This is a genomic window from Micromonospora sp. NPDC048907 (genome assembly GCF_055586885.1).
Genome location: NZ_JBVJHI010000003.1, coordinates 1 through 57671 on the forward strand (window position 1 = coordinate 1; position 57671 = coordinate 57671).

Genomic DNA, 57671 nt, shown 5'->3' on the forward strand with positions numbered 1-57671 from the left:
TGGAGGTATCCGGACCCCGGAGACAGCCATAGCGCTCCACTCACCGCCGCAAGCCAGGCATGAACCGGACATTCGTCCCAGGCTCACCGCCCGTGCCGGCGCAACGTGACGACCTGGCTGGATCGGCGCGGCAGCCCCACCCCACCCACAGGCCACGCAGCCACCCGCCCACCCAGCCCGACCCGCTTTGCTCTGCAGCCATCCACGCACCACCTACGCTCCGTGCCCGCTGCAGGGATGGCTGCAGAGCAAAGGCGGCGCAGGAGCGGTCCCGGCCGGGAGACGGCGGTGGGTGCAAGGGCACGTCACCGCGCCGCCTGCAACAGGGCGGGCGCGGCGGTGACGATCAGGCGGCGGGCCAGTCCTGGGAGGCCAGACGCGGCGAGGCCGCCCCCGGTGGGGCGGCCTCGAGCCAGGAGAGGAACCCGGTGACCGTGGACCGTGCCATGGCGATCTCGACCGGGGCGTGGTTGCTGGTACAGCGCACGATCACCCAGTCGGCCGGCATGGAGAGCCGCTCCTGGCCCTCGGGCAGCCGGCGCCGCTCCACCGCGAGGGTCTTACGGGAAAGCACCCGCTTGGGGCGCAGGGCGAAGCTGAACATGCGGTACCAGCGGAGCTCGTCGCCGACGAAACGGCCGAAGCCGGGTGACCAGCCCCGGCCGTCGAGCATCGTGGACACCCGGACGCTGAGCCGGATGATGCCTCCGCTGCGGGTGAACAGGGCCCGCCGGATGAAGAGGATCAGAAGCGCCGCGAAGATGATCGCGATACCGATTCCGATCCCTTCCACGATCTCCATCGGCGGGTCGGCTCAGCGGGCCGGAGTAGCCGGGGTGGCGCTCTCGGCGAGGACGGTCACGCCCTCACCGGACACCGACAGGAACCCGCCCGCCACGTCGTACGCGAGCTGCTCGCCGCCGGCCTGCTTGATGCGTACCTGGCTGGGCTCCGCGAGCTGGCCGAGCAGGGGCGCGTGCCCCGGCAGCACACCCAGCTCACCCTCGGTCGTGCGGGCGACGACCATTTCGGCCTCGCCGGACCAGACCTTCTCCTCGACGGCTACGAGCTCGACGTGAAGCTGCTGTGCCACGCTGTCTCCTTGCTGCGGCGGCGGATTGCCGAAAGTCTAGTCGCGCCCCCGGAGCCCACCCAACGCGGGTGGCGAGAGCTGCGCCACGGTCACGCCAACCGGCCCCGGCACCCGCCGGAGCCCGTTGGCGCTCACGCTACTTGCTCTTCTGCACGAAGTCCGGGTGCTCCAGCAGGAACGCGTCGACCTGCTCGTTGCGCAGGGCCGCGAAGAAGTCCTCGGCGGGCGGCAGCAGGCGCTCACCCTGGTAGCCCCGGCTCGTCTCGACCGGGCCGCCGGGCAGCTTGATCGTCTCGATCGAGTCGGCCCGGATGCCCTTGAGGGCGAGGGCGAAGTCGACCACGCTGTTGCCCCGGCCGTTGAAGACCAGCGACTGGCCGGCCGCGCGGAGCACCCGGTCCAGCTTCACCGGCTTGGTCACCACGTCGGCACTGAACGCCTGGCTCACCATCGCCTTGACGAACTGCTGCTGGTGCCGCTGCCGGCCGTAGTCGGCGTCCGGCACACCGTTCTTCGGGTAGCGCTGCCGGACGTAGTCCAGCGCCTGCCAGCCCTTGAGGTGGGCGTTGCCCTTCTTGTACTCGGCCTGCGGGCCGAGGTAGCCGCCACCGCCCGCCTTGAGCTGGCGCGGCGTGCCGTCCGGCCGGAGGTGCTCGGACCTGACGTCGCGCTCGATGTACATGTCGACGCCACCCATGGCGTCGACGATCTTCTTGAAGCCGCTGAAGTTGATGATCGCCCCGGCGTCGAAGCGCTCGATCCCGGTGACCTGCTGCACCGTCCTGGCGAGCAGCTCGAAGCCCTGGGCGGCGCTCGGGTTCCGGCCGGGCACCGCGCTGCCGTGGGACATGGCGGCGTTGATCCGGTCGGTGCCGCCGGAGTAGTCGGCCTTGCTGAATTCGGGGATCTCCACCCGCAGGTCGCGCGGGAGTGAGAAGAGGTAACCCCGGTCCATGCCGGCGGGCACGTGCAGGATCATGATCGAGTCGGCGAGCGGACGGGCCTTCGCGCTGCGGGGGTCGATGCCCACCAGCAGGATGTTCAGCGGGCCCTTGATGTCGCTCTTCTTCTCCTCGGCCCCGGCCGCCTGGTCACCGAAGAGGTCGCCCTTGCCGACCGCGCCCTCGTAGCGGGCGACAAGCGCGTGGTAGCCCACCAGCACGGAGCCGCTGAGCACCATCATGACGACGCCGAGGATGGTGCAGACCCGGGCCCACCGCGGCACGCCACGCCACCGGGACCGCTTGCCGCGGTCCGTGCCGGCCTTGTCCACGACCATCTCCCATCGTCACGCCCACGACTGGTAGACGGGCGCGCGGATCCGTTTCGTTGCAGAGATCAACGCTCGTGATGTGAACGTCGTGTCACGAACGGTACCGCGCGGTATGGCGAACCGCCTGTCCGCGAACCGGGCAGCTGGTGACGAGGGGCCCGCAACAGGCGGAGGCCGCCCCGACACGAGTCGGGGCGGCCTCCGTGGAGTGTGAGCGGGCTCTCAGCCCTCCATCAGCTCCTTGGCCTTCTTCTCCAGGTCCTCAAGGCCGCCGCACATGAAAAACGCCTGCTCGGGGAAGTGGTCGTACTCGCCCTCGCTGATCTTCTTGAACGCCTCGATGGTCTCCTTGATCGGAACCGTCGAGCCCGGCACGCCGGTGAACTGCTCCGCGGCGTAGGTGTTCTGCGACAGGAAGCGCTCGATCCGGCGGGCCCGGCCCACCGTGACCTTGTCCTCCTCCGAGAGCTCCTCGATGCCGAGGATGGCGATGATGTCCTGCAGGTCCTTGTAGCGCTGCAGGATCCGCTTCACCTCGGTGGCGACCTGGAAGTGCTCCTGGCCGACGAACTCCGGGGCGAGGATCCGGGACGAGGACGCCAGCGGGTCCACGGCCGGGTAGATGCCCTTGTCGGAGATCGACCGCTCCAGGTTGGTGGTCGCGTCCAGGTGGGCGAACGTGGTGGCCGGCGCCGGGTCGGTGTAGTCGTCGGCGGGCACGTAGATCGCCTGCATCGAGGTGATGGCCTGGCCCCGGACGGAGGTGATCCGCTCCTGGAGCTCGCCCATCTCGTCGGCCAGGGTCGGCTGGTAACCCACGGCGCTCGGCATGCGGCCGAGCAGCGTGGAGACCTCGGAACCGGCCTGGGTGAAGCGGAAGATGTTGTCGATGAAGAGCAGCACCTCCTGCTTCTTCACGTCGCGGAAGTACTCCGCCATGGTCAGCGCGGAGAGGGCGACCCGCAGCCGGGTGCCCGGCGGCTCGTCCATCTGGCCGTAGACCAGCGCGGTCTTGTCGATGACGCCGGACTCGGTCATCTCGGCGATGAGGTCGTTGCCCTCACGGGTGCGCTCACCCACGCCGGCGAAGACCGACGTACCACCGAAGTTCCGGGCGACACGGGTGATCATCTCCTGGATGAGCACCGTCTTGCCCACGCCCGCACCGCCGAACAGACCGATCTTGCCGCCCTTGACGTACGGGGCGAGCAGGTCGATCACCTTGATGCCGGTCTCCAGCATCTCGGTCTTCGGCTCCAGGTCCGCGAAGGCCGGGGCCTTGCGGTGGATGCCCCAGTGGTCGTCCGGCGTGAGCGTCTCACCCTCGGTGAGGTTGAGGACCTCGCCGATCGCGTTGAACACGTGGCCCTTGACCGCGTCGCCCACCGGCACGGTGATCGGCGAGCCGGTGTCCCGGACCTCGGAGCCGCGGACCAGGCCGTCGGTCGGCTGCATCGAGATGGCGCGGACCATGTTGTCACCCAGGTGCTGGGCGACCTCGAGGGTCAGCGTCTTCTGGCCGCCGGAGAGCGTCACGTCCACGTGCAGGGCGTTGAACAGGGCCGGCATGGCGTCGCGCGGGAACTCGGCGTCGACGACCGGGCCGATGACCCGGACCACGCGACCCGTGGCCGTCTTGGTCTCTACTGGGGCAGTCATCACACTTCACTTCCCGACGCGGCCAGCGCGTTCGCGCCGCCGACGATCTCGCTGATCTCCTGGGTGATCCCGGCCTGGCGGGCCGTGTTCATCTCACGCGTGTACTTCTCGATCATCTCTTCGGCGTTGTCGGTGGCGCTCTTCATCGCACGCCGCCGGGCCGCCGACTCGCTGGCCGCCGACTCGATCAACGCCGCGTAGATCCGCGTGTTGATGTACTTCGGCAGCAGCGCGTCGAGCAGCGCCTCGGCCTCCGGCTCGAACTCGTACGCCGGCAGCAGGCCCTCGGACCGCGGACGGTCCTCGACCTGCATGGGGCCGATGATCTTCGCGACCGGCGTCTGGGTCATCAGGGACTTGAACTCGGTGTAGACGATGTGCAGCTCGTCGATCCCGAGCACCCCGTCCGCCCCGGCGGTGCCCTCCGCGTCGTCCGCGCCGGCCGTGAACGCCTTGATCAGCGTCTCGCCCACCTCGCGGGCGTCGGAGAAGCCCGGCTGCTCGGAGAAGCCCGTCCAGCTCGCCGCGATGTCCCGGTTGCGGAACCGGTAGTACGTCACGCCCTTGCGGCCGATGACGTAGAGCACCGGCTCCTTGCCGTCGGCCTGCAGCCGGGCGATCAGCGACTCCGCGGTCCGGATCGCGTTGGTGCTGTAACCGCCGGCCAGGCCACGGTCGGCCGTGACGAGCAGGACGCCGGCCCGCCGCACCCGCTCGCGCGGGGTGAGCAGCGGGTGGTCGATCCGCGCGTTCGAGGCCAGCGCCGTGAGCACGCCGGTGATGGCCCTGGCGTACGGAAGCGAAGCCTCCACCCGGGCCTGGGCCTTGGCGATGCGGCTCGTCGCGACGAGCTCCATCGCCTTGGTGATCTTCTTCATCGACTTCGCCGAGCGGATCCGTTGACGAAGAACGCGAACCTGCGCGGCCATCGTCAGCTCTCAGCCGGGCGGTCGGTCGAGCCGTCGCGGAAGCGGGTCACCGTCTCGCGGTTCTCCTCGCCCTCGAGCGGCGCGGCCGGGGCCTCGTTGAGCCGGGCCTCGTCCTCCTTGCCCAGGAAGACCTTCTTGAACTCGGTGATGGCCGAGTCGAGCGAGCCGATGATGTCGTCGTCCCACTTGTTGTCGGCGATCCCGGCCAGGACACCCTCGTGCTTGTGCCGGAGGTACTGGAGGAACTCCGACTCGAAGCGCCGGACCTCGCCCACCGGGATGTCGTCCAGCTTGCCCTCGACGCCGGCCCAGACCGAGACGACCTCCTCCTGCACCGGGTACGGCGAGTAGTTCGGCTGCTTGAGCAGCTCGACCAGGCGGGACCCGCGCTCCAGCTGGGCCCGGGAGGCCCGGTCCAGGTCGGAGGCGAAGGCGGCGAACGCCTCCAGCTCGCGGTACTGGGCCAGGTTGAGGCGCAGCGAGCCGGCGACCTTCCGCATCGGCTTCACCTGCGCGGCGCCACCGACCCGGGAGACCGAGGTGCCGACGTTGATGGCCGGCCGGACGCCCTGGTTGAACAGGTCGGTCTCCAGGAAGATCTGGCCGTCGGTGATGGAGATGACGTTGGTCGGGATGAAGGCCGAGATGTCGTTCGCCTTCGTCTCGATGATCGGCAGACCGGTCATCGAGCCGCCGCCCAGCTCGTCAGAGAGCTTGGCGCAGCGCTCCAGCAGCCGGGAGTGCAGGTAGAAGACGTCACCCGGGTAGGCCTCGCGGCCCGGCGGGCGGCGCAGCAGCAGCGACACGGCCCGGTACGCCTCGGCCTGCTTGCTCAGGTCGTCGAAGACGATCAGGACGTGCTTGCCGCCGTACATCCAGTGCTGCCCGATGGACGAGCCGGTGTACGGGGCGATGTACTTGAAGCCGGCCGGGTCGGACGCCGGCGAGGCCACGATGGTGGTGTACTCCATCGCGCCCGCCTCTTCCAGCTGGCCCTTGATCGAGGCGATCGTGGAGGCCTTCTGGCCGATGGCGACGTAGATGCAGCGGACCTGCTTCTTCGGGTCGCCGGAGCGCCAGTTCTCCCGCTGGTTGAGGATGGCGTCCAGGGCGACCGTGGTCTTGCCGGTCTTCCGGTCACCGATGATCAGCTGCCGCTGGCCCCGGCCGATCGGCGTCATGGCGTCGATCGCCTTGATGCCGGTCTGCAGCGGCTCGAAGACCGACTGCCGCGACATCACGTTCGGAGCCTGGAGCTCCAGCTCGCGGTAGCCCTCGTCGGCGATGTCGCCGAGGCCGTCGATCGGCTGGCCGAGCGCGTTGACCACGCGGCCGAGGAACGCGTCGCCGACCGGCACGGAGAGCACCCGGTCGGTGCGCTTGACCCGCTGCCCCTCCTCCAGCTTGGCGGAGTCACCGAGAACGACGACACCGATCTCCCGGACGTCGAGGTTCAGCGCCACGCCGAGCGTGCCGTCCTCGAACTCCAGGAGCTCGTTGGTCTTGGTCGAGGGCAGCCCCTCGACGTGGGCGATGCCGTCACCGGTGTCGGCGACGGTGCCGACCTCCTCGCGGGAGACGTCGGCCGTGTAGGAGGAGACGTAGCGCTCCAGGGCGCCGCGGATCTCCTCCGTCGAGATGGTCAGCTCGGCCATCCTCTGCTTCCTTAAGTATCAGGGGCCCGGGATACCTAGTACCGACCGGTCCGATGGCATCGAATCAGGGCTGCTCAGTCGCTGATCAGCGCTTCGCGAGCGCGTTGCGGGTCTCGTTCAGGCGGCGCAGGACGGTGCCGTCGTACAGGTCGGAACCGACCCGGACACTCACCCCGCCGAGCACGTCGGGGTTCACCGTCTGCTTGACGGACACCTCCCGACCGTACATCTCCGAGAGGCGGGCACCCAGGCGTCGCTCCTCCTCGTCATCCAGCGGAGCCGCCACGGTCACGTACGCGACCTGGCGGTCCCGCCGGTCGGCGGCCAGCTCCACCAGCCGGGTGAGCGCTCCGGTGAAGGAGCGTCCCCCGAAGCCGGCGAGCGCGGCACCGACGAGGTAACCGGTGATCGGCCGGGCCTTGTCGGCGAGCAGCTGGTCGGCCAGGGTGGCCCGCTGCGCGGCCGGGGCCATCTGGTCGGAGAGCACGTTGGACAGGTCCGGGGAGCCGGAGACGACCTGCCCGAAACGGAACAGCTCGTCCTCGACCTCGCCCAGCTCGCCGGCCTTGTCGGCGCTCGCCAGGAGCGCCTCGACGCCCAGCCGCTCGGTGCCGTCGAGCAGTTCCGACGGAGCCGACCAGCGGCCGGAGACCAGCGAGGCGAGCAGGTCGAGCGCGTCGGCGCCGATCTTGCCGCGCAGCATCTCGCCGAGCAGGCCGGCCCGATCCGACCCGGACCGGGCCGGGTCGGAGAGCGCCCGGCGCAGCCGCGGCTCGCGCCGCAGCAGGGCGGCGACGGAGAGGATGTCGTCGGCGGTGGTGGACACCGCCGACGGCTCCGCGCCGCGGGCGTACTCGTCGAGGCGGTCCGCCGCGACCTTGTACGACTCCCGGCTGGCGGCCTGCATCAGCGGGCCCCCGTGCTCTCGAGACCGCTCAGGAACCGGTCCACGGTGCCCTTGCGACGTGCCTCGTCGGCGAGCGACTCACCGACGATGCGGCTGGCCAGGTCCACCGCGATGGTGCCCATCTCGGTGCGCAGCTCGCGCACGATGGTGGCCCGCTCCGCGGCGAGCTGCTCCTTGCCGGCCGCGATGATCCGGTCGGACTCCTCGCGCGCCTTGGCGAGGATGTCCTGGCGGATGCCCTCGGCGTCGGCCCGGGCGTCGTCGCGGATCTTGGCGGCGTCGGTACGCGCCTCCGCGAGCTGGGCCCGGTACTGCTCGAGCAGCTGGTTCGCCTCGGCCTGGGCGGCCTCGGCGCGCTTGATGCCGCCCTCGATCGCGTCGACCCGGGCCTGGAACGTCTGCTCCATGCGCGGGAAGACGAACTTCATCAGCACGAAGCAGAGCACGATGAAGGCGATGCCACCGACCACGATCTCCTCCCAGGCGGGAATGATCGGGTTGTGGGCCGCTTCACCACCCTCAGCGGCGAGGAAGTACATGGGAAACCTCCCGGTCAGAGGGGGTGGATCAGGCGGCGGTGCCGGCCCAGATGAAGCCGAAGGCGATGCCCAGCAGCGCGAGCGCCTCGATCACGGCGAAGCCGATCCAGACGTACGGCAGGGTCATCCGCGACGACTCCGGCTGGCGGGCGGTCGACTGGATGTAGGCCGAGAAGACCAGGCCCACGCCGATGCCGGGGCCGATGGCGGCCAGGCCGTAACCGATAGCAGCGGTGCTGCCCGTTACCTCGGCAAGGATGCTCATTGGTGTTCCTCCTGGTTATCACGCGTGACGGTCACGCGGGACGACAACGGTTGGTACTGAAGTGGATCAGTGCTCTTCGGCGAGCGCACCCTGCACGTAGCTGGCGGTCAGCACCGTGAAGACGTACGCCTGCAGACAGATCACCAGGAACTCGAGGAAGGTCAGCGCGATGGTCATCGCCCAGGACAGCACCGAGACCGGCGCGAGCCAGGCGTTGGCGCTGAGCATCGCGAAACCGCCGAGCGTGAAGACCAGCAGGAGCATGTGGCCGGCGAACATGTTCGCGAAAAGACGGACGGCCAGCGAGAACGGCCGGACCAGGAACGTCGAGAAGAACTCGATCGGGATCAGCAGCGGCAGGATGTACCAGGGCGCCGGCGGGACCAGAGAGTTCTTGAAGTACTTGACGAAGCCGTGGTGCCGGATGCCGATCCAGTTGAACAGCACGTAGCTGATCACGGCGAGGAACGCCGGGAAGGCGATGTGCGAGTTCGGCGAGATCTGGAAGAACGGGATGATCGCGAACGCGTTCGTCAGCAGGACGAAGCAGAACAGCGTCGTGAAGTAGGGCGCGAAGCGCACACCCTGGTGCCCGATCATGTCGACCGCGATGTTGTTGCGGACGAAGCCGTAGATGGACTCGGCGAACCACTGCTTCTTGGTCGGCACCAGCTGCGGGTTCCGGTAGCTGGCCAGGAAGAAGATGATCAGGACGCCGACGGCGATCCACACCATCGCAGTGATCTTCGTGAACCAGAACGAGTCGTGCGCACCCCAGGGCAGGATGCTGGGCAGGTAGAAGTCCTCCACGCTGGGTGGGAATTCCGCCTGACCCTGAGCCAGGACGTTCGCCTGTCCGAACACCGCGTCCCTTCCTATTGAGGCGTGCCGAGCTTGCGCACGACCAGGATGATTCCCCCGGCCATGCCGAGCACGATCCCGATCCCGGTGGCGATGCCGCCGGTGTCGAGCCAACGGTCGACCAGCCAGCCGATGAAGCCCCAGACGAGCATGCCCCCGATGAGGTACGAGAGCGCGGTCCAACCCTGGCCGGCACCGGACGGAACGTCGCCCGGGCCGCCAGTGCTGGGGGGTTTCTGGTCACCGGCCATGACGGGGCGAACGATATCAGTCGAGCCGAAGAGGCTGTGCCTCACCCCCCGCACAACCTTGTTGTGTGGGACACGGGCGGGCGAAGTCGTCTGGAGGCACGCTACTCCCCTCCCGCCACTGAGAGAATGACCGATCGCGGACAGCACGGCGTGCCGTCCGGAGAATGGGACGGATCAGCGTGGCGACCGGCGCGAGTGCACGGTGGCCAGCCACCAGATGTGCACTCCGGTCCAGACCACGACGCCCGCGGCGATGCCCAGGGCGAACGGGACCAGCCCCGGCCAGCCGGTCGACGCGACCAGCACCATCACGCCGCCGAGCAGCGTCATCTTGGCGACGTAGACGCCCAGCCCGAACGGCAGCACGAGCTGCGGATCCCGGGCGTCGGCCCAGGCCAGCACCACCGTGGTGAGCGTGTAGCTGACCGCCGTGACGGCCACCCCGGCCGCCGCCCCGAGCGCGCCGTCCGCGCCACGGGCCAGCCCGCCGGCCACCGCCGCCACGGCGGCCATCAGCACCGAGGCGACCACCAGCACCGGAAGGTGACGCAGCCGCCAGCCCCGGTCCGCCACCGCCTCCGCCGCGCGCGTCCCCGGCTCAGCCACGGGGGTACGCCGGGAAGGCCCCGACCAGCTCGGTCACGTCGCCGGCGATCCGGCCCAGCTCGTCGGCACCCCCGGGCGCCTCCGGGTCGGTGCGCACCGCCCGCGCGATCAGGGTGGCGATCCGGCGCATCTCCCCCTCACGCATGCCCTGGGTGGTGACGCTCGGCGTGCCGACCCGGATGCCGGAGGCGACCATCGGCTTCTGCGGGTCGTACGGGATCGCGTTCTTGTTCAGGGTGATGCCGGCGGCGTCGCAGCGCGCCTCGGCCGCCGCCCCGGTCACCCCGGCGTCCCGCAGGTCGATCAGGGCCAGGTGGGTGTCGGTGCCGCCGGAGACCGGCCGCATGCCCTCGGCGGCCAGCCCGTCGGCGAGCGCCTGGGCGTTGCTGGCCACCTGGGAGGCGTACGCCCGGAACTCCGGCTGGGCGGCCTCGCGCAGGGCGACCGCCTTGGCGGCGACCGCGTGCATCAGCGGGCCGCCCTGGGTGAACGGGAAGACGGCCTTGTCGATCCGGGCGGCCAGCGACTCCCGGCAGAGGATCATGCCGCCGCGCGGGCCGCGCAGGACCTTGTGGGTGGTGCAGGTGACCACGTCGGCGTGCGGGACCGGGGACGGGATCGCCCGGCCGGCGACCAGCCCGACGAAGTGCGCCGCGTCCACCATCAGGTAGGCCTCGACCTCGTCGGCGATCTCCCGGAACCGGGCGAAGTCGATGAGCCGCGGGTACGCCGTCGCGCCGCAGATGATCAGCTTCGGCCGGTGTGCCAGGGCCAGGTCGCGGACCTCGTCGTAGTCGATCAGCTCGGTGTCGCGCCGGACGGTGTAGCCGACCGGGTGGAACCACTTCCCGGAGAAGTTCACCCGGCTGCCGTGGGTGAGGTGCCCGCCGTGCGGCAGGTCCATGGCCAGCACGGTGTCGCCCGGCTGCACCAGGGCCGCGTACGCGGCCAGGTTGGCGCTCGCGCCGGAGTGCGGCTGGAGGTTGGCGTGCTCGGCGCCGAACAGCTCCTTCGCCCGGGCGATGCCGAGCTCCTCGGCGCGGTCCACCTCGGCGCAGCCGCCGTAGTAGCGCCGGCCCGGGTAGCCCTCGGCGTACTTGTTGGTCAGCGTGGAGCCCAGGGCGGCCAGCACGGCCGGCGAGGTGAGGTTCTCGCTGGCGATCAGTTGCAGGCCACCGCGCAGCCGTGCCAGCTCCCCCAGCACCACCTCGGCGATCTCCGGATCTACGGCGCTGAGCTGCTGGAAGTCCGGCCCCCAGAAGGTGTCCCTCGCGTTCTCCACAGCGAAGGAGTCTACGGAGCCGCAGACTGGGAGCTGTGAGATGCCTCGTCACCGGCGCCACCGGTTACATCGGTGGTCGCCTCGCACCCCGGTTGCTGGCCGACGGGCACACCGTGCGCTGCCTGGCCCGCAAGGCCGGGCGGCTGCGCGACGTGCCGTGGGCGTCCCGGGCGGAGATCGCCGAGGGGGACCTGCGCCGGCCGGAGACGCTGCCGGCCGCGTTCGAGGGTGTGGACGTCGCGTACTACCTGGTCCACTCGCTCGGCCAGCGGGGCTTCGAGGCGGCCGACCGGGAGGCCGCGGTCAACTTCGCCGCCGCGGCCCGCGCCGCGGGCGTACGCCGGATCGTCTACCTGGGTGGGCCGGAGCCGGCGCCGGACCAGGAGGTCCCGTCGCCGCACCTGCGGTCCCGGGCGGAGGTCGGCCGGATCCTCCTGGACAGTGGGGTGCCGACGGCCGTGCTGCGGGCCGCGGTGATCATCGGCTCGGGCTCGGCCTCGTTCGAGATGCTGCGCTACCTGACCGAGCGGCTGCCGGGCATGGTCACCCCCCGTTGGGTGCGCAACCGGATCCAGCCGATCGCCGTCCGCGACGTGCTGCGCTACCTGGCCGGCTGCGCGGACCTGCCGCCCGACGTGAACCGGGGGTTCGACATCGGCGGCCCGGAGGTGCTCACCTTTCAGGACATGATGCAGCGGTACGCCCGGGTGGCCGGCCTGCGCCGGCGGGTCATCCTGCCGGTGCGGCCGCTGACCCCGTCGCTCTCCTCGCACTGGGTCGGCTGGGTGACCCCGGTGCCGAACTCGATCGCCCGGCCGCTGGTGGAGAGCCTGGTCCACGAGGCCGTCGCCCACGAGCACGACATCGCCCGGTACGTGCCCGACCCGCCCGGCGGCCTGACCGGCTTCGACCAGTCGGTCGCCCTGGCGCTGGCGAAGGTCCGCGACGGCCAGGTGGAGACCCGGTGGTCGACCGCGAGCGGGCCGGACGCCCCGGCCGAGCCGCTGCCGAGCGATCCGCAGTGGTCCGGTGGCACGTCGTACACCGATGTGCGGGAACGGGCGGTGGGCGCCCCGGCGGCGGCCCTGTGGCGGGTCGTCGAGGGCGTCGGCGGCGAGCACGGCTGGTACTCGTTCCCGCTGGCCTGGTCGGTGCGGGGGTGGCTGGACCGGCTCGTCGGCGGGGTGGGGCTGCGCCGGGGCCGGCGCGACCCGCACCGCCTCCAGGTCGGCGAGGCGCTGGACTTCTGGCGGGTTGAGGAGATCGTGCCCGGTGAGCTGCTGCGGCTGCGCGCGGAGATGCGGCTGCCCGGCCGCGCCTGGCTGGAGATGCGCGTCGAGCCGGCCGGCGACGGCCGCAGCCGCTACGTCCAGCGCGCCGTCTTCCTCCCGCACGGCCTCCCCGGCCACCTCTACTGGGCCTCGGTCGCCCCGTTCCACGCCGTCGTCTTCGGTGGCATGGCCCGCAACATCGCCCGCGGCGCCGAGCGGGCCGGCTCGCGCTGACCGTCAGTCGCCGGTGCGTGGGCTGGTGCGCTCGAAGGCCACCGTCTGGCTCGGCGGGACGAAGTCCAGGACGGGCTGGTCGCGCAACGCCCACGCGAGGAGGCGGCCCACGGCCTCGATCTGGCGGACCTGGACCCCGCCGCCCACGGCGTCCTGGGGGTTGTCCGGGTTCGCGGCGATCGTGGCCACGGAGAGCTGCGGCGTGAACGCGACCACGGTCTCCGTGGCGTTCCGCTCGGAGCTGCCGGTCTTGCCGGCCAGCGGCCGGCGCAGCCCGGGCTGGAGCTCCTCGGCGGTGCCGCCGTCGCAGCGGCGGTACATCGACTGGTCACCGACCGGGCAGCGGGCCGCGTCCGCCGCGGCCCGCGCCACCTCGGTGTCGAGCACCTGCCGGCAGTCCGGCTCACCGGCGGCCACCTTCCGGCCGGTCGGGTCGCTGATCGAGGTGATCGGGGTGGGCCGGCACCAGGTTCCCTCGGCGGCCACCGTGGCGTAGGCGTTGGCCAGGTCGAGGGGCGTGGTGGAGGAGACCCCGAGGGTGAACGGCCCCCAGTTCTTCGCGCCGTCCCGGGCCAGCTTCGCGTCCTCCGGCGAGCGGAAGACGATGCCCAGCCGCTCGGCCATCTCCACCACCCGGTCCGCGCCGACCTGCTCGGTCAGCCAGGCGAAGTAGGTGTTCACCGAACGGCCGAACGCGTCCCACATGGTGCGGTCGCCGTCCATCCACGCCGGGTTGGCGTTCTCCGGGCACCAGTGGCCCGCGCAGCTCGCCGGGCCGCCGTCGATCGGGTACCTGGTGACGAAGACGCCGGGAGCGTCGAACTCGGTGTTCAGCGGCAGACCGGACTCCAGCGCGGCCAGGAGGGCGAAGAGCTTGAAGGTCGAGCCGGCCTGGTAGCCCTCGATGCCCGCGCCGCCGGCGACCAGCTGGTTGACCGTGTTCGGGTAGTTCTGCCCGGCGGTCGGGTTCGGGGCCACGCTGTAGGCGCGGTTCACCGCCATGGCCAGCACCCGGCCGGTGCCCGGCTGCACCACTGCGGTCGGCGCCGCCCGCTGGTTGGTGTTCGGATAGATCCGCTGCACCTGCTCGGTGGCCTTGGCCTGCACGTCGGCGTCGAGCGAGGTGACGATCGACCAGCCGCCCCGGCGCAGCGTGCGCTGCCGCTCGTCGGCCGTCTTGCCGAAGGCGGGCTGGGCGTTCCACCACTGGGTGAACCAGTCGCAGAAGAAGCCCCAGTCGTTGTGCGCGGCGGGCACCGCGGTGCAGTCGTTGGGGGTGGCGCTGGGTTTGAGGTTGAGCTGCTCGGCCCGGGCCCGGGCGGCGTCCGCCTCGGCCACCTGGCCGGTCTCGACCATGCGGTCCAGCACGTACGCCCGGCGGCCCAGCGCCGAGTCGGCGTCACCGTTGATCGGGTCGTCGGTGTCGGGTGACCGGACCAGCCCGGCGAGCAGCGCCGACTGGGCCAGGGTGAGCTTGTCGGGCGTGGTGGAGAAGTAGCGCTTGCTGGCCGCCGCGATGCCGTACGCGCCGGCGCCGAAGTAGGCGATGTTCAGGTAGCGCCCGAGGATCTCGTCCTTGCTGATCCGGCGCTCCAGGGCCAGCGCGTACCGCATCTCGCGGATCTTGCGGCCGACGGTGATCTCGGTGGCTCTGGCCCGCTGCTCCTCGGTGAGCCGGGGGTCGCCGGCCAGCGCGTTGCGCACGTACTGCATGGTCAGCGTGGACGCGCCCTGCCGGGTGCCCTCCCGCCGGTTGGCCGTGAAGGCCCGCGCCACGCCGCGCACGTCGACGCCGTGGTGCTGGTAGAACCGGACGTCCTCGGCGGCCACGATGGCCTGCCGCATCACCGGCGCCACCTCCCCGATCGGCACGTCCACCCGGTCCTCGGTGTAGAACGAGGTGATCAGCGTGCGCCCGTCGCTGGCGTAGAGGTTGGAACGCTGGGCCGGCTGCGGCGACTTCAGCGACTCCGGCAGCGCGGCGTAGGGCATCAGGTTCTTGAAGCCGAGCCCGAAGACCAGCGCGGCCGGCAGCGCGGCAGCGGCCAGGGCCAGCCCGGCGAGTACGCCGGCGAGCATGACGGTGAACAGCTTGTCGAGATGGGCCCGGTTCATCAGCTCTCCCCGCAGGAGCCGGCCGTACGGACCCGTTCAGAATGACCGGAATCGGCAGTTTCGCCGCCATCTTCGGCGAAATGCGCAGGAAGTTCGCGAGGAAGGATGAACCTCAGGGCAGCAGCGCGGCGGCCAGCGGCTGGACGGTCTCCTCGATCTCGTCGGCCACCCGGCTGAAGCACTGGTCGCCGCGACCCCACGGGTCGTCGAGGTCGTCGGTGGGCAGCGCCGTGCTGCCCTGGCGGGCCGCGTCCGCCGCCGCCACCACCGCCACGCCCCGGGCGTACACCGCGTCGGGGGTGGCCTCCACCGGGGGCAGCCCGGCCCGGTCCAGCGCGCCGAGCAGCCGGCCGAACTCGCCGAGCACGAAGGTCCGCCCGGCGGCGTCCGGGCGCAGCGCCACCACGTACTCCTGCTGGTCGGCGGTGGCGGTGAGGACCAGGTCGGCGGCGTCGATCAGGTCGGAGCGGAGCCGGCGGGCGGCGAACCCGTCGACCCCACCGCCGCGCGAGATCACCTGCCGGGCGGCGGGCGGGTTCATCTCCTCGCCGGCGTGCCAGCCGCCGGTGCCGGCGCTGTGGCTGTGCACCAGCTCGTCGGAGCGAGCCGGGTCGACGCCCAGCCGGCCCAACCGCTCCCGCACGGCCACCACCAGCAGGCGCTCGGCCATCGGGGACCGGCAGATGTTGCCCATGCAGACGTGCAGCACGGTGAACGGCGGCACTCAGACCCCCCGCTCGTCGAGGATGTCCGGCACCACGTCGCGCAGCTTCTCCAGCGTCACCGCGCCCTGGCGCAGCACCCGGGGCACCTCGCCGGTCAGGTCGACGATCGTGCTCGGCACCGGGTCGAGCGCCGGGCCGGCCTCCAGGTAGGCGCGGACGCCGTAGCCGAGCTGGTCGCGGGCCTCCTCGGCGGTGAGCGCCGCGGGCTGGCCGACCTTGTTGGCCGAGGCCACCGCCATGGGGCCGGTCTCCCGCAGCACCTCCAGCGCCACCGGGTGCAGCGGCATCCGCACCGCCACCGTGCCGCTGGAGTCGCCCAGGTCCCAGGCCAGGCTCGGCGAGTGCTCCACCACGATGGTCAGCGCGCCCGGCCAGAACGCCTCGACCAGCTCGCGGGCCGAGCGGGGCAGCGAGAAGACCAGGCCGTCGAGGGTGTGCCGGGAACCGATCAACACCGGCGGCGCCTGCCGCGCGCCACCCTTGGCGTCCGCGAGGGCCTTCACGGCGTACGGGGTGAAGGCGTCGGCCCCGACGCCGTAGACCGTGTCGGTCGGCAGGACGACGAGTTCACCGTTCTTGACCGCCTCGATGGCCGCCTCGACGCCGCGGTCCCGGTCTGCCGGCGACCGACAGTCGTAGAGCATCACGAGGAGCCAGTCTGCCACGCCGGGGCGGCGTCGGCGTGCTGGCCGTCCGCCCGGCGGGACGCGGTCGCCCAGCGGGGCCGGCCGACCAGGTCACGGTGCTCCTCGACCCGCTCGTACCGGCCGTCGGCGGCGAGCAGCGCGGGCACCGCCGTGGCGTGGGTGTCGTCGTGCTCGACGCCGATCACGCCGCCGGGGCGCAGCAGCGCGGCGGCACGGACCACCACCGGGCGGATCACGTCCAGCCCGTCCGCGCCGCCGAACACCGCCTCGTCCGGGTCGTGGCGGGCCACCTCGGGCGGCACCACCACCGACCGGGGCACGTACGGCGGGTTGCACAGCAGCACGTCGACCCGGCCCACCAGGTCGGCGAGCAGCGCCGGGTCGGTGACGTCGGCGGCGACCACCTCGATCGGCCGGTCCCCCGCCGCGGCCCGCTCCGCGGCGTTGCGGCGCAGCCAGTCCAGCGCCGCCGGGGACCGCTCCACGGCCACCACCCGGGCCGACGGCAGCTCCTGGGCGACCGCCAGGGCGATCGCCCCGGACCCGCTGCACAGGTCGACGACCACCGGCGCGGCCCACCGGCGCGCCTGCTCGATCCCCCAGCCGGCGAGCAGTTCGGTCTCCGGGCGGGGCACGAAGACGCCCGGGCCTACCGCCAGCTCCAGATGACGGAAGCCGGCGACGCCGGTGAGGTGCTGCAGGGGTTCCCGGGCCACCCGCCTGTCGACCAGCGTGTCGAGGCGGTCGCGCTGCTCCGGGGTGAAGCCGTCGGCCAGCGCCAGCCGGCCGCGCGGCACGTCCAGCACGTACGCGGCCAGCTGCTCGGCCTCGGCGCGGGCCGCCTCCACCCCGGCCGCGGCCAGGGCCCGGGCCGCCCGGGCGACCACCAGTGAGGGGCGCTCGCGTTCTGACCCTTTGGACGGGTGTTGCGGGAGGGAGGTCACGACATAATCATGAAGCGTCGCGGGTCACCTCACGAGCGGGTGCGTCCGGGAGCACACCGACAGGAGGTCGCGAGTGGGCTGGCTCGACCGGGTCGAGGACCAGGTTGACGCCCTCCGGCGCGCCCGGGCGTTGCAGGAGGTCAGCCGCTCGGCGGAGGCGTGCGCGCTGCTGGACCGGGTCATCCGCACCACCGACGACCCGTGCGCGCGGGCGGACGCTCTCGTGCAGCGCCTCTCCGCACTGATCAATCTCGGTCGGACGGCGGAGTTCACCCGGGCCATCGAGGACGCCTCCGCCGCCGTCCGGGACCTGGCCGAGCCCTACCTGCACGGGCATCTCCACGCCCTCGCCGCGCTCGCAGCGCACCACCAGGGCGCGCTGGACCGGTGCGTCAGCCACCTGGTCCGCGCCGCCCGGGCACTGGGCGCCGACGACGACCCGGACCGGGACACCGCCTGGGGCTGGCACGACCTGGCGATGGCCTACTCCTACCTGAGTTTCCACGGCCACGCGCTCGGCGCGATCGAACGCGCCCGGCAGGTGGGGCTGACCGCCGGCATCCCGGAGGAGACCTTCGCGGCGCCCGGCATCCGGTTGCGCAACGCGGTGGCGCTGGACCACAACGGCGACAGCGACGGCTGCCTGCGGGTGCTCCGGGACGTGGCCGGCGACCTGGCCCGGTTCCTGCGCCGGGGGCGCGCCGGCAACCTCCGGCCGAGCAGCCTGGCCGCCTACGGCTACGCCGCGGCCCGCCGGGCCGCGCTCGGCGACCGGGTGGACTCCGGCGGGGACGCCGACCCGGCCCGCCTGCTCGCGCACGGCGGGGACAGCGCCCGCGCCCGCGACCTGCGCCAGCTCGGCCAGGTCTGCCTGGCCGTCGGCGAGGGCCGGCCGATCGAGGCGGTCACCCGGCTGGACACCATCCGGGTCTCCGACGAGACGCTGGGCGCCGCCGAGGCGCCCCGGCTGCGCAGCGTCGCGCTCGCCCGGGCCGGTGACCACGCCGCGGCGCACCGGGCCGACCGGCACGCCTTCCGGCTGGCCGCGCAGCGCAGCGACCGGCTGCGGGACGTCTACATCGACGGCATCGCCGCCCGGATCGACCACGAGGAGATGCGCCGCGAGGCCGCGCGCTACGAGGGCGAGGCCCTCACCGACCCGCTCACCGGGCTGCCCAACCGGCGCCGGCTGGAACGCTACATCGGCGCGGTGGTGGCCCGGGGCGAGCGGGTGGTTATCGGCGTCTGCGACCTCGACGGGTTCAAGGCGGTCAACACCCGGCACGGGCACCACTCCGGCGACCTGGTGCTGCAACGGATCGCCGGGGTGATCAACCGGGTGATGCGGCGGGGCGACTTCGTGTCCCGCTACGGCGGGGACGAGTTCGTCGTGGTGCTGCCGGAGACCGGCATGGCGGAGGCGGCCGAGGTGGCCCGCCGGATCCAGGCCGCCGTGCACACCGAGGACTGGGAGTCGCTCGTCCCCGGCACCCCGGTCGGCGTGAGCATCGGCTTCGCCGAGGTCGACGGGGGCACCGGCGTGAGCGTCCGGGAGGCGCTGGGCGCCGCGTTCGAGCTGGCCGACCGGGAGATGCTGCGCGCCAAGGACCGCCTCCGCGCCTCCTGAGCGCGGGCGCCCGGCCGGAGGTCAGCGCCGGGTCAGCTCCGTCTCGCCGGCCAGCCGGGCGGCGCGGTCGGCCTCGCCCAGGGCGTCGAGCACCCCGTCCAGTTCGCCGGCCAGCGCCAGGTCGAGGTTGTAGGCCGTGTAGCCGATCCGGTGGTCGGTGATCCGGTTCTGCGGGAAGTTGTAGGTGCGGATCCGCTCCGACCGGTCCACGGTGCGCACCTGCGCCTTGCGGGCGTCCGAGGCGGCCGCGTCGGCCTGCTCCTGTGCCGCAGCGAGCAGCCGGGCCCGCAGGATCCGCATGGCCTGCTCGCGGTTCTGCAGCTGCGACTTCTCGTTCTGGCAGGACACCACGATGCCCGTGGGCACGTGGGTGATCCGCACCGCGGAGTCGGTCGTGTTGACCGACTGGCCGCCCGGCCCGGACGAGCGGAACACGTCGATCCGCAGGTCGTTCGGGTCGATGGTCACGTCCACGTCCTCGGCCTCGGGCAGCACCAGGACACCGGCCGCGCTGGTGTGGATCCGGCCCTGCGACTCGGTGACCGGGACGCGCTGCACCCGGTGCACGCCGCCCTCCCACTTGAGCCGGGACCAGACGCCGTTGCCGCCCTCGGGCACGCCCTTGGTCTTGATCGCCAGGGAGACGTCCTTGACCCCGCCGAGGTCGGAGTCCTGCGCGTCGATCACCTCGGTGACCCATCCGCGCCGCTCGGCGTAACGGGTGTACATCCGCAGCAGGTCGCCAGCGAACAGCGCCGACTCCTCGCCGCCCTCACCGGCCTTGATCTCGACGATGACGTCCTTGGCGTCGTGCGGGTCGCGCGGGATGAGCAGCTCGGCCAGCCGCTCCTCCAGCGCCGGCAGGGACGACGCGATCGCCTCGGCCTCGGTGGCGAAGGCCGGGTCCTCGGCGGCCAGCTCGCGGGCGGCGGCCAGGTCGGCCCGCGCCTGCTCCAGCTCACCGGCCGCCTTGTGCAGCGGGACCAGCTCCGCGTAGCGCCGGCCGACCCGGCGGGCGGTGCCCTGGTCGGCGTGGATCGCGGGGTCGGCCAGCCGCCGCTCCAGCTCGGCGTACTCGTCGAGGAGGGCGGCCAGGCGCTCACTGCTCATGCTGCGGGTGCTCCTTCGACGACGACGACCGGGCGGGGGCGGGCGGAAACGGGCACAAACGGACGAACGCCCGTGCCCGGCACGGAGCCGGACACGGGCGTCGTCGACGGAGCTACTTGGCCTTCTTGGCCTGAACCTTGGCGTACTTCTGCTGGAACTTCGCGACCCGACCGGCGGTGTCCAGCACGCGCTGCTTGCCCGTGTAGAACGGGTGGCAGGCGCTGCAGGTCTCGACGCTGATCGAACCGCCCTTGGCGGTGCTGCGGGTCGTGAACGTGTTGCCGCAGGAGCAGCGGACCTCGGTGGTCACGTACTCCGGGTGGATGTTGGGCTTCATGTCGCCTCGGTCCTTTCGTCGGTGGTCGCCGGGTCGCCGTCGTGCTCCCCGTCGTCACGACGGGCTCGGGCGTGAACCGGAACCGGTGGCCGATTGACCAGTGTGCCATGGGCTTCCGCCGACCCGTCGAGCGGGCCGCACACCAGGTCCGGCAGACGCAACGCTCACCTCCCGGTACGCATTCCCGCCCGCCTCGCGGGCATTCGTGGAGACTGCAGAGGCACGAACGGGAGGTACGGGATGTTCCGCCTGATCGCCACCCGCGGGTTGCCCGCCTCCGGCAAGAGCACCTTCGCCCGCCGGCTCCAGCCGGGGGTGGTCCGGATCAACCGGGACGACCTGCGCCGGATGATGCACGGCGAGCGGCTCTTCACCCAGTGGGCCGAGGGGCAGGTCACCCGCGTGCAGCGGGCCCAGGTGGAGGCGCTGCTGGCGGCCCGGGTGAGCGTCTGCGTCGACGACACCAACCTGCGCTCACGCACCCTGCGGGACTGGGCCGAGCTGGCCGCCCGGTACGGCGCGGCGTTCGAGGTGCACGACTTCACCGACGTGCCGCTGGAGGAGTGCCTGCGCCGGGACGCCGCGCGCCCCGAGGTGGACCGGGTCGGCGAGGCCGCGATCCGCCGGCTGCACGAGCGCTACCTGGCGAACCGCCCGTTACCGCTGCCGGTGCCGACCGCCCGGACCGGCGGCCCGGCCCGGGTCGAGCGGGAGGCCGCCGAGCGCCCCGACATCGTGCTGGTCGACATCGACGGCACGGTGGCGTTGAACGTGTCGCGCAGCCCGTACGACATGACCCGGGTCGGCGAGGACGCACCGAACGAGGCGGTGATCGCGGCGGTCCGGGCCATGCACGCGGCCGGGCACGCGGTGGTCTTCTGCTCGGGCCGGGACGCCACGGCCCGGGCGGACACCGAGGCGTGGCTGGACCGCCACGTCCGGGTCCCCTACCTGGCGCTGCACCTGCGGGCGGTCGGCGACCAGCGCAAGGACGCCGTCGTCAAACGGGAGATCTACGAGCGGGAGATCCGGGACCGCTACCGGGTGGTCGGCGTCTTCGACGACCGCCAGCAGGTGGTCCGGATGTGGCGCTCGCTCGGCCTGACCGTCTTCCAGGTCGCCGAGGGTGACTTCTGAGGTGCGAGGAGGGGCCCCGGGTCGACGCCCGGGGCCCCTCCCGACCGCCGCGCCCGCCGGCGGGCTCCTCCCCCAGGTCGAGGAGCCCGCCGGCGGGGCGGTCAGGCGGCGGGCGCCTCCGCCGCCGTGAGGGTCACCGCCGCCTCGGCGCGGACGCCGTTGACGGTGACCACGAGAAGCACCCGCCCGCCGGGACGCAGCGCGGTCAGCCGGCCGGTCTCCGGGTCGAACCGGGCCACGTGCCAGGGCTTCACCGCGCCGTCCCCGATGAGCAGGTTGGGCGAGCCGGACCAGTCGGCGCTGACCGGGGCGGCCACCGGGACGGTACGGCCGCCCGGCTGGGTGAGCGTGGCCGTGACGGTGGCCGGGGCGCCGACCGCGACCTCGGCCGGGGCGGCCAGGGCGAGGCGGTCGACGTGGGCGTGGAACTCCGCCGCGATCCAGCGCGGCCCCTCGACGAGCGGGTCCCGGCGGGCCTGCTCCGCCTCCTGGCGGGTCACCGGGTCGACGCCGAACTCGGTCCAGCCGGTGAAGCCGCCGAGCTGGGGCGGGGTGGACGGGTCCTTGCCCGAGTTGCCGTTGATCACGTACGGCACGCCGTCCACCCGGTCGGCGTGGAAGGTGCCGACGTGCCCGTTGACGAGGAGCGCGCCCTTGCCGGTGCGGTGCTGGAAGTCGGCCAGCCACTGCTCCACCAGGGCGGCTTCCTTCCGGTCGCCGAGCTGGCTGGCCTTGGCCGGGCTGGGATCGCGGGGCGGGTGGTGGAAGAGCACGGTGACCGAGCCGACCGCCGGGTCGGCGGCCGCCTCGTCTAGCGTCCTCCGCAGCAGTTCCACCTGGTCGAACCCGCCGCCGCGCAGCGAGCCGGTGGCCGTGCTCAGGGTGACGAAGCGGGTGCCCCGGTGGTCGAAGACCCGCGAGGTGTCCCCGAACACGCTCCGGAAGTTGTCGATCGGCGCGCCCATCATCTCGTGGTTGCCGGGGACGTAGTAGTACGGCAGCTCGCCGCCCAGCTCCTCGTCCAGGATCCGCTTGGCCAGCGCGAAGTCCGCCGGATAGGCGGTGTCCACGAAGTCCCCGTCGATGACCAGGAAGTCGGGCTTCGCCGCGCGGATCTCGCGGAGCGTACGGCGGGCCTGGGCGACCAGGTCGCTGTCCGGGTTCGCGGCCACGAACTGGGCGTCGGACATGACGGCGAAGCGCCAGGGCGCCCCGTCGACCGTGCCGTCGCGCAGCACCACCCGGTCGGTGAGGTTCGGCTCCTCCGGCGCCTGCACCGTCGGGGGCACCCGGGCCACCAGGTCGTCGATGACGACCTCGCTCGTGTACTGCTTGGCCGGGTCGGTCTCGGCCACGTAGAACCGGCGCACCCTCACCGGGTACTGCACGCCCGGCGGCACGGTGAACTCGACGTACCGCCAGCCGGTCCAGGTCAGGTAGGGGCCGCGCAGCACGAACTGGGTGTCCTGCGCGTCGTGCAGGTGCAGGCTGGGCCACTCGCCGGTGCCGTTGGCCTTGATCCACATGCCGAACGCCTGCGGCTGGCCGGGCACGTCGATCCAGGCCGGCGGGTCCGCGTACGCGGCCCGGGTGCCGGTGGACTGGCTGAAGTCGTACGACATCTTCAGGCCGGTGCCGGTGTGCCCCTCGGCCGGGGCGACCGCCCCGCTGGCCCGCGCCTGGCTGAACTTCCAGGAGGCGGCGTCGTCGAAACCGGCCACCGGCACGTCGGTGAGCCCGACGGTGACCGGGAGCACGGTGGTCCTCGCGCCGACCCGGACGGTGACCAGCGCCGAGCCGGTGCCGCCGAGCGCGGTGACCGCCAGGTTGCCGTCGGCCGTGGGGGTGACGCTGAGCAGGTCGTGGTCGTACTCGAGCTTCAGGTCGGCCGGCTCGATCGGCGCGGTGTTGCCCTCCGCGTCGTAGCCGACCACGCCGAACAGGCCGCTGTCGCCCTGCTGGTTGAGGCCGAGCCGGTCCACCGTGGAGTCGACGCGCCGCAGCGGGCCGAGGACGGTCAGGTCGAGGGTGCCGCGCGCCGATCCGCGCCAGGCCGTGACGGTGCTGCGCCCGGCCTTGCCGGCCCGGAACACGCCGTCGTCGACGGCGCCCTGGGCGGCCGGGTCGGCCCGCCAGTGCGGCGCGCCGGCGGCCGGCCCGTACGTCTCGTCGTAGCCCGCCGCGGTGAGCCGGCGGGTCAGGCCGGGGAAGACCCGGTCGGGGCGGCCGCCGCGGATCGGCGCGACGCCCGGCGCGGCGGTCGGGTCGCTCGCGGTCTCCAGCCAGTAGCCGGTGAGCCGGCCGCTGCCCTGCGGGGCGTAGATGGCCAGGCCGTTCGGCACCGGCCGCTCGCTGCCGTCGGAGGGGCTGTTCTCCACCTGGACCGCCGCCGCGCCCGGCTCCCGGGCCAGCAGCGTGGAGGAGCCGCCACCGTCGAGGTTGAGCGCGCTCCACGCGCCCAGCTCGACCATCATCCGGCCCATCTCGGTCTGGGTGACGCCCCGGCTGTCCACCTGCCGGCCGTCCACCGTCAGCATGATCATCCGGCGGCCGTCGGCGGAGAAGCCGACCGAGGTGCGCGGGGCCAGGCTGTCGTCGGCGATGGTCTGCACCACGCCGTCGCGGACCAGCACGCTGCCGCCGCCGACCGCGGCGCGCGGGCTGCTCCCGTCGGACGCCTTCGGCCGCCAGGTCAGGTCGACCGGGTCGCCGGGGCGCAGCGCGGCAAGCGCGTCGGCGCCGGCCTCGCGGCCGAGGACCACGGTGGTCCCGGCCGGGATCGGGCCCTCCCCCGCCGTGGTGGCCACGGTGGCGACCCGGCCGCCGGTCACCGTCACCTCGACCACCCGCGCGGCGCCCTCGACGGCCCGCTTGCGGGTGTACGACCCCCAGAGCGGGGTGAAGACGCCCAGGCCGTCGCGCTGCACCATGTTGTTGAACTGGGTGAGCGGCACCGGCCCGGCGGGCAGGGTGGCGGTGCCCTCGAAGCCGACCTGGATGACCCGGCCGATCCCCTCCGCGCTGACCGCGGCGGCGTTGGTGTGGCCGGCCACCGGCGACTGGACCAGCTCGCCGGAGCGGATGCCGATGCCCTGGGCGGCGCCGGAGGCGTTGATGTCGAAGAAGTCGCCGTTGACCGCGGCCACCGCCCGGGAGCGGTCCACCGCCGCGCGCAGCGGCTCGTCCCGGGTGACGGCGCCGGAGTTCACGTAGTCGACGGCCAGGCCGCCGGAGAGGTCGGCGGTGAGGGCGTCGGCCCGCAGCCAGCCGTCGGCGTCGTAGCGGTCGAAGGAGGTCAGGTCGAGTCCGGGGGCGACCGGACGGGTGGTCTTCGCGGTCTCCAGGCCGTCGGCCGGCTCCACACCGGCCTGACCGGCGAGGGCGACCGCGGAGTCGGGACGGGAGGAGGCGGCCGGCGCGTCCTCGGCCGGGGTACGCGGCGGGGCCGCGGCCGCCACACCGGGCGGGACCGGAGCGGTGAGGGTGAGCAGCGGCGTCAGCAGCAGGACGCCGGCGAGACGGGCGGATCGACTGCGGATTCGCATGGACCACAGTCAACCCGAGACTGAACAGAAGTTTCAATACCCTCCGGCTTAACCGAAGAAAAACTTCAGCGCTCCCCGACCCTGGACGCCAAGAGGGGCACGGCCCGCAGGCCGTGCCCCTCTCCGGAGTCCCGTCAGGTCACTCGCCCGGGGTGGACTTCGCGATCTGCATCAGGAACTCGATGTTCGTGCGGGACTGCTTGAGCCGATCCAGCAGGAGGTCGAGCGCCGCCTGCGAGTCCAGCGAGTGCAGCACCTTGCGGAGCTTGTGGATGATCGCCAGCTCCTCCGGCGCGAGCAGGACCTCCTCCTTGCGGGTGCCGGAGGGGTTGATGTCGATCGCCGGGAAGACCCGCTTGTCGGCGATCTTCCGGTCCAGCTTCAGCTCGGCGTTGCCGGTGCCCTTGAACTCCTCGAAGATGACCGTGTCGGCCATCGAGCCGGTCTCCACCAGCGCCGTGGCGAGGATGGTCAGCGAGCCGCCGTTCTCGATGTTCCGCGCCGCGCCCAGGAAGCGCTTCGGCGGGTAGAGCGCGGTGGAGTCGATACCACCCGACATGATCCGGCCGCTGGCCGGCGCCGCCAGGTTGTACGACCGGCCGAGCCGGGTCACCGAGTCGAGCAGCACGACCACGTCGTGGCCCAGCTCGACCAGGCGCTTCGCCCGCTCGATCGCCAGCTCCGCGACCGTGGTGTGGTCCTGCGGCGGACGGTCGAACGTGGCCGCGATGACCTCGCCCTTCACCGACCGCTGCATGTCGGTGACCTCTTCCGGCCGCTCGTCCACCAGCACCACCATGAGGTGGCACTCCGGGTTGTTGCGGGTGATCGCGTTCGCGATCGCCTGCAGCACCATCGTCTTACCCGCCTTCGGCGGCGAGACGATCAACGCCCGCTGGCCCTTGCCGATCGGCATCACCAGGTCGATCACCCGGGTGGTCAGGATGTGCGGCTCGGTCTCCAGCCGCAGCCGCTCCTGCGGGTACAGCGGAGTGAGCTTGTAGAACTCCGGCCGCCGCTTCGCCTCGTCCGGCTCCATCCCGTTGATGGTGTCGAGCCGGACCAGCGGGTTGTACTTGTCGCGCCGCTGCTCGCTGCCGCCGTCGCGGGCGGCCCGGACCGCACCGGTGATCGCGTCACCGCGGCGCAGGCCGTACTTCTTGATCTGGGACATCGAGACGTACACGTCGTTCGGGCCGGCCAGGTAGCCGGTGGTCCGGACGAAGGCGTAGTTGTCGAGCACGTCGATGATGCCGGCGACCGGGACGAGCACGTCGTCCTCGCCGACCTGCGGCTCGCGGCCGCCACCGTCGCCGCCCTCGGGGCGGTCGCCGCGGCCGCGCCGGCGGTCCCGGAACCGGCTGCGCCGGCCGCGCCGGCCGCCGCCCTCGCCGTCGTCGTCACCGTCGTCGTTGCGCTCGGCGCGCTGGCCGCGGTCGTTGCGGTCACCCCGGTCGTTGCGCTCGTTGCGCTCGCCCCGGTCACCGCGCTCGCCCCGCTCGTTGCGCTCGCCCCGGTCGGCACGCTCGCCACGGTCGGCACGCTCGCCCCGCTCGTTGCGCTCGCCACGGTCGGCACGCTCGCCACGGTCGGTGCGCTCGCCACGGTCGCCACGCTCGCCACGGTCGGTGCGCTCGCCGCGCTCAGCCCGGTCACCGCCGCGCTCGGCCCGCTCGCCGCCACGCTCGGCCCGCTCGCGGCCCCGGCCCTCGCCACGCTCGGCGCGCTCCGGCCGCTCGGCCCGATCGGCGCGCTCGCCGGTCTCGGCGGGAGCCTCCTCGGTCCGCGTCTCGGCCGGTCGGGCCTCGGTGGTCGCGGCGGCCGCACGGCTCCGGCGGCTGCGGGTGCGCCCCTCGGTCGCCTCGGCGGCCGGCGCCGGTTCGGCGGCGCGGCGCTCGGGCTCGGCCCGCTCCTCGCGGACCTCGGCGTGCACCTCCTCACGGGCGGGAGCGGCCGCGGCCGCGACCTCGGCCCGCGGTCGAGGGGTTCCGGCGGCGGCGCCGCCCTGCCGCTCGGTGATCGCGCTGATCAGCTCGCCCTTGCGCATGCGAGCCGTACCGGAGATACCGAGCGACGCGGCCAGGCTCTGGAGCTCAGGCAGCAGCATCGCCGACAGGCCGGTGCCGCTGCGCCGACGGCGTGTGGGGGCGGCAGTGGTGGCATCGCCAGCGACGTTGGAAACATCCGACGTCACGTCGGTGGTGTCGCTCAATGGATTCCTTCCCTCGATAGGCCGGGGCTGCCCGGAGTCGAAGAACAGGTGGCCGGGCGGCCTCGGTGCACCCGCCTCGCATGGACGCGTCGCGGGAGTCTGTGACACAGCAGCCGGTCGGTTTCCCGACTCACCAACATCGGTGAGCAGGTCTCGCCGTCTGCGGCGACCTGTGGAAACTGCGGCGCGGCGTGGGCCTTTGGCAGGGGTGACGGGCTGACCGCCGAGAGCTTCGGGGGTGCGCCGACCCGCAGGAGATCGCATGCTTCGCGGCTGTGCTAGGTGTAGAGCGTAATCAACTCTTCCGACCTGCGGCAACAGGGTCCCGCTCGGCGTGTCCCAGTCTACCCCGGGTGACCCGGGCACCGCTGACGTCTATCGGCAACTCCCACCGGCGCCAATCTGTTCCCGCCTGGAATCCCGCGGGGACCTGGGACAACGCCAGCACGGTCGGACCCGCCCCACTGACCACAGCCGCCACACCGGCCGCACGGAGCGCGGCCACGAGGGCGGCGGTGGCCGGCATCCCCTCGGCCCGGTAGTCCTGGTGCAGCCGGTCGACGGTGCCCGGAAGCAGCAGCGTCGGGTCGGCGGTCAGCGCGTGCACCAGCAGCGCGGCCCGGCCCGCGTTCAGCGCCGCGTCGCCGTGCGGCACGGTGGCCGGCAGCGCCGCCCGGGCGACCGAGGTCAGCCCGCGCTCGCCCGGGACGAAGACGGTGGGCCGGACCGCCCCGGCCACGGGCAGGGTGACCGCCCGCGCGCCGGCCGGCTCCGTCCAGGCGACCGTGAAGCCGCCGAGCAGGCATGGCGCCACGTTGTCGGGGTGCCCCTCCAGCTCGGAGGCGAGCCGGAGCGCGGCGGCGTCGTCCAGCCGCGCGGCGCCGTCGGCGATCAGCGCCCGGGCCAGCAGGACCCCGGCCACGATGGCCGCCGAGGAGGACCCGAGGCCGCGCGCCTGCGGGATCCGGTTGACGCACTCCAGCGCCAGCCCGGCCGGCTGCGCGCCGAGCACGTCGAAGGCCGCCCGCATGGCGGTCACCACCAGGTGCCGGTCGTCGCCGGGCAGCTCGCCGGCGCCCTCCCCGGTCACCGCGACCCGTACGCCGGCGGCGGTCACCTCGGCCGCCACGTCGTCGTGCAGCCCGAGGGCCAGCCCGAGCGAATCGAAGCCCGGGCCGAGGTTCGCGCTGGTCGCGGGCACCCGGACCCGCACCGGACCGGAGGTGAAAGTCGTCGGCACGGGCTCATGCTAGGTCCCGGCGCCGACAGCCCGCCGGATCGCCCGGACCGTGGGAAGGGCGGTCCCCCGCTCAGGGGGTGCGGCAGGGCTCCGACTCCTCGACCGGGTCGGTGAGCGACAGCCGCCGGGTGGCGAGCCGCCAGCCCACCGCGTAGACCACCGTGACCAGGCCGCAGCCGGCCAGGACGACGCGCTCGTCGATCGTGTCGACCACGAACGCCACGACCAGCTGGCTGACCGAGATGGCGAGCGTCGCCAGCATCATGTCGGTGGCGAAGACCCGGCCGCGCAATCGGTCCGGCACCTCCCCCTGCAGGGCGTAGTTGGAGAGCACCCAGTTGCTGCCACCGCCCAGGTGGGCCAGGAAGACCAGCATCAGCGCCAGCGGGAACCAGTTCACCACCGCCACACCGACGTAGGCCAGGCCGTAGAGGGACATCGACAGGGCCAGGCCGGTGAGCAGCCACGCGCGGTTGCTGAGCACCCGCCGCATGAGGATCGGCCCGACCAGTGCGCCGGCGCCGCGGAAGGCGAAGAGCAGGCCGGTGCCGATCGCGCCTACCCCGTACAGCCCGGCGAGCAGCGGGAACACGGTGAGCACGCCGTTGCCCAGGCCCACCGCCGACTTCACGGTCACCAGGGCGAGCACCCGCGGCCGGTGCGCGATGTAGCCCAACGCCTCGCGGATCGCCGCCCAGGTGCGCGGGACGGCCACCGCCGGGTCGCGGGGCGCCTGCAACGGCCGGCGGATCCGCGCGGCCAGGGCCGCCGCCCCGGCCAGGCCGACCGCCGCCACCCAGAAGCTGGCGTACGGGCCGGCGGCGGCGCTGAGCATGCCGCCGAGCGAGGCGCCGACCACGGTCATGGTGCCCCAGGCCGAGCCGGCGATCGCGTTGCCGGCGGCCAGGTCGTCCGGGTCGAGCACGTTGGGCAGGGCGGCCTGGGCGGCCGGCGAGTAGAACGCCTTCGCCACCGCCACGGCGGCGATCGACACCAGGGCCAGCCAGGCGGTGCCGGCGCTCCGGACGCCGAGCAGCAGCAGGATGCCGGCCAGTGCGGCGAGGTTCGCCGCCATCATGATCTTCCGGCGGTCGAACCGGTCGGCGATGGTGCCGGTGTACGGGAGCAGCAGGGCGGTCATGCCGGTGTCCACGGCGAGCACCAGCGCCCCCCACACCCCGCTGCCGGTCAGTTCCGGCAGGAGCACCAGCAGCGGCACCATGACGAACCAGTCGGCGCCGAAGGCCACCAGCTCGGCGAGGAAGAGGTTGCGGAAGTCGCGGTTGCGGACGAGGACCGAGACAGTGGGTGACACGCCGGAACCCTATCGGGCCGCTCCCAGGACGGCGGCGCGGCGCAGCAGTTCGGAGACGGTGACGAAGGTGTAGCCGCGGGCGCGCAGCCCTGTGATCATGTCGGGCAGGCCGCCGAGCGCGACGAGCCGCCGCTCGGGGCCGACGTCGTGACCGAGCAGGATGGTGCCGGGTCGCACGTCGGCCACGATCCGCCGGGCGTGCCCGGCCGGGTCGTGCGGGTATTCCCCCTCGACCATCTGGAGGGACCAGAGGACCAGCCGGTAGTTGAGCCGGGCGGCGGCGTGGAGCACCGCGCCGCCCAGGTGCCCCCAGGGCGGGCGGAGCAGCCGGGGCGCCACCCCGGTGGCCGCCGCGATCGCCTCGTGGCTGCGGCGCAGGTCGTCGTAGGCGGTGTGGGCGTCCATCCGGGCCAGGTCGTGGTGCGCCCAGCTGTGGTTGCCCACCTCGTGCCCACCCAGCCGGTCGCGGACCAGCGCGGCGTGCCGGCGGGCCCGCTCCCCGACCAGGAAGAAGGTGGCCGGCACCCGGTGCTCGGCCAGGGTGTCCAGCACCATGGGTGTCCACTGTGGCTGCGGCCCGTCGTCGAACGTCAGCGCGACCAGCGGGTCGCCGGTGCGGACCGCCCAGACGACCTCGACCCCGCCACCGCCCACCTGCTGGTAGCGGCTGCCCAGGGTGGCGCTGGCCGGTCCGGCGGCCAGCGGGAGCCGGCGGTCGGCGATCCAGGTGGTCTGCACGGTGGTGGCGACACCCAGCGCGGCGCCCCCGGCCAGCAGCGCGGTGCGGCGCAGCACGCTGCGCCTGCCCCACCGGGCCACGCCGTCCGCCATCGCCCCGCTCCCGGTCCGGTCGGCCGCCCCGGCTCGGCGGGACGGGCCGACACCCACAGTGAGTTTCGGCTCACTCACCGTACCGCCCCCCGGGTGGTTCCCACCGTCCCCCGAACGGGAGAGGTGGCCGTCCCCGGCGGGAACGGCCACCTCTCCGGGCTGCGGCGGTTACTCCGGCGGGAGCGGGGACCGGCGGCTCTTCGGCAGGCGCAGCACCTCGAACTGGTCCGTACCGTCGACCAGCGCGGCCGACGGCGCCGGCCGGGCCGGCGGCTCGGCGACCGGGCCGGCGGCCTCGGCCGGACCCTGCCCGCCCCCGACGGTCACCGGGACGGGCGCCGGTGCCGGCGTCTCGACGGGCGCCGGGGTGCCCCGCCGGCGGGCCCGGCGCTCGCGGAAGGACTCCTTGGTGCGCTCCACCATCGTGTAGAGGGTCGGCACCAGGATCAGCGTGAGCAGCGTCGAGCTGAGCAGACCGCCGATCACCACGACGGCCAGCGGCTTGGAGATGAACCCGCCCTCACCGGTCAGGCCGAACGCCATCGGCAGCAGCGCGAACACGGTGGCGACCGCGGTCATCAGGATCGGTCGCAACCGGCGGCGGCCGCCCTCGACCACCGCCTCGGTCACGCCCATGCCCTGCTCCCGGTACTGGTTAATCAGGTCCAGCAGCACGATCGCGTTGGTCACCACGATGCCGACGAGCATGAGCACGCCGATCAGCGCCGGGACGCCCAGCGGGGTGCCGGTGAGCAGCAGCAGGCCGATCGCGCCGGTCGCCGCGAACGGCACGGAGATCAGCAGGATCAGCGCCTGGGTCAGGCTGCGGAACGTGCCCACCATGATCAGGAAGACGATCGCGATCGCGGCCAGCACGGCCAGCCCCAGGTCGGCGAAGGCGTCGGCCTGGTCCGCGCTGACGCCGCCGATGACGAACGTCGCCCCCGGCACGTCCAGCGCGTCCAGCTTCTTCTGCAGCTCCTGGGTGGTGGCGCCGAGGTTCGAGCCGGTCGCCGTGCCGGTCACCGACACGCTCCGCTCGCCGTCGATCCGGGTCACCTGCTGCGGGCCCTCGACCTGGTTGACGTCGGCGATGTCGTCCAGCTTCACGGGGCCGACCGGCAGCGCCCGCAGCTCGGCCACGCTCAGCGGCGGCCGGGCCCCGGTGCTCAGCACCACGTCCTGCGGGGTGCCGTCCAGGGTGACCTGGCCGAGCGGCGCCCCCCGGTACGCCTGCGCGACGACCTGACCCACCGCCGCCTCGGTCAGCCCGGCCCGCGCCGCGGCGACCCGGTCGACGGTCACCTCCACCCGGGGCACCCGGGTGGCCAGGCCGGTGGTGACGTCCTCGACGCCCGCCGTGCCGGCCATCGCGTCCCGGACGGCCTCGGCGGCCCGGGTCAGCGTGTCCTGGTCGGCGGCCTGCACGACCACCTCGAGCTGGTTCGCGGAGGCGTTCTGCCCACCCCCGAAGGTCAGCTCGCCGGCCTCCGGGCCGAGCCGGTCGAACTCCGTGCGCAGCTTCTCCCGGACCTCGGCCGCGTCGGTGTCGTCGCCGAGCGCCAGCGACCAGGAGGCGGTGTCGTTGCCGCCGCCGGCCCACGGGTTGTCGCCGCCGCCCGCGCTGACCTGGTACGTCTCCACCCCCGGCGTGCGCCGGAGGATCTCCTCCACCCGGGCGGCGGCCTGGTCGGTGCCGGTCAACCCGGTGCCCGCCGGCAGCTCCTGCTGGATGGCCAGGGTGTCCTGGCCGGAGTCGTCGAGGAAGTTGGTCTCCAGCTTCTGGGCCAGGCCGAACGTGCCGAAGAGCACCAGCAGGCCCAGCGCCACGGTCGCCCAGCGGGTGCCGCGGGACCGGGTGGCGAAGCCGATCACCGGAAGGTAGCCCCGCTGCAACGGGCTGCGCAGCTCCTTCTCCGCGGCGGCCCGCCGGGCGGCGGCCTCGTCGGCCCCGCCGCGCGGCGGCTTGAGGAACCAGTACGCCAGCACCGGGATCACGGTCAGCGAGACCAGCAGCGAGGCGAGCAGGGCCACCGTCACGGTGATCGCGAACGGCGCGAAGAGCTGCCCCACGAAGCCGCCCACCAGGGCGATCGGCGCGAAGACGGCGACCGTGGTGAGGGTCGAGGCGGTCACCGCGCCGGCCACCTCGCGGACCGCGGCCAGGATGGCGTCGCGCTTCGGCTCGCCGTACTCCAGGTGCCGCTTGATGTTCTCCAGCACCACGATCGAGTCGTCGACCACCCGGCCGACGGCGATGGTCAGCGCGCCGAGCGTGAGCAGGTTCAGCGAGTAGTCGCCGGCCCACAGCACGATGAGCGCGACCAGCACCGACAGCGGGATGGAGACCGCGGTGACCACGGTCGAGCGCACCGAGAGCAGGAAGACCAGGATCACCACGACCGCCATGAGCAGGCCGAGCAGGCCCTCGGTGGTGAGGCTCTCGATGGACCGCTCCACGAACGGGGCCTGGTCGAAGACCACGGTCAGGTCGGCGCCGGAGGCCGCCTCCAGCTCGTCCAGGCGGTCCCGGATGTCGTGCGAGATGGCCACCGCGTTGCCGTCGGGCGAGGCCGTGACCGCGATGCCGAGGCTGGGCTTGCCGTTGGTGCGGGTGAAGGCGGTGGCCGGGGCGAGCTGCTGCTCCACCCGGGCCACGTCGCCGAGGCGCACCGGGGCGGCGGGGGCGGTGCTGAGCACGATCCCGCGCAGGTCGTCGACGCTGCGGATCGGGGTGCCGACCTGCACCGGCAGCGAGCGGCCGCCCTCGATCACCGCGCCGGCCGGCAGCGCCACGCCGTTGGTCTTCAACGCCTGGGCGATGGCGGTCGGGGCCAGCCGGGCCGCGGCCAGCTTCGCCGCGTCGGGGACGATCGTCACGACCTGGTCGCGGGCGCCGGTCACGTCGACCGTACGGACCCCGTCCAGCCCCTCCAGCTCGGGTACGACGGTGGCGCGCAGCTTCTCGGCCAGGGCCTGCTCGTCGCCGCCGCCGGTCGCGGCCACCACCACGGCCGGCAGGTCGTCGGTGCTGCCGGCGAGCACCTGCGGGTCGACGCCCTCGGGGAGCTGGGCGTCGATCCGGCTCAGCGCGGTCTGCATCTTGTTGACCACGTCGTCCAGGTCGGTGCCGAACTCGTACTGCACCTGGACGGTGGCGGAGCCCTCGCGCGAGGTGGAGGTGATCTTCTCCAGCCCCGGGATGCCCTGGAGGCTGTTCTCGATCGGCTCGGCGACCTGGGACTCGACGATCTCCGGCGCGGCGCCCGGGTACGGCGCCATGATGAACGCGGCGGGGAACTCCAGCGACGGCAGCAGCTGCTGCTTCAGCGACGGCACGGCGAACGCCCCGAACGCCGTGGTCACCAGCGCGATGAGGGCGATCAGCCCCCGGTTGGCGAGACTGAATCTGGCGAGCAGCGACATGGGCGTTACTCACTCCTGGAAAGGGGTGTACGGGGTGGGATGAGTCTGCCGCACGCGATCACGCTCCCACCCACTGGCCCCGGCCGGCGTGACGCCGCCCGCTCCGGCCGGCGCGGGCCGGTCAGACCAGGTCGAGGGAGCGGGCCGCGGCCAGGGCGTCGTTGGCGATGGTCAGCGGGGCGGGGGCGGTGGAGATGGCCCACTCCGGGTCCTTGAGGCCGTGGCCGGTCACCGTGCAGACCACGGTGGCGCCCGCCGGCACCCGGCCGGCGGCGGCCTGCTGGAGCAGACCGGCCACGCTGGCCGCGCTGCCCAGCTCGACGAAGACACCGACCTCGCGGGCCAGCAGCCGGTACGCGGAGAGGATCTCCCGGTCGGTGACCGCCGAGATCAGCCCCTCGGACGCCTCCCGGGCGTCGATCGCCTTGGTCCAGCTCGCCGGGTTGCCGATCCGGATGGCGGTGGCGATGGTGGACGGCTCCGGCACCACCTGCCCGGTGACGATCGGCGCCGCGCCGGCCGCCTGGAAGCCGTACATCTTCGGGGCCTTCGTGGCGTTGCCGTCCCGCAGGTCCTCCGAGTAGCCCATCCAGTAGGCGGAGATGTTGCCGGCGTTGCCCACCGGCAGGCAGTGGATGTCGGGCGCGTCGCCGAGCGCCTCGACGATCTCGAACGCGGCGGTCTTCTGCCCGTGCAGGCGGTCGACGTTCACCGAGTTGACGAGCGCGACCGGGTAGTCCTGGGCGAGCTTGCCGGCCAGCGCCAGGCAGTCGTCGAAGTTGCCCTGCACCTGGAGCAGCTTGGCGCCGTGCACCAGCGCCTGGGCCAGCTTGCCCAGCGCGATCTTGCCCTGCGGCACCAGCACCGCGCAGGTGATCCCGGCGCGGGCCGCGTACGCGGCGGCGGAGGCGCTGGTGTTGCCCGTGGAGGCGCAGATGATCGCCTTGTCACCGGCCTCGACGGCCTTGGAGACGGCGACCGTCATGCCCCGGTCCTTGAACGAGCCGGTCGGGTTCGCTCCCTCGACCTTGAGCCACACGTCGGCGCCGACCCGGGCGGAGAGCACCGGCGCCGGCAGCAGCGGCGTGTTCCCCTCGTGCAGGGTGACGACGGGAGTGGCGCCGGTGACCGGCAGCCGGTCGCGGTACGCCTCGATCAGACCCCGCCACATGTCGCGCTCCTCGCCTCTGCCGCCGCGGTCGCCGCGGGGCCCCTACCAGCGTGGACCAGCCTCCCGGACCGGCCGCCGGCACACCCCTGGATAACCATCAGGCGGGACGGTCGGCTACGCCCCGCCCTCGACGCGCAGGACGCTCGTCACCGAGCGGACGATGTCCAGCCCGCGCAGCTCGCCGACGGTGGCGGCGAGCGCGGCGTCCGGCGCCACGTGGGTGACGATGACCAGCTCGGCGTCGGGGCCGCCGCCGGCCGGGCCCTGCCGCACGGTGGCGATGGAGACCTCGTGCCGGGCGAAGACCCCGGCCACCGCCTCCAGCACACCCGGGCGGTCGGCCACGTCCAGGCTGATGTGGTAGCGGGTGAGCGCCTCGCCCATGGGCCGGACCGGCAGGTCGGCGTACGCCGACTCGCTGGCCGCGTGGACCCCGGCGAGGCGGTTGCGGGCCACGGCCACCACGTCGCCGAGGACCGCGCTGGCGGTCGGCGCGCCGCCCGCGCCCCGGCCGTAGAACATGAGCTGCCCGGCCGCCTCGGCCTCGACGAACACCGCGTTGAACGCGTCGCCGACGCCCGCGAGGGGGTGGGTCAGCGGGATCATGGCCGGGTGCACCCGGACGCTGACCGTCTCGCGCCCGGCCGCGTCGGTGCCCCGGGCCGCGATGCAGAGCAGCTTGATGGTGCAGCCCATGGCCCTGGCGCTGGCCACGTCGGCGGCGGTCACCTCGGTGATGCCCTCGCGGTGCACGTCGGCGGCGGTGACCCGGGTGTGGAACGCCAGCGAGGCGAGGATGGCCGCCTTGGCCGCCGCGTCGAAGCCCTCCACGTCGGCCGTGGGGTCGGCCTCGGCGTACCCCAGTTCGGTGGCCTCCTCCAGGGCCTCGGCGAAGCCCGCGCCGGTGGCGTCCATGGCGGAGAGGATGAAGTTGGTGGTGCCGTTGACGATGCCGGTGACCCGGTTGATCCGGTCCCCGTGCAGCGACTCGCGCAGCGGGCGCAGCAGCGGGATGGCCCCGGCGACGCTGGCCTCGTAGTAGAGGTCCGCGCCGCCCTCGGCGGCCGCGTCGTGCAGCGTCGCGCCGTCCTCGGCGAGCAGCGCCTTGTTGGCGGTGACCACGCTCTTGCCGGCGCGCAGCGCCTCGACCAGCCAGGTGCGGGCCGGCTCGATCCCGCCGACCACCTCGACCACGACGTCCACGTCGTCCCGCTTGATCAGGCCGAGCGGGTCGGTGGTGAACAGGGCGGGGTCGACCGGCAGGTCGCCGCGGTCCCGGCCGAGCCGGCGGACGGCGATGCCGGCGATCTCCAGCGGGGCGCCGATCCGGGCGGCGAGGTCGGCCGACTGCTCGTGCAGCAGCCGCACCACGTCGCTGCCGACCGTGCCGCAGCCGAGCAGCGCCAAGCGAACGGGTGAGGTCATCCCACATCCAATGCGAGCAGGTCGTCTTCGGTCTCCCGGCGGACGATGAGCCGGGCCCGACCGTCGCGGACGGCGACGACCGGGGGCCGCGGGACATGGTTGTAGTTGCTGGCCATGCTCCGGCAGTACGCCCCGGTGCCGGGCACCGCGACAAGATCTCCGGGCTGCACGTCGGCGGGCAGGAATTCATCCTTCACCACGATGTCCCCGGACTCACAGTGCTTTCCCACCACGCGGGCGAGCATCGGCTCGGCGGCCGAGGCCCGGTTGGCCACCGTCGCCGAGTAGGACGCGTCGTAGAGCGCGGTGCGGATGTTGTCGCTCATCCCCCCGTCGACGCTGACATAGGCACGACCGTCCGCTGCGCCGCCCCCGGTGCCGCCGAGCGGCACGGACTTGACCGTGCCCACCTCGTAGAGGGTGAACACGGCCGGCCCGACGATGGCCCGGCCCGGCTCGATGGACAGGTGCGGCACGGCCAGGTTCTCCGCCGCGCACTCCCCGTCGACGATCTTGCGCAGCCGCTTGGCCAGCTCGTGCGGCGCGGCCGGGTCGTCCTGCGTCGTGTACGCGATGCCGAAGCCGCCGCCCAGGTCCAGTTCGGGCAGCTCGACCCCGCGCGCGTCGCGGATCTGCGCCTGGAGGGCCAGCACCCGGCGGGCGGACACCTCGAAGCCGCTGGCGTCGAAGATCTGCGAGCCGATGTGCGAGTGCAGCCCGCGCAGCTCCAGCACGTCCTCGTCGAGGATCTTGAAGGCGGCCGCCGCGGCCGCGCCGCCCGCGAGGGAGAAGCCGAACTTCTGGTCCTCGTGCGCGGTGGCGATGAACTCGTGGGTGTGCGCCTCCACGCCGACGGTCACTCGGACCAGCACCCTCGGCCGCACCCCGCGCTCGCGGGCGATCGCGGTGAGCCGGTCGATCTCGGCGAACGAGTCCACGATGATCCGGCCCACCCCGGCGTCCACGGCCCGGGTCAGCTCGGCCACGGACTTGTTGTTGCCGTGAAAGCCGATCCGCGCGGGCTCCATGCCGGCCGACAGCGCCGTGGCCAGCTCGCCCCCCGTGCAGACGTCGAGGAACAGGCCCTCCTCGGCGATCATCCGGACCACCGCCCGGCAGAGGAACGCCTTGCCGGCGTAGTAGACGTCGGCGTCCGGGAAGGCGTCCCGGAACTCGCGGCCGCGCGCGCGCAGGTCGTCCTCGTCCAGCACGTACACCGGGGTGCCGAACTCGGCGCCCAGGTCGCGGACGTCCAGGCCCGCGACCGTCAGGGCGCCGCCCGCTCCGCGCACCACGTTGCGCGGCCACAGGTGCGGGACCAGCTCGTTGACGTCGACCGGCGGACGCAGCCAGGCCGGACCCCGGTTGCCGATGTCGCCGTGCAGGGCACCGGCCTCGTGCGCCCGCATCAGTTGTCTCCGCTTCGCGACTGTGGGGCTTCCAAGCTCACTCCTCGCGCTCGCATTACATCCGCTCCGGAGCCGAGACGCCGAGCAGGCGCAGGCCGTTGGCGATGACCACCCGGGTGGCGTCGTTCAGCCAGAGCCGGGCCCGGTGCAGGTCGGTGGCCTCCTCGTCGCCGCGCGGCAGGATCCGGCAGTTGTCGTAGAACCGGTGGTAGGCCCCGGCCAGCCGCTCCAGGTAGCGGGCCACCAGGTGCGGGCCGCGCAGCTCGGCCGCCGAGGAGACCACGGCGGGGAACTCGGCGAGGGCCTTGAGCAACTCGTTCTCCTTCTCGTGGGAGAGCAGCTCGGCGTGGAAGCCGGCGGCCTCGCCCCGGGTCAGCCCGACCTCGGCGGCGTTGCGGCCCACGCTGGCGGTGCGGGCGGCCACGTACTGCACGTAGTAGACCGGGTTGTCGCGGGTCGCGCGCGTCCACAGCTCCACGTCGATGTCGATCGGCGAGTCGCTGGAGTAGCGGGCCAGCGCGTAGCGGGAGGCGTCCACGCCGATCGCGTCGACCAGGTCCTCCAGGGTGACCACCGTGCCGGCCCGCTTGCTCATCCGCACCGGGGCGCCGTCGCGGAGCAGGTTGACCAGCTGGCCGATGAGGATCTCCAGGTTGCGGTCCGGGTCGTCGCCGAAGCAGGCGGCCATGGCCTTCATCCGGCCGATGTAGCCGTGGTGGTCGGCGCCCAGCATGATCACCACGCGCTCGAACCCGCGCTCGCGCTTGTCCAGGTAGTAGGCGCAGTCCGCCGCGAAGTAGGTCCACTCGCCGTTGGACTTGCGCAGCACCCGGTCCTTGTCGTCGCCGAAGTCCGTGGTGCGCAGCCAGGTGGCGCCCTCGGACTCGTAGAGGTGACCCTGCTCACGCAGCCGGTCGAGCGCCTTGTCCAGCTCACCCCGGTCGTGCAGGTCCTTCTCGTTGAAGTAGGTGTCGAACTCCACGCCGAAGTCGCGCAGCGACGACTTGATCTCGGCGAACATCAGCTGGACGCCCTCGACCCGGAACACCTCCTGGGCGGCGTCCTCGGCCAGGTCCAGCACCTCGGGCCGGCGCTCGACCACCTCGGCCGCGATCTCCGCGATGTACGCGCCGCCGTAGCCGTCCTCCGGGGCCGGCTGGCCCTGCGCGGCGGCGAGCAGGGAGCGGGCGAACCGGTCGATCTGGGAGCCGGCGTCGTTGAAGTAGTACTCGGTGCCCACGTCGGCGCCGGTGGCGCGGAGCAGCCGGCTGAGCGCGTCGCCGACGGCCGCCCAGCGGACCCCGCCGATGTGCACCGGGCCGGTCGGGTTCGCCGAGACGAACTCCAGGTTGATCCGCTGGCCGGCCAGGGTGTCGCTGCGGCCGTACGCCGGGCCGGCCTCGACGATGACCCGGGCGAGCTGGCCGGCGGCGGCCGCGTCGAGCCGGATGTTGAGGAACCCCGGGCCGGCGATCTCCACCGACTTGATCCCCGACGCCTTGCCCAGCTCGTCGGCGAGGGCGCCGGCCAGCTCCCGCGGGGGGACGCCGACCTTCTTGCTGAGCTGCAGCGCCAGCGTCGAGGCGTAGTCGCCGTGCTCGGGGCTGCGGGGTCGCTCGACGGTGGTCTGCGCGGGCAGCGCGGAGCGGTCCAGGCCCCGGTCTTCGAAGACGGCGTGGGCTGCGGCGAGGACGACCTCGGCGAGTTCTGCGGGAGTCACCGAACCATGTTATCGGGGGTAGACTCGGTCCCCGCGGCGGCGACCCAGCATGTGCACCGGCCCCGCGGCTCCCCTGACCGACCGACCTGACGAGGCACGATGAGCATCAGCACCCCGGGCGGCCCGGAACGCCGTCCCACCGTGGTCAGCACCGGCAAGAAGCCGGCCGCCGGCCGGCCCGCGGCTGCCGACAAGCCCTCCGGCGGCAAGGGCCCGACCCGGCCGACCGGCGGCAAGGGCCGTAAGCCGGTCACCCCGGTGAAGGTGAGCCAGGGTCGCGCGTGGGGTCCGATCGCGCTCTTCGTCGCGGTCGGCGTCCTGGCGGTGGGCATCATCGGCGTGGGCGCGTGGGCGGTCTACCAGGGCGCCCAGCCGTGGGAGAAGCGGGCCGACGCGATCAACGGCATCGTCGACTTCCGCAAGAAGGACAAGGACCTGGTCAAGGGCGGCCAGCACCAGGCGGGCCCACTCAAGTACGACGTGCTTCCGCCGGTGGGCGGCCCGCACAACCAGGCCTGGCAGAACTGCATGGGCGACGTCTACGACGCCCCGATCGCCAACGAGCACGCGGTGCACAGCCTGGAGCACGGCACGGTCTGGATCACCTACCGTCCCGACCTGCCCGCCGACCAGGTGGCCAAGCTCAAGGCCAAGGTGCAGGGCAAGGAGAAGATGATGCTCAGCCCGTTCGAGGGGCTGGACAAGCCGATCTCCCTCCAGGCCTGGGGCTTCCAGCTCAAGGTCGACAACGCCGACGACGGCCGGATCGACGAGTTCATCAAGACGCTGCGCGTGAACGCCTCCGTCGAGGGCCCGACCGCGCTCTGCGACCAGGGTGTCACCGCCACCGGCACCACCCCGCGCGACAACCTGGGCAACAACATGCCCGAGCAGCCGACCCAGTGAGGACGCCGCGATGACCGCCGCCGCGACCACGGACACCGACGTCGACGAGTCCCCGGTCACCGAGTCCGGTGACCGGCGGGCCGCGCGGCGCTTCGGCGTCCTGGCCCTGGCGGCCGCCGTCGTGGTCGGTCTCCTCCTCGGGTACGCGGGCGGTCTGCTCACCCCGACGCTCACCCGTCCGGGCGAGAACTCGGCGGAGGCCGGCTTCGCCCGGGACATGACCAGCCACCACGCCCAGGCCGTGGCGATGGGGCTGCTGGCGTTCCGGCAGGGCCAGGACCCGGAGGTACGCCAGATCGGCGGCGACATCGCCACCGGGCAGCAGGGCGAGATCGGCACCATGCAGACCTGGCTGCGCTCCTGGAAGTTGGACCCGACCGGCGACCAGCCGCCGATGGCCTGGATGTCGGACGGCCCCGGGCTGGTGAAGAACGGCCTCATGCCGGGCATGGCCACGCCGGAGGAGATGGCGAAGCTGCGGGGCGCCAGCGGGCGCGAGTTCGACGTGCTCTTCCTGCAGATGATGATCCGCCACCACGTCGGCGGGGTGCACATGATCGACGGGATCCTCGACCAGGGGCACGACGACGACGTGCTGGCGGTCGCGCAGGTCATGAAGAACACCCAGCAGAAGGACCTGGCCAACCTGTCGGCGGCGCTCAAGCGCCTGGGCGGGACGGTGTAACGCCTGATCGTCCCGGAGGGCCCGCGTCGTGCGCGACGCGGGCCCTTCGCGTGCCTGGGAGCGGGCCATGCCCGTTATGCCGGTTTATAACGGTTTGGGGCATACAACCCATTGCACTGCTTGGAGACTTTTCTCCACACATATCGTGACCAGTTGCGATTCGGGCTCGTTGCGCAGGACGTGGGGGTTGCACTCAGAGACGCAGGGCGGTCGGTGACCAGTTGGTGCCGACGTCACACCATCGGCGGTGACGGGGCGGTGGCAGCCGTCCGTCGCGGACTGCGGCAGGGCGAGCCGGGAACGCTCAGCCGCGAACAGGAACTCGAACTGATCGACGTGCTCCGGGGCGTCCACCCCGACGAGTTCGGCCTGGACGAGGAGCTCTGGACGCGACAGAGCCTCACCACCCTCATCGAGCGCCAGTTCGAGCTGACCATGGACGCCGGCACGGTCGGGGCGTACCTGCGGGCCTGGGGGTTGGGTCCGCGCGAGCCCCGGGAGCGGGCCTGCGGGCTCTGCGTCGGCGCGGTCGAACGCTGGGTACGCAGCGAGTACCCGTCGATCACCCGGGCCGCCCAGGAGCACGCCGCGGAGGTCTACTGGATCGGCCGCGTACGCCTGCGCGGCACCATGCCGGCGGCCGACGTGATCTCCGCCGTCTCGTCCCGCGGCCGGGTGCGCTTCATGATCACAACTCCGTCGGTGGACCCGCCGCTCCCCCGCGACTTCGTGCTGCGGCTCAGCGGCGCCGAGGAGCGCACGGTGCACCTGATCGTCGACGGCTCCTGGCCGCGCAACGAGTGGCCCCGCCGCCTGCCGCGCCGCATCGTCCTCCACCCGCTGCCGAGCTGCGGCCGCCCCGTCGCCGCCGCCTGAGCCGCCGGGTGCCGATTCGGTGATCCGGGAAGGGGTTTGCTACTCTTCTCGGGTCGCTGAGCCCCCGTAGCTCAGGGGATAGAGCACCGCCCTCCGGAGGCGGGGGCGCAGGTTCGAATCCTGCCGGGGGCACAGACACGAGGAAGCCCGGGCCGCTGGCCCGGGCTTCTTCGCATGGCGGACGGCCCGCTCGGAGGTCAGGCCCAGCCGTTGCGGGCGGCGGCCCAGCCCAGCTGGACCCGGCTGTCCACACCGGCCGCGTCCATGAGCTGGCGGATCCGGCGGTGCACGGTGCGCAGCGAGATGTCCAGCTGCGTCGCGATGGCCTGGTCGGTCTGCCCGGACAGCAGCAGCGCCAGCACCTGCATGTGCCCGTCCCCCAGCTCGCCGCTTGTCAACTCGGTCACCTCGTCCGGCGCCGGGGCGGGCCGCAGCGGGTACGCCCGCTCCCACGCGGCCTCGAAGGACGCCACCAGCACGGCGAGCAGCCCGCTGCGGTGCACCAGGATGGACGCGGGCGATCCGTCGGCGTCGTGGTGCAGCGGCAGCATGGCGATCTCACCGTCCACGATCATCATCTTGACCGGCACGGCGTCGACGATCCGGATCTCCTGGCCGAGCGACATGCTGGCGCGGATGTCGGCCTGCATCTCGGGCCCGGTCAGCGCCCGCCGGTCCAGCAGGGCCCGGTAGCGGACCCCCCGCCGCATGCTCGCCCGCTCGGCGGTGTTCTCCCGGTGCGGGACGACCCGGAGGTTGGGCGGCACCATGGAGAGCACCTCGTGGCGCGCCGCCTCCTGGATCTGGAAGAAGCGGCGCCGGACGGTGTCGACGTCGGCGATCACCTCGACGACGCCGGGGGCCTGGTCGGCGGTGCGGTACTGCTCGGCCAGCGCCGCGACGTCGGACTCGGCCTGCCGCAGGTCGTGCTGGCGCTGGCGGAGCAGGGCGTTGAGGGCGACGGCGGGCGGCGCCGGCACGAACACCGGGCCGTCGCCGGCCGGAGCGCCGGTGGCCGTGGCCACCAGACCGCGCTCGACCAGGCCGTCGAGGGCGGCCCGGACCGCCGCGTCGGACCGTCCCGTGGCCGCCGCGACCTCCGCGGCGCACGCCCGGCGAGAAGCGATGAGCTGGCGGTACGTCTCCTCCTCGACGGGGTCGAGTCCCAACGGTGCCAGCATGTCTCATCTCCTGCGGGGGTGTGGCGCGGACCGGAGCGGCGGCCCCGGAGAGGGGGTCCCGGGGCCGCCGCTCCTGGCGGTCCGCTACCGCGGACCGCGGGTGGCCAGGCCGTAGGCCCGGGTGATCTCCTGACTGACCCGGTTGCCGGCGTCGTCCCAGGCGGTGGCCTTGAGCGAGACGTAGCCGGTGTCGGGGGCCACGAAGTCTGCCACCCAGGTCCCGCCCCTGCGGACCAGGGGCACGTCCCGCCAGTGGGCCCCGTCGTCGAACGACACGGCGAGCCTCGTGCCGGCGATCTTCCCCGCGCCGGCGGCACCCGGCAGGTGGGACGGGGTCACGGTGAGGTGCTGGCGGCCGCCGCAGGCGTTCCCGAGCAGGTCGGTCGCGACCGCGTAGTCCAGTTGGAGCACCGCCACGACGTCGAGGTCGTCCACGCTCTCGACGTGCGGCGAGCGCACCTCCCAGGTGGTGTGGGTACGCGGGGACAGCCGGTACCCGGCGCGGCTGGCCACCAGGTCGAGCGAGTAGTGCCCGACGCCCTCCGGGTTGCCCTCGATCGTGGCCTGGGCCCAGCCGTTCACCTTCGCGATCTCCTCGCCGTCGCGCCGGACGGTGAAGGCGATGTCGCTGCCCCACTGCATGAACCCGGCGTGCCCCCGATCGCCGTCCGACCAGGGCTGGACGTTGAAGGTCAGCCAACCCGCGTTGCGTTCGGACGCGTAGAACGAGGCGTTGTCCCGGGGCCGGGTGACCGGCCCGAAGAAGGAGACGGTGCTGCGGCTGCCCGGCCGGTAGGCCCGCTGCTCGCCGACCGAGGCCAGCTCCATCTCCCGGCCGCCGATGGCACCCTCCCGCCAGGTCGTGCCCGGCTGGGCGGAGACGTAGTCGGTCCGGGTCCGCTGCATGCCCTGCCAGAGCGGGAAGCCGGCCGAGTAGGTGCGGTAGGGACGGAAGTCCTCCCGGAACTCGCCACCCAGCGTCGGGGCGTCACCGTGGAACCGCATCTCCACCACCGCGAGGTCCCTGGGCCGGGGCCGGTACGCGAGGTCCGCCGGGATCCGGCCGGGGTGCGGGTCGACCAGGTCGTACGTGTACGGCGAGTTCGGGGTGCCCTCGAGCCCGAGCCGCAGCTGCCCCCGGCGGGCCCGGTCCACCAGCGGAGCGCCGGTGGTGGACGTGACGCTGACGACCGGCACGCCGCTGAGCCGGCCCTCGTCGTCCCCCACCCACTGGGAGTACGGATCCGCCGTGTCGTTGACGACGATCAGCAGCGCGGCCCCGGCCCCGGCGGCCGCCGCGGCGCGCTCGGCGTTGCTCAGCTCGTCGGAGCGGTCCACCAGCACGACCTTGCCGCGCACGTCGCGGCCCGCGTAGTCCGCCGGGCGGCCGAGGCCGACGTGCACCCCCTCGGCCTGCGCGCGGCCCTCGTGGAGCGCCGAGCCCGGCTGGCCGAGGAAGCGCACCTCCCGCCCCCGGTCGGTCACGGTGAGCAGCGGGTACGCCTTGCGCCAGCGGGTCTCGTACTCGAACGCCCCGCGGGTGACCTGCTTCGTCGGCAGGACCCACATCGTGTCGGTCCACGGGGAGAGGATGTACTTGTCGTCGATGCCGTTGACACCGTCCGACCGGTACCAGTCCATCATCAGGATCCGGTCCTCGGTCCGCTTCGGCACCGTGGCGGTGGCCTCCACCGCCTTGCGCGCGTCGAGGGTGATCGTCCGGTCCCGGTCCAGCACGATCTCCGGGTCACCCAGCAGGGCGGTGCCGCGGGAGTCGGGGCCGTGCTTGCCGGGCACGTCCAGGTAGCTCCAGACGCTGTAGGTGCCGGGCCGCAGCCGCACCGTGGTGGGCCCGGTGTCGCTGCTGGTGAGGAAGTAGGGATCGGCCTCACCGAAGCGCTGCACGGCGAGGAAGGTCGACGCGTACCGGCCGGCGCGGTCCTTGATCGAGAAGGTCAGGTCGTGCCGCTCGTCCTCCAGGTAGAGGCCGAGCGTGGTGCGCGTGCGGATGCCACCCGCGGCGGTCGCGGTGACCTCGCCGAGGTAGCGGCGGCCGGCGGCACCCAGCTCGGGGTGGGCGGTCCCGGTGACCGAGGCCGTGCCGTGCGCGGGCACCACGAGCGTGTCCGCGGCCAGGGTGAACATCCCCGGCGCCGGCTTGCCCTCGTCGGCGTGCGGGTCGGCGTCCATCGGGCCGCCGGCGATCTCGCCGGTCACCGACAGGTCGAGCGTCACCGCGGCGTCGCCGGTGTTGGTGTAGGTGATGGTGCGGTCGATCGGCCCCGGATGGTCGTGGGACCAGCCCTGGAATCCGAAGTACGCCGAGCCGGTGGCGGTCACCGTGGCGCCGAGCCCGGCCGGGATGTCGACCCGGCCCGCGCCCACCTGGTAGGCGGTCTGGCCGTCCCGCTTCTTCGCCGTGCTCATGAGCGCGTCCTTCAGCTGCGCGGCACGCCAGTCCGGGTGCTGCTGGGCGAGGACCGCCGCGGCCCCCGCCACGTGCGGCGTGGCCATCGACGTGCCGCTCATCGACTGGTACCAGCCGTCCGCCGCCGTCCCGCCCGCCTTCGCGGCGAGGATGTCCACGCCCGGGGCGGCGATGTCCGGCTTGAGGGCGTAGTCGCCGAAGCGCGGTCCCCGGCTGGAGAACTCGGCGAGTTCGTCGGCGGAGTCCACCGCGGCGACGGTGAGCGCGGCGTCCGCGGCGCCCGGTGAGCTGATCACGCCCTCGGCGCCGGCGTTGCCGGCGGCCACCACGAACAGGGCGCCGGTCTGGGCGGTGAGCTGGTTGACCGCGGTGCTCAGCGGGTCGGTGCCGTCGGTCGACTGGTCGCCGCCGATGCTCATGCTGACCACCCGGGCGCCCTGGCCGGCGGCCCATTCCATGCCGGCGATCACCCACGAGTCGGCGCCGTAGCCCTCGTCCGCGAGGATCTTGCCGACGATCAGGTCGGCCTTCGGGGCGACGCCCTTCTCCAGGCCGCCGGAGGCGGCGCCGCTGCCACCGACCGTCGAGGCGACGTGGGTGCCGTGGCCGTTGCCGTCCTCAACGGTCTCGTCGGGCACGAAGGTGGCGCTCGCGCTGACCCGGCCGGCCAGGTCGGGGTGGTCGGTGTCGTACCCGGTGTCGAGGACGGCGACCTTCACGCCGGAGCCGTCGCGCCCGGCCGCCCAGGCCGCCGGGGCGCCGATCTGCGCGGTGCTGTCGGCGAGCTGGGCGTGGACCTTGCCGTCCAGCCAGATCCGGCTGATGCCGTCGGCCAGCACCGGGGTCGCGTCGGCCGAGGCAGGGGCGACGGTGGCGACGTCCGGGGTGACGGCCTCCCAGACCCGGCGGGCCTGGCGCTTGGTGGCCCGGACCGCCGCGCCGCGGACGCTCGCCAGCGGCCGGACCCTCGTGGTGCCGGCCGGCGCGGGACGCCGGGCGGACGCCGCGTCGGCGTAGCTCACGATCAGCGGAATGCCGTCGGAGTGCCGGTCGTCGTAGCCGTCCTCGATCAGGCCGGTGACGTCGAAGAGCCGCCGGTCGAGGCGCCCGGACGCGAGGTACGGGAGCACCTCGTCGGGGATGACGTAGAGGTCCTTGCCGATGGTCTGCGCGTGCACGCCGCCCCGGGCGCCGGTGGGGCGCCGGATGTCGGTCGAGTACCGGCCCGCGCCGATCTCGGTGACCGTGACGACGTCACCGGTGATCAGGGTGACCGTGCTGGCCGGGGCCGCCCGGCCGGGGGTGGACGGCGTGGCGGCGCCCGCGGTCGGGGCCGGCGGGCCGAAGAGGGTCGCGGCCAGCACGGCGCCGGCGACACCTGTGGCGGCGGCTCGGCGCAGGGGTGTGTGGGGGAGCATGGTGAAGGAGATACCGGCCCCCGCGGGCACCACGGAAGACTTCGCCGATGGCGGGTTGCTGACTTGGCAGCGATCAGCCGGCGCCGCCGCCGGCCGTGGTCAGGGGCTGGTCAGCCGGCCTCGCGGCGGGCCTTCGCGCGGCGCTTGCCCTCGTGCATGGCCTGCACCCGGGCCACCGGGATGGTCCGCCCCTCGGCGACCAGCTCCTCCGGCAGCCGCTGCGGCGCGGGCAGCGCCTCCGCCCACGGGTCCCGGTCGCCGAGGAGCCCCGGCACGGTCTTCACCGTGAAGTCGGCCGGGGTCGCGGCCTCGACGTCGGCCCAGCCGACCGGGTACGACACCGGCGTGCCGGGCCGGATGCGCGGGCTGTACGCGGCCACCACGGTCGCCCCGTACGACCGGGTGGAGTCGACGAAGACCCGGCCGCCCCGGTCCTCGACGATGAAGGCGGTGGTGGCCAGCGCCGGGTCGAGCCGTTCGGTCCGGGCGGCGAGGGCCCGGGTCGCGGCGGCGGCCTCCTCGGCCATCGTCGCCGGGTCCACCGGCACGATCACGTGCAGGCCCTTCGCCCCGCTGGTCTTCACCGCGCCGGCCAGCCCCGCGTCGGTGAGGGCCTGCCGGACCAGCAGCGCGGTGCGGACCGCCACGCCGAACGAGTCGCCCGGCGGCGGGTCCAGGTCGAGCACCAGGTGGGTGGGGTGCTCGGGGTGGCCCGCGTGGCCCAGCGTCGGGTGGTACTCGACCGCCCGCTGGTTGGCGAACCAGAGCAGCGTCCGCCGGTCGTCGCAGAGGGCGTACGAGATGTCGCGGTGCGAGGCCTCCGCCCAGACCGAGGTGCGGCGCACCCAGTCCGGTGTGTACTTCGGCAGGTTCTTCTGCATGAACGGGTCCTGGCCGGGCCGTACCCGGACCACCGACAGCGGCCGGTCCCGCAGCCCGGGCAGCATCCGCTCGTGGACGGCGTCCAGGTAGTCGACCAGGTCGCGTTTGGTGGCCCCGGCCCCGTCGAACAGCGGCTGGTCCAGGTTGGTCAGCGACACCCCGGCCCGGGTCTCGTCAGCGGCGCCCATCCGCCCACCTTCCCGGGCAGCGCCCGGGTCGGCAACCCCGACACGGATTCCCGGCGGAATGCGGTGGCTCCGGCCCGACCGGCGGGCGCCGGATCAGACCCAGAAGGTGTCGTGCCGCAGGAAGAACTCCGCCCGTTCCTCCTCGCTCCGGCCGGCCAGGTCCAGCAGGCCCTCGAAGTAGCCCTCCCGGGGCGCGCCCGGGGCGAAGTGCAGCAACATCGACGCCGGCTCGCCGGACTCGTTGCGGAACGCGTGTACGCCGCCCTCGGGGACGTGCACGAAGTCCCCGGGCCCGGTGTCGATCCACCGCCGGCCGTCGTAGATGCGTACCGCGCCGGAGAGGATGAAGAAGGACTCCGAGATGGACCGGTGGAAGTGCGGCGACGGGCCGCTCGGCTGCGGCCCCATCTCCCAGCGGTACAGGCCGAACTGCCCGTTGGTCGACGCGCCCGTGGCCAGGTAGTGCGCCGTGCCGCCGGAGGGATAGACCAGCTCCGGGGGTTGGTCCGCCGGGCGGTAGGTGGCCGTCTGCTCGCCCTGGTCGCCCGCGTAACGCGGCGGCGGGTAGGTCACCGGGCCTCCTCTCCGGTCGGGAACGCCTCGTGGCCCGCGGCGATCGCGGCGAGCATCCCGACGATACGGGCGCGGGCGGCGGCGTACAGGCCCGAGCCGTAGCTGATCCGGGCCACGCCGAGGGCCGCCAGTTCGCCCGGGGTGGGGGCGCCGGGCCGGGCCATCACGTTGACCGGGGCGTCCACCTCGGTGACGACGTGGCGGATCTGCGCCGGGTCGGCCAGCAGGATCGGGTAGACGCTGTCCGCCCCGGCGGCCCGGTAGCGGCGGGCCCGGCGCACCGCCTCGGCGAGCCGGCCCTCCGCCGGCCCGTACGCCCGCAGGTGCACGTCGACCCGGGCGTTGAGCACCAGGTCCACGCCGGCCGCGCGGGCCGCCGCTCGGATGCCGGCGAGCAGGTCCGCCTGCTCCTCGAGGTCGTACAACTCCCGGGTACGCGGGTCGGAGTCCTCGATGTTGCAGCCCACCGCGCCGGCCGCCAGCAGCCGCTCGACCAGCTCGGCCGGGCGCAGCCCGTACCCCCGTTCCAGGTCGGCGGTGACCGGGACCGGCACGGCGGCGGCGATCCGGCCGACCGCCGCGAACATCTCGCCCACCGGCGTGGCCTCGCCGTCGGTGTGGCCGAGCGCCTCGGCGACCGCGGCGCTGCTGGTGGCGACGGCCGGGAAGCCGGCCGCGACCACCGCCCGGGCGGACCCCGGGTCCCAGGCGTTCGGCAGGATCAGCGGGTCCCCGGGGCGGTGCAGCGCGCGCAGCGCGGCGGCCCGCCGGCTCAGCTCGGTCATGCGGCCAGTCTCGCCGCGCCGGCGGCCCGCCCGTAAGCTCCAATTCCGTGCCGATGGACTGGGCCGATTTCGGCGTCGACCTGCACCTGGAGCTGGACGCCACCGGCGGCCGGCGGGCCGGCCTGGAACGGGCGTTGCGGGACGCCATCCGCGACGGGCGGCTCCCGCCGGCCACCCGGCTGCCGGCCACCCGCGTCCTCGCCGCCGAGCTGGGCCTGTCCCGGGGCACCGTGAGCGCCGCCTACGACCAGCTGGTCGCCGAGGGCTGGCTGGTCGCCCGGATCGGCGCGGGCACGGAGGTCAGCGGGCTGCTTCGGGCCGCGCCGCCGCCGGCCGCGCCGCCGCCCGGCTCGGCGACCTTCCGGTACGACCTGCGCCCGGGCAGCCCCGACGTCGGGCTCTTCCCGGTCACCGCCTGGCTGCGGGCCACCCGGCGGGCGCTGGCCGTCGCCCCCGCCGAGGCGTACGGCTACGGCGACCCGCGCGGCCGCCCGGAGCTGCGCCGCGCGCTCGCCGGCTACCTGGGCCGGGCCCGCGGCGTGCTGGCCGACCCGGAACGGATCGTGGTCACCACCGGGTACGTCCAGGCCCTCGTGCTGCTCGCCGGAGTGCTCCGGGACGCCGGCACGCCGACGGTGGCCATGGAGGACCCCGGGCTGGCCTTCCACCGGGAGGTGGTCCGCCGGCACGGCGGCACGGTGCTGCCGCTGCCGGTCGACGGGCTCGGCGCGCGCACCGACCTGCTCGGCGCCGGGCCGCTGGCCCGGGTGGGGGCCGCCGTGGTGACCCCGGCGCACCAGTTCCCCACCGGGGTGACCCTGCACCCGGCCCGCCGGCACGCCCTGGCGAAGTGGGCCCGGGCCACCGGCGGGCTGGTGGTCGAGGACGATTACGACGGCGAGTTCCGCTACGACCGGCAGCCGGTCGGTGCGGTCCAGGGCACCGCACCGGAGCAGGTCGCGTACGTGGGCACGGCGGCGAAGACGCTCGGACCGGCGCTCCGCCTGGCCTGGCTGGTGCTGCCGGCCCGGCTCGTGGAGCCGGTGGTGGAGGCCAAGCGCCACCTGGACCTGCAGAGCGAGACGATCGGCCAGCTCGCTCTCGCGGAGCTGATCGACGGGCACGGCTACGACCGGCAGATCCGCACCGTCCGGCGCCGCTACCGGCAGCGGCGGGATTTCCTCCTGGAGCGGCTGGGCCCACGGTCGGCGCTGGACGGCGTGGCGGCCGGCCTGCACGCCACCGTCCACCTGCGCCCGGACGGCCCGGCCGAGGCCGAGGTGCTCGCCGCGGCCGCCGCGCGCGGTCTCGCCGTCGGCGGGCTGGCCATGCACCGGCACCACCCCGAGAGTGCCCCGCCCGGCCTGGTGGTCGGCTACGCCGGCCCGCCCGCGCACGCGTACCCCACCGCCGTGGACCTCCTGGCCCGGGTGCTGCACGACCTGGACGCCTGACCTGGCGCGACGACGCGGCTCCTCCCGCGCGGCCCGTGTAACCGGGACGCGGCTCCCCCGGTAGCGGCCGTGGAACCGGCGCGCGGATTTCCCGGGGCACGGCCGTGGAATCAGCACGACGCGCCTCCCCGTCGCGGCCTGGAATCGCCATGTCTTCTCACCGACTACGAACTTGATGACGTGAGCGATTCACCGGCACCGCTCTCCGCCCGCCGCGACCCTGGCCATGCTCAGGTCCTGGCCCGGCTCAGGCCGTGACACTGACCCGGACCGTCCACAATCCCCAACCCGACCCCGACCCCAACCTCCGCGCCACCCCCGACCCCGCCGATCCATTTACGACATCAAGTTTGTAGCGACCGAAGGGCGACATGCCGCCGGCCCCGAGGCCGTGCGGACAGGCTCCGTGCTCGCACAGATCTTGGCGAGTTTCCGTCGGCTGGAAACGGAAACTCGCCAAGATCGCATCACGACTCCGCAGCCGGGTGTGACGACGCCCCACGGGTCAGCGGGCGGAGCACGTCTCCGGGACCGCGGAAGTGGAAGGCGCGGCGGGACGGCGGGCGGCGCGGGAGACGCGAGCGGGGCCGGCGGGGCCGGCGGCGCGGGCTAGGCGGGCGGTGAGCAGGGCGACCAGGAGGGCGGCGGCCACCAGGGCGGCGGCGACCGCGAAGGCGGACCGGTAGCCCAGGGCGAGGGCCGCGACCTCGTCGGTGCCGGCGGCGCGCAGCGCGTCGGTGCGGCTCGCCGCCAGGGTGGCCAGCACGGCCAGCCCGAGCGCCCCGCCGACCTGCTGGGTGGTGTTGGCCAGCCCGGAGGCGAGCCCGGCGTCGGCGGGCTCCGCACCGGCCATGGCCAGGGTGGTGACCGCCGGCAGGGTGAGCCCGCCGGCCACGCCGAAGACCAGCATCGCGGGCAGCACGTCGGCGGTGTAGCGGGCGTCCACCGGGAGTCGGACCAGCAGCAGGAACCCGACCACGGCGAGTGCCAGCCCGCCGACCAGCACGGTCCGGGCGCCGAACCGGGCCACCAGCCGCCCGGCGAGGCCCAGCGAGACCGCCGCGATCACCAGCGGGGTGGGCAGGAAGGCGAATCCGGTGGCGGCCGGGTCCAGCCCGAGCACGAGTTGCAGGTGCAGGGCGAGCAGGAACTGGAAGCCGAAGTAGGCGGCCACCATGAGGAACTGGGTGGCGTTCGCGGCGACCAGGCCGGGTGCGCGCAGCACCCGGGGCGGCAGCAGCGGCGTGCCGGCGTGCCGCTGCCGGGCCGCGAAGCCGGCGAGCAGCGCGGCGGCGAGCGCGCCCGCGCCGAGGGTGCGCGGCGAGGTCCAGCCGTGCTCCCCGGCGCCCACGATGGCCAGCACCGCGGCCATCAGCCCGGCCGTGGCCAGCACTGCGCCGAGCAGGTCCAGTCCGGCCCGCAGCCCGGCGCCGCGGTCGGGCGCGATCAGCCGTACGGCGCCGGCCACGATCGCCGCGCCGATCGGCAGGTTGATCAGGAAGATCGACCGCCACCCGGTCAGGTCGGTGAGGACTCCGCCGACCAGCAGCCCGAGCGAGGCTCCGGCCGCGCCGGTGAAGCTGAACACGGCGATGGCGCGGGCCCGCTCGGCCGGCTCGGGGAAGATCCGGACGATCATGCCGAGGCTGACCGCGGTGGCGAGCGCGCCTCCGACGCCCTGCGCGAACCGGGCGGCGACCAGGGTGCCCGGACCGGTGGCGGCCGCGCAGAGCAGCGAGGCGAGGGTGAACAGGGCGACCCCGGCCAGGAACACCTGCCGCCGGCCGAGCAGGTCGCCCAGCCGCCCGGCCAGGAGCAGCAGCCCGCCGAAGGCGACCAGGTACGCGTTCACCACCCAGGCCAGCCCGGCGGCCGGGAAGCCGAGGTCGGCCTGGACGGCCGGCAGTGCGACGGCGACGATGCTGCCGTCCAGGATGATCATCAGGCTGCCGGCGCTGAGCACGAGCAGCGCGGGCCAGCGGTTGGTCCCCGTCATGGTGGAGCGCCTCCTTGGTGCACGGTTTGTTACTGAGGCCATCGTCTGTGACCATGAGGCCGAGCGGAAGGAGGCACTTTGATGTCCCAGGGGAACAGGTGTGTGTCCATCCAGGCCGACCAGGCGCGGGCCTGCACCGTGCGGGAGGCGCTGGACCGGGTCGGCGGGAAGTGGAGCATCGGCATCCTGATCGCCGCCTCCCAGGGCCCGATCCGCTTCACCGAGCTGGAGCGCCAGGTGGAGGGGATCAGCCGCCGGATGCTCACGCTGACCCTGCGCAACCTGGAGCGGGACGGCCTGCTGCACCGCCGGGTCCACCCCACCGTGCCGCCCCGGGTCGAGTACACGGCCACCCCGATGGCCCGCGAGCTCTACGAGTCGCTGGTGGCGCTCACCCGCTGGGCGGAACGGCACCGCGAGGGGATCAGCGCGGCGCGGGCGGCGTACGACCGGGAGCACGGGACGCCGGTCGGCTGAGTGCCGCTGTGGCGAAGGCCACCCGATCCGTCTGACCGATCGGTCAGGTGCTGACCGATCGGTCAGGCATGCTGGAGGGCATGGCACGGGCGGTACCGGAGACACACGGCGAGATCCTCGCAGCGGCGGCGAGACGCTTCGCCGTCACCGGCTACAAGGGCACCTCGCTCCAGGACATCGCCCGTGCGGTGGGCTGCTCGAAGGCGACCGTGCTCTACCACTTCGCCAACAAGGAAGCGCTCCTCGGTGAGCTGATGGCACCCGCCATCGCGGTGCTGGAGGCGCTCGACGCCCGCCTCGCCGGCACCACCGGCGCGGCGGCGCAGCAGATCGCCGGCGAGGGCTTCGTCGACCTGGCGGTGCGCTTCCGCCGGCAGATCGCGCTGCTCCGGGGCGAGTTCCCCGACCTGCTCCAGCAGCCCGCGTTCGCGCACATCCAGCAGATCTCCGAACGGCTCGTCGCGGCCTTCGCCGGCCACTCCGACCGGCCCTCCGCGCGGATCGCCGCGCTCGTGGTGCTCGCCGGCATCGCCGAGACGTGCGCCGAGTTCATCGACATCCCCGACGACGAACTGCGGCCCGCCCTGCTGGCCGTCGTCCGGCGGGCCCTCGAACCCGTCACCTGATCCCCGTTCCGACCCCGAGGACAAGGAAACCCATGGCGACCCTGCTGTACCGGCTCGGCCGGGCATCGTTGCGCCGACGGCGACTCGTCGCCGTCGTGTGGCTCGTCGTACTCGTCGGCCTCGGCCTCGCCGCGGCCACCCTGAAGGGCCCGACGGCGAGCAACTTCACCATGCCGGGCACCGAGTCGCAGAAGGCGATCGACCTGCTCGCCGACCGGTTCCCGGCGGCCAGCGGCGCCACCGGCACCATCGCCGTCAAGGCCCCCCAGGCGGGCCAGCTCACCACGCCCGAGGGACAGGCGATCGTCAAGCAGGTCACCCAGGAGGCGGCCACGCTGCCCGGTGTGGTCGGCGCGGTCGACCCGTACCAGGCGCAGGCGCTCACCCCGGACGGCCGGTACGCGCTCATCCAGGTGCAGTTCCAGGGCCGGGCCGACGACGTGACCGACGCCCAGCGCGACGCGTACGAGAAGGTCGGCGCGCAGGCCGAGGCGCAGGGCTGGCAGATCGCCCCCGGCGGCGAGGTGCTCAACTCCGAGCCGGAGGTCGGCTCCACCGAGGCGCTCGGCGTGCTGGTCGCGGCGATCGTCCTGGTCATCACCTTCGGCTCGCTCGTCGCGGCCGGGATGACCATGCTGAACGCGCTGATCGGCGTCGGCGTCGGCATGGCCGGCCTGTACGCGCTCAGCGGCGCGGTCGAGCTGACCAGCACGGCGCCGATCCTGGCCCTGATGCTCGGCCTCGCGGTCGGCATCGACTACTCGCTGTTCATCACCTCCCGGCACCGGCAGAACCTGCTCGACGGCCTCTCGCCCGAGGAGGCGGTCGGCCGCGCGGTCGGCACGGCCGGCTCCGCCGTGGTCTTCGCCGGCGCCACCGTGGTGGTCGCGCTCGCCGGCCTGGCCGTGGTGGGCATCCCGTTCCTCACCGTGATGGGCCTCGCCGCCGCCGGCACCGTCAGCGTGGCCGTGCTGGTGGCGATCACCCTGGCCCCGGCGCTGCTCGGGTTCGCCGGCCGGAAGGTGCTTCCGCGCAAGCTGCGCGACCGCAGGGCGGTCGAGGACCCGGGCACCGGCTCGGAGGACCGCTCGGGCTTCGGCTTCCGCTGGGCACACTGGGTGACCCGGCTGCGTATCCCGGTCATCCTGGTCGGCCTGCTCGGCCTCGGCCTGCTCGCCATCCCCGCCCAGGACATGCGGCTGGCCCTGCCGGACGCGGCCACGGCCGCCGAGGGCAGCCCGGCCCGGGTCAGCAACGAGCTGATCCGGGAGGGCTTCGGCGAGGGCTTCACGGGCCGGCTCGCGGTGGTCGTCACCGCCGACTCGCCGCAGGCCACCCAGGCCGCCGTGCCGCAGGTGACCGCGCTGATCCAGAAGACCGACGGGGTGCTGGCGGTGGCGCCGCCGCAGCTCGACCAGACCGGCCGCACCGCGCTGCTCGGGGTGATCCCGAAGACCGGGCCGACCGACGCGGCCACCGAGACGCTGGTGCACGACATCCGCGCGCAGGTCGGCGACATCCGGAACGCCGACGTGCTGCTGACCGGCGTCACCGCCATCGGCATCGACGTGTCGGAGAAGCTCTCCGACGCGCTGCCGGTCTACCTGCTGCTGGTGGTGGGCCTGTCGGTGCTGCTGCTCATGCTGGTGTTCCGGTCGATCCTGGTGCCGGTGAAGGCCGCGCTGGGCTTCCTGCTCACCGTGGCGGCCACCTTCGGCATCACGGTGGCGGTCTTCCAGCAGGGCCACCTGGCCGACCTGGTCGGGCTGGACACCCCGGGCCCGCTGGTCAGCTTCCTGCCGATCCTGCTCATCGGCATCCTGTTCGGCCTGGCCATGGACTACGAGGTCTTCCTGGTGTCCCGGATGCGCGAGGACTTCGTCCACGGCGACACCGCCCGCCAGGCCACCATCAACGGGATGGGCCACGGCGCCCGGGTGGTCACCGCCGCCGCGCTGATCATGATCTCGGTGTTCGGTGGCTTCGTCTTCCTGGACGACCCGGTCATCAAGTCGATGGGCTTCGCGCTCGCGATCGGTGTCGCCATCGACGCCTTCGTGGTCCGGATGACCATCGTTCCGGCGGTCATGTCGCTGCTCGACAACGCCGCCTGGTGGCTTCCGCGCTGGCTCGGCCGGATCCTGCCCAACGTGGACGTCGAGGGCGAGGGCCTGCGCGCCCACCTCGCCGAGCGCGAGCCCGCCCAGGTGTGACGCCGGGGACCTGCCCGGCCGGTCAGACGCCGGCCGGGTAGGTCTCCATCTCCCCCGGGGTGGCCAGCGCCGGCAGCGGGTGCACCGCGGTCGCCTCGTCGCACCAGATGAACGCGTCGTAGCGCTCGCCCAGCCGGGTCGGCACGTAGTTGCCCCAGGACTCGAAGCTCGGGTCGTAGACCACGCCGATGGCCCGGTGGTCGGCTTCGCCGGTCACCCACTCAGGCTGGTCCTCGCCGCCGAAGACCAGCACCGCTCGCTCCGGCATCAGCTCGTGCAGCCGCCGTTCCACCGAACCCTCCCGGGCCGGCGGCACCGTCATGGCCTCGGCCGGCGAGCCCCAGCGCGGCGCGGCGACCACCGTGCCCCGGTAGCTGCCGAAGCCGACCAGCACCACGGCGTCCCGGCCGTGCCGTTCCCGGCCGAGCTGGCCGATGTTCACCAGCCCGTCCGCCGCCATGTCGGTGGCCCGGGCGTCACCGACGTGGGTGTTGTGGGCCCAGACGATCCCGCGCGCCTGCGGGCCGTAGTGGTCGAGCAGCCGGTCCAGCGTGTCGGCCATGTGGATGTCGCGGATGTTCCAGGACTCCGGGCCGCCGCCGACCATGGCCCGGTAGTAGCGCTCCGCGCCGGCCACCACCTCCGCGTTCTGCCAGGCCGCGAAGCGGTCAGCGCCGTCGGCGGCGGCCTGTTCCCGGGTACGCGCCAACAGCCGAACCACCTCCTCCTCGCACCGGGCCGAGACGAACCGGCTGGCCGCTGCGTAGTCCTCCATCCGCTTGCCGTACGGCTCGAAGCACCGGTACGCCTCCTGCGCCGCCTCCAGCGAGGCGGGCTCCTCCTCGCCCAGGTAGTCGAAGATGGCCTGCATCGACTCCCAGAGGCTGTAGACGTCCAGGCCGTGGAAGCCGGCCCGCTCCCCCTCGGGGCGTTCCAGGTTCCACGCCCGCAGCCAGCGGCAGAACCGGGCCACCTCGGCGTTGGCCCACATCCAGGTCGGCCAGCGCTCGAAGCCCTCCAGCGCGGTCTGCGGATCGGCCGGCGCGCCCGGCGCGCCCACCACCGAGCAGTTCACCCGGTCGCAGTCCGGCCAGTCCCCCTCCACCGCGACGAAATCGAAGCCCTGTTCGGCGATGAGCCGCCGGGTCAGTTGCTCGCGCAGCCGGTAGTAGTCGTAGCTGCCGTGCGTCGCCTCGCCGATCATGACGATCCGCGCGTCCCG

Annotated in this window: 46 protein-coding genes and 1 tRNA gene (1 of these 47 running past the window's edge); 11 read left to right on the forward strand and 36 right to left on the reverse strand. The window is 73.5% G+C overall.

What is annotated here, in order from left to right:
• Positions 1-346: 346 nt before the first annotated feature.
• The 13 genes from ACZ6PY_RS09510 to ACZ6PY_RS09570 all read right to left on the reverse strand — a co-directional run bounded on the left by ACZ6PY_RS09510 (position 347) and on the right by ACZ6PY_RS09570 (position 11320).
• On the reverse strand, positions 347-802 hold the full coding sequence (locus ACZ6PY_RS09510) for a DUF2550 domain-containing protein (RefSeq protein WP_466070818.1): 456 nt from the start codon (positions 800-802) through the stop codon (positions 347-349).
• Positions 803-814: 12 nt separating this feature from the next.
• A complete protein-coding gene (locus tag ACZ6PY_RS09515) occupies positions 815-1093 on the reverse strand; it encodes a F0F1 ATP synthase subunit epsilon (protein WP_091318756.1) in 279 nt (92 codons plus the stop codon).
• Positions 1094-1229: 136 nt separating this feature from the next.
• Entirely contained in the window at positions 1230-2372 is a 1143-nt protein-coding gene (locus ACZ6PY_RS09520) for an LCP family protein (RefSeq protein WP_466070820.1), read from the reverse strand.
• A 216-nt stretch (positions 2373-2588) separates the two neighbouring features.
• Entirely contained in the window at positions 2589-4025 is a 1437-nt protein-coding gene (atpD, locus tag ACZ6PY_RS09525) for a F0F1 ATP synthase subunit beta (protein WP_262284740.1), read from the reverse strand.
• Positions 4025-4954, reverse strand: a complete 930-nt coding sequence (locus ACZ6PY_RS09530) for a F0F1 ATP synthase subunit gamma (RefSeq protein WP_466070822.1) — start codon at positions 4952-4954, stop codon at positions 4025-4027. The genes atpD and ACZ6PY_RS09530 overlap by 1 nt, the downstream gene beginning before the upstream one ends.
• 2 nt (positions 4955-4956) lie before the next feature.
• Positions 4957-6609, reverse strand: a complete 1653-nt coding sequence (atpA, locus tag ACZ6PY_RS09535; protein ID WP_466070823.1) for a F0F1 ATP synthase subunit alpha — start codon at positions 6607-6609, stop codon at positions 4957-4959.
• 85 nt (positions 6610-6694) lie between these two features.
• Positions 6695-7516 carry a F0F1 ATP synthase subunit delta gene (locus tag ACZ6PY_RS09540; RefSeq protein WP_466070824.1) on the reverse strand — a complete coding sequence of 274 codons (822 nt, stop codon included), beginning with the start codon at positions 7514-7516 and terminating at the stop codon, positions 6695-6697.
• On the reverse strand, positions 7516-8055 hold the full coding sequence (locus tag ACZ6PY_RS09545; protein ID WP_466070825.1) for a F0F1 ATP synthase subunit B: 540 nt from the start codon (positions 8053-8055) through the stop codon (positions 7516-7518). The genes ACZ6PY_RS09540 and ACZ6PY_RS09545 overlap by 1 nt, the downstream gene beginning before the upstream one ends.
• A 28-nt stretch (positions 8056-8083) precedes the next feature.
• Positions 8084-8320 carry an ATP synthase subunit c family protein gene (locus tag ACZ6PY_RS09550; protein ID WP_151461930.1) on the reverse strand — a complete coding sequence of 79 codons (237 nt, stop codon included), beginning with the start codon at positions 8318-8320 and terminating at the stop codon, positions 8084-8086.
• A 66-nt stretch (positions 8321-8386) separates the two neighbouring features.
• Entirely contained in the window at positions 8387-9184 is a 798-nt protein-coding gene (gene atpB / locus ACZ6PY_RS09555) for a F0F1 ATP synthase subunit A (protein ID WP_313718451.1), read from the reverse strand.
• Between the two features lie 11 nt (positions 9185-9195).
• A complete protein-coding gene (locus ACZ6PY_RS09560; RefSeq protein ID WP_357345776.1) occupies positions 9196-9432 on the reverse strand; it encodes an AtpZ/AtpI family protein in 237 nt (78 codons plus the stop codon).
• A gap of 174 nt (positions 9433-9606) precedes the next feature.
• Positions 9607-10038, reverse strand: a complete 432-nt coding sequence (locus tag ACZ6PY_RS09565; protein ID WP_466070827.1) for a hypothetical protein — start codon at positions 10036-10038, stop codon at positions 9607-9609.
• Positions 10031-11320: a serine hydroxymethyltransferase gene (locus ACZ6PY_RS09570; RefSeq protein ID WP_466070829.1), complete on the reverse strand. Its 1290-nt coding sequence runs from the start codon at positions 11318-11320 to the stop codon at positions 10031-10033. The genes ACZ6PY_RS09565 and ACZ6PY_RS09570 overlap by 8 nt, the downstream gene beginning before the upstream one ends.
• Before the next feature lie 35 nt (positions 11321-11355).
• Here ACZ6PY_RS09570 and ACZ6PY_RS09575 point away from each other — a divergent pair, with 35 nt between their 5' ends.
• Positions 11356-12825, forward strand: coding sequence for an SDR family oxidoreductase (locus ACZ6PY_RS09575; RefSeq protein WP_466070830.1), 1470 nt, complete (start codon positions 11356-11358; stop codon positions 12823-12825).
• 3 nt (positions 12826-12828) lie between these two features.
• Here the strand turns inward: ACZ6PY_RS09575 and ACZ6PY_RS09580 are convergent, their stop codons facing one another.
• The 4 genes from ACZ6PY_RS09580 to prmC all read right to left on the reverse strand — a co-directional run bounded on the left by ACZ6PY_RS09580 (position 12829) and on the right by prmC (position 17256).
• On the reverse strand, positions 12829-14940 hold the full coding sequence (locus tag ACZ6PY_RS09580) for a transglycosylase domain-containing protein (RefSeq protein WP_466070832.1): 2112 nt from the start codon (positions 14938-14940) through the stop codon (positions 12829-12831).
• 112 nt (positions 14941-15052) lie between these two features.
• Positions 15053-15664, reverse strand: coding sequence for an arsenate reductase/protein-tyrosine-phosphatase family protein (locus ACZ6PY_RS09585; RefSeq protein WP_466070834.1), 612 nt, complete (start codon positions 15662-15664; stop codon positions 15053-15055).
• Positions 15665-16309 (reverse strand): L-threonylcarbamoyladenylate synthase, encoded by a 645-nt coding sequence (locus ACZ6PY_RS09590; protein ID WP_466072024.1) that lies wholly within the window; start codon positions 16307-16309, stop codon positions 15665-15667.
• The gene (gene prmC / locus ACZ6PY_RS09595) at positions 16309-17256 is read right to left on the reverse strand and encodes a peptide chain release factor N(5)-glutamine methyltransferase (RefSeq protein WP_466070836.1); all 948 of its coding nucleotides are present in this window, start codon (positions 17254-17256) and stop codon (positions 16309-16311) included. The genes ACZ6PY_RS09590 and prmC overlap by 1 nt, the downstream gene beginning before the upstream one ends.
• 73 nt (positions 17257-17329) lie before the next feature.
• Here prmC and ACZ6PY_RS09600 point away from each other — a divergent pair, with 73 nt between their 5' ends.
• Entirely contained in the window at positions 17330-18883 is a 1554-nt protein-coding gene (locus ACZ6PY_RS09600; RefSeq protein WP_466070838.1) for a GGDEF domain-containing protein, read from the forward strand.
• 21 nt (positions 18884-18904) lie between these two features.
• On the opposite strand, the gene prfA is transcribed toward ACZ6PY_RS09600, so the two are convergent.
• Positions 18905-19993 (reverse strand): peptide chain release factor 1, encoded by a 1089-nt coding sequence (prfA, locus tag ACZ6PY_RS09605; RefSeq protein WP_466070840.1) that lies wholly within the window; start codon positions 19991-19993, stop codon positions 18905-18907.
• A gap of 112 nt (positions 19994-20105) precedes the next feature.
• Positions 20106-20330: a 50S ribosomal protein L31 gene (rpmE, locus tag ACZ6PY_RS09610; RefSeq protein ID WP_091262200.1), complete on the reverse strand. Its 225-nt coding sequence runs from the start codon at positions 20328-20330 to the stop codon at positions 20106-20108.
• Positions 20331-20570: 240 nt separating this feature from the next.
• Between rpmE and ACZ6PY_RS09615 the strand changes: the two genes are divergently transcribed.
• Positions 20571-21467 carry a phosphatase domain-containing protein gene (locus tag ACZ6PY_RS09615; RefSeq protein WP_466070842.1) on the forward strand — a complete coding sequence of 299 codons (897 nt, stop codon included), beginning with the start codon at positions 20571-20573 and terminating at the stop codon, positions 21465-21467.
• A 101-nt stretch (positions 21468-21568) separates the two neighbouring features.
• Here ACZ6PY_RS09615 and ACZ6PY_RS09620 read toward each other — a convergent pair whose 3' ends face one another.
• The 10 genes from ACZ6PY_RS09620 to argS form a co-directional block, all read right to left on the reverse strand.
• Positions 21569-25012, reverse strand: a complete 3444-nt coding sequence (locus tag ACZ6PY_RS09620) for a phosphodiester glycosidase family protein (protein ID WP_466070844.1) — start codon at positions 25010-25012, stop codon at positions 21569-21571.
• A 139-nt stretch (positions 25013-25151) separates the two neighbouring features.
• Positions 25152-27224, reverse strand: a complete 2073-nt coding sequence (gene rho, locus ACZ6PY_RS09625) for a transcription termination factor Rho (RefSeq protein ID WP_466070846.1) — start codon at positions 27222-27224, stop codon at positions 25152-25154.
• Between the two features lie 295 nt (positions 27225-27519).
• Positions 27520-28464, reverse strand: a complete 945-nt coding sequence (gene thrB / locus ACZ6PY_RS09630; RefSeq protein WP_466070848.1) for a homoserine kinase — start codon at positions 28462-28464, stop codon at positions 27520-27522.
• 70 nt (positions 28465-28534) lie between these two features.
• On the reverse strand, positions 28535-29779 hold the full coding sequence (locus ACZ6PY_RS09635; RefSeq protein WP_466070850.1) for an MFS transporter: 1245 nt from the start codon (positions 29777-29779) through the stop codon (positions 28535-28537).
• Between the two features lie 9 nt (positions 29780-29788).
• Positions 29789-30610, reverse strand: coding sequence for a polysaccharide deacetylase family protein (locus ACZ6PY_RS09640; protein WP_466070851.1), 822 nt, complete (start codon positions 30608-30610; stop codon positions 29789-29791).
• Positions 30611-30778: 168 nt separating this feature from the next.
• A complete protein-coding gene (locus ACZ6PY_RS09645) occupies positions 30779-34036 on the reverse strand; it encodes an efflux RND transporter permease subunit (protein ID WP_466070853.1) in 3258 nt (1085 codons plus the stop codon).
• Positions 34037-34157: 121 nt separating this feature from the next.
• Complete coding sequence (gene thrC / locus ACZ6PY_RS09650) at positions 34158-35207, reverse strand: threonine synthase (RefSeq protein ID WP_466070855.1); 1050 nt, start codon at positions 35205-35207, stop codon at positions 34158-34160.
• A 114-nt stretch (positions 35208-35321) separates the two neighbouring features.
• Positions 35322-36632, reverse strand: coding sequence for a homoserine dehydrogenase (locus ACZ6PY_RS09655; protein ID WP_466070857.1), 1311 nt, complete (start codon positions 36630-36632; stop codon positions 35322-35324).
• Positions 36629-38041 (reverse strand): diaminopimelate decarboxylase, encoded by a 1413-nt coding sequence (gene lysA, locus ACZ6PY_RS09660; RefSeq protein WP_466070859.1) that lies wholly within the window; start codon positions 38039-38041, stop codon positions 36629-36631. The genes ACZ6PY_RS09655 and lysA overlap by 4 nt, the downstream gene beginning before the upstream one ends.
• Positions 38042-38096: 55 nt before the next feature.
• Complete coding sequence (argS, locus tag ACZ6PY_RS09665; RefSeq protein ID WP_466070861.1) at positions 38097-39761, reverse strand: arginine--tRNA ligase; 1665 nt, start codon at positions 39759-39761, stop codon at positions 38097-38099.
• Between the two features lie 99 nt (positions 39762-39860).
• Here argS and ACZ6PY_RS09670 point away from each other — a divergent pair, with 99 nt between their 5' ends.
• The 4 genes from ACZ6PY_RS09670 to ACZ6PY_RS09685 all read left to right on the forward strand — a co-directional run bounded on the left by ACZ6PY_RS09670 (position 39861) and on the right by ACZ6PY_RS09685 (position 42360).
• Positions 39861-40667: a DUF3105 domain-containing protein gene (locus ACZ6PY_RS09670; protein WP_466070863.1), complete on the forward strand. Its 807-nt coding sequence runs from the start codon at positions 39861-39863 to the stop codon at positions 40665-40667.
• Positions 40668-40677: 10 nt separating this feature from the next.
• Entirely contained in the window at positions 40678-41352 is a 675-nt protein-coding gene (locus ACZ6PY_RS09675; protein ID WP_466070865.1) for a DUF305 domain-containing protein, read from the forward strand.
• A gap of 180 nt (positions 41353-41532) precedes the next feature.
• On the forward strand, positions 41533-42228 hold the full coding sequence (locus tag ACZ6PY_RS09680) for a winged helix-turn-helix domain-containing protein (RefSeq protein ID WP_151461908.1): 696 nt from the start codon (positions 41533-41535) through the stop codon (positions 42226-42228).
• A 60-nt stretch (positions 42229-42288) separates the two neighbouring features.
• Positions 42289-42360, forward strand: a tRNA-Arg gene (locus tag ACZ6PY_RS09685).
• Positions 42361-42425: 65 nt separating this feature from the next.
• Here the strand turns inward: ACZ6PY_RS09685 and ACZ6PY_RS09690 are convergent.
• From ACZ6PY_RS09690 to ACZ6PY_RS09710, 5 genes are all read right to left on the reverse strand, one after another.
• Positions 42426-43409: a helix-turn-helix domain-containing protein gene (locus ACZ6PY_RS09690; RefSeq protein ID WP_466070867.1), complete on the reverse strand. Its 984-nt coding sequence runs from the start codon at positions 43407-43409 to the stop codon at positions 42426-42428.
• 84 nt (positions 43410-43493) lie between these two features.
• Positions 43494-47255, reverse strand: coding sequence for a S8 family serine peptidase (locus tag ACZ6PY_RS09695; RefSeq protein ID WP_466070869.1), 3762 nt, complete (start codon positions 47253-47255; stop codon positions 43494-43496).
• Between the two features lie 110 nt (positions 47256-47365).
• Positions 47366-48325, reverse strand: coding sequence for a non-homologous end-joining DNA ligase (gene ligD / locus ACZ6PY_RS09700; RefSeq protein WP_466070871.1), 960 nt, complete (start codon positions 48323-48325; stop codon positions 47366-47368).
• Positions 48326-48418: 93 nt separating this feature from the next.
• Positions 48419-48898, reverse strand: a complete 480-nt coding sequence (locus tag ACZ6PY_RS09705; protein WP_466070872.1) for a cupin domain-containing protein — start codon at positions 48896-48898, stop codon at positions 48419-48421.
• Positions 48895-49683: an isocitrate lyase/PEP mutase family protein gene (locus tag ACZ6PY_RS09710; protein WP_466070873.1), complete on the reverse strand. Its 789-nt coding sequence runs from the start codon at positions 49681-49683 to the stop codon at positions 48895-48897. Before ACZ6PY_RS09710 ends, ACZ6PY_RS09705 begins: the two co-directional genes overlap by 4 nt.
• Before the next feature lie 53 nt (positions 49684-49736).
• Between ACZ6PY_RS09710 and pdxR the strand changes: the two genes are divergently transcribed.
• Positions 49737-51137, forward strand: coding sequence for a MocR-like pyridoxine biosynthesis transcription factor PdxR (gene pdxR, locus ACZ6PY_RS09715; RefSeq protein WP_466072026.1), 1401 nt, complete (start codon positions 49737-49739; stop codon positions 51135-51137).
• 505 nt (positions 51138-51642) lie between these two features.
• Here the strand turns inward: pdxR and ACZ6PY_RS09720 are convergent.
• On the reverse strand, positions 51643-53133 hold the full coding sequence (locus ACZ6PY_RS09720) for an MFS transporter (protein ID WP_466070875.1): 1491 nt from the start codon (positions 53131-53133) through the stop codon (positions 51643-51645).
• Positions 53134-53214: 81 nt separating this feature from the next.
• Here ACZ6PY_RS09720 and ACZ6PY_RS09725 point away from each other — a divergent pair, with 81 nt between their 5' ends.
• The 3 genes from ACZ6PY_RS09725 to ACZ6PY_RS09735 all read left to right on the forward strand — a co-directional run bounded on the left by ACZ6PY_RS09725 (position 53215) and on the right by ACZ6PY_RS09735 (position 56449).
• Positions 53215-53610, forward strand: coding sequence for a winged helix-turn-helix transcriptional regulator (locus ACZ6PY_RS09725; protein WP_466070876.1), 396 nt, complete (start codon positions 53215-53217; stop codon positions 53608-53610).
• An 80-nt stretch (positions 53611-53690) separates the two neighbouring features.
• Positions 53691-54236, forward strand: coding sequence for a TetR/AcrR family transcriptional regulator (locus ACZ6PY_RS09730; protein ID WP_262284773.1), 546 nt, complete (start codon positions 53691-53693; stop codon positions 54234-54236).
• Positions 54237-54268: 32 nt separating this feature from the next.
• Positions 54269-56449, forward strand: coding sequence for an MMPL family transporter (locus tag ACZ6PY_RS09735; protein ID WP_466070879.1), 2181 nt, complete (start codon positions 54269-54271; stop codon positions 56447-56449).
• A 22-nt stretch (positions 56450-56471) separates the two neighbouring features.
• Here the strand turns inward: ACZ6PY_RS09735 and ACZ6PY_RS09740 are convergent, their stop codons facing one another.
• Positions 56472-57671: the 3' portion of an erythromycin esterase family protein gene (locus ACZ6PY_RS09740; protein ID WP_466070881.1), read on the reverse strand. 57 nt of this gene lie beyond the right edge of the window; the window shows 1200 of its 1257 coding nt (coding positions 58-1257); its start codon lies beyond the right edge, outside the window — the gene reads right to left on this strand; the stop codon is at positions 56472-56474.

What these genes read in the sequence shown, in the direction of transcription:
- ACZ6PY_RS09510 (WP_466070818.1), bottom strand. Translation starts at nt 802, where the DNA reads ATGGAGATCGTGGAAGGGATCGGAATCGGTATCGCGATCATCTTCGCG.
- ACZ6PY_RS09520 (WP_466070820.1), bottom strand. Translation starts at nt 2,372, where the DNA reads ATGGTCGTGGACAAGGCCGGCACGGACCGCGGCAAGCGGTCCCGGTGG.
- atpD (WP_262284740.1), bottom strand. Translation starts at nt 4,025, where the DNA reads ATGACTGCCCCAGTAGAGACCAAGACGGCCACGGGTCGCGTGGTCCGG.
- ACZ6PY_RS09530 (WP_466070822.1), bottom strand. Translation starts at nt 4,954, where the DNA reads ATGGCCGCGCAGGTTCGCGTTCTTCGTCAACGGATCCGCTCGGCGAAG.
- atpA (WP_466070823.1), bottom strand. Translation starts at nt 6,609, where the DNA reads ATGGCCGAGCTGACCATCTCGACGGAGGAGATCCGCGGCGCCCTGGAG.
- ACZ6PY_RS09540 (WP_466070824.1), bottom strand. Translation starts at nt 7,516, where the DNA reads ATGCAGGCCGCCAGCCGGGAGTCGTACAAGGTCGCGGCGGACCGCCTC.
- ACZ6PY_RS09545 (WP_466070825.1), bottom strand. Translation starts at nt 8,055, where the DNA reads ATGTACTTCCTCGCCGCTGAGGGTGGTGAAGCGGCCCACAACCCGATC.
- ACZ6PY_RS09550 (WP_151461930.1), bottom strand. Translation starts at nt 8,320, where the DNA reads ATGAGCATCCTTGCCGAGGTAACGGGCAGCACCGCTGCTATCGGTTAC.
- ACZ6PY_RS09560 (WP_357345776.1), bottom strand. Translation starts at nt 9,432, where the DNA reads ATGGCCGGTGACCAGAAACCCCCCAGCACTGGCGGCCCGGGCGACGTT.
- ACZ6PY_RS09580 (WP_466070832.1), bottom strand. Translation starts at nt 14,940, where the DNA reads ATGAACCGGGCCCATCTCGACAAGCTGTTCACCGTCATGCTCGCCGGC.
- ACZ6PY_RS09590 (WP_466072024.1), bottom strand. Translation starts at nt 16,309, where the DNA reads ATGCTCTACGACTGTCGGTCGCCGGCAGACCGGGACCGCGGCGTCGAG.
- prfA (WP_466070840.1), bottom strand. Translation starts at nt 19,993, where the DNA reads ATGAGCAGTGAGCGCCTGGCCGCCCTCCTCGACGAGTACGCCGAGCTG.
- rpmE (WP_091262200.1), bottom strand. Translation starts at nt 20,330, where the DNA reads ATGAAGCCCAACATCCACCCGGAGTACGTGACCACCGAGGTCCGCTGC.
- ACZ6PY_RS09615 (WP_466070842.1), top strand. Translation starts at nt 20,571, where the DNA reads ATGTTCCGCCTGATCGCCACCCGCGGGTTGCCCGCCTCCGGCAAGAGC.
- ACZ6PY_RS09620 (WP_466070844.1), bottom strand. Translation starts at nt 25,012, where the DNA reads ATGCGAATCCGCAGTCGATCCGCCCGTCTCGCCGGCGTCCTGCTGCTG.
- ACZ6PY_RS09640 (WP_466070851.1), bottom strand. Translation starts at nt 30,610, where the DNA reads ATGGCGGACGGCGTGGCCCGGTGGGGCAGGCGCAGCGTGCTGCGCCGC.
- ACZ6PY_RS09645 (WP_466070853.1), bottom strand. Translation starts at nt 34,036, where the DNA reads ATGTCGCTGCTCGCCAGATTCAGTCTCGCCAACCGGGGGCTGATCGCC.
- thrC (WP_466070855.1), bottom strand. Translation starts at nt 35,207, where the DNA reads ATGTGGCGGGGTCTGATCGAGGCGTACCGCGACCGGCTGCCGGTCACC.
- ACZ6PY_RS09655 (WP_466070857.1), bottom strand. Translation starts at nt 36,632, where the DNA reads ATGACCTCACCCGTTCGCTTGGCGCTGCTCGGCTGCGGCACGGTCGGC.
- lysA (WP_466070859.1), bottom strand. Translation starts at nt 38,041, where the DNA reads ATGCGGGCGCACGAGGCCGGTGCCCTGCACGGCGACATCGGCAACCGG.
- ACZ6PY_RS09670 (WP_466070863.1), top strand. Translation starts at nt 39,861, where the DNA reads ATGAGCATCAGCACCCCGGGCGGCCCGGAACGCCGTCCCACCGTGGTC.
- ACZ6PY_RS09675 (WP_466070865.1), top strand. Translation starts at nt 40,678, where the DNA reads ATGACCGCCGCCGCGACCACGGACACCGACGTCGACGAGTCCCCGGTC.
- ACZ6PY_RS09690 (WP_466070867.1), bottom strand. Translation starts at nt 43,409, where the DNA reads ATGCTGGCACCGTTGGGACTCGACCCCGTCGAGGAGGAGACGTACCGC.
- ACZ6PY_RS09695 (WP_466070869.1), bottom strand. Translation starts at nt 47,255, where the DNA reads ATGCTCCCCCACACACCCCTGCGCCGAGCCGCCGCCACAGGTGTCGCC.
- ligD (WP_466070871.1), bottom strand. Translation starts at nt 48,325, where the DNA reads ATGGGCGCCGCTGACGAGACCCGGGCCGGGGTGTCGCTGACCAACCTG.
- ACZ6PY_RS09710 (WP_466070873.1), bottom strand. Translation starts at nt 49,683, where the DNA reads ATGACCGAGCTGAGCCGGCGGGCCGCCGCGCTGCGCGCGCTGCACCGC.
- pdxR (WP_466072026.1), top strand. Translation starts at nt 49,737, where the DNA reads ATGGACTGGGCCGATTTCGGCGTCGACCTGCACCTGGAGCTGGACGCC.
- ACZ6PY_RS09720 (WP_466070875.1), bottom strand. Translation starts at nt 53,133, where the DNA reads ATGACGGGGACCAACCGCTGGCCCGCGCTGCTCGTGCTCAGCGCCGGC.
- ACZ6PY_RS09725 (WP_466070876.1), top strand. Translation starts at nt 53,215, where the DNA reads ATGTCCCAGGGGAACAGGTGTGTGTCCATCCAGGCCGACCAGGCGCGG.
- ACZ6PY_RS09730 (WP_262284773.1), top strand. Translation starts at nt 53,691, where the DNA reads ATGGCACGGGCGGTACCGGAGACACACGGCGAGATCCTCGCAGCGGCG.
- ACZ6PY_RS09735 (WP_466070879.1), top strand. Translation starts at nt 54,269, where the DNA reads ATGGCGACCCTGCTGTACCGGCTCGGCCGGGCATCGTTGCGCCGACGG.